The organism is Streptococcus sp. HMSC068F04, assembly GCF_001837455.1.
In the GTDB taxonomy this organism is placed as follows: domain Bacteria; phylum Bacillota; class Bacilli; order Lactobacillales; family Streptococcaceae; genus Streptococcus; species Streptococcus salivarius_D.
This window is the reverse complement of the sequence record NZ_KV832464.1, coordinates 1-57671: the sequence shown is the minus strand read 5'-3', so window position 1 is coordinate 57671 and position 57671 is coordinate 1. Positions and strand designations below refer to the sequence as shown.

Here is a 57671-nt window from a genome sequence, read left to right as displayed (position 1 = left end):
TTGGTCGCTATAAAAAACGTACCTGGTATGTGCATAAATCTTTGATGAAACAAGATTACCTTGTCATCGTGTCAGCTATTCTTTTATTGGGAATTAGTATAGGATTAATCTTCCTAAATCATGGTCGTTTTTACAATCCATGGGGATGATATTCTTGGCTTTTAGTAAAAGTATGCAAATAAGCACAACAAAAAACGTTCCAGTCTTGTCTAGATGAACGAGATTGGAACGTTTTTTGTTATTTCAAATATCCTAAATAATCAAATTTTTCTAGTGTTCGATTGTCAGCGACAACTAGGATGATTCCTTCATCAGGTAGTTTCTTACTTGGGTCAAAATGAGTGTTTAACTTGCCACTTTTCTCATCTCTAAAACCAATAACATTGACGTTATAATTTTGTCTTAGATTTAAAGTATGCAAGGACTTTCCAGCCCATTCACTAGGAATTTTAAGTTCAATTAAAGCTACATCGTCCTCTAAATGAAAAACATTTGATATGTTATAGCGGAGGATATTTGAAGCCAATTCTTTTGCTGTGCTACGTTCAGGAGTGATGACCCAGTTAGCACCCATTCCGTAAAGGACTTCCTCATAATTGTTATTCATAGCTTTGGCAATAATATTCTTAATACCAAGTTTTTTGCACTGCAAGAGCGCTAGCGCAGACGATTCTAGGTGTTCTCCAGTTGCAATAATGACTGAGTCGCAAGTATCGATACCAGCAGAACGTAGAAATTCAATGTCAGTAATGTCCCCAACAGCAGCCTTAGTCACCTGATCAGCAAGGTAATCAATTGTTGTAGCATTATTATCTAAGGCAATAACATCTTGTCCAAAAGAAGAGAGTTCGGTTGCAATAGTTTGTCCAAAGATTCCCAAACCAAGGACCCCAATAATTTGTGTTTTCATATAAAATCCTTTCAGAATATTGTCAATTAATAAAATAGTTTAGCCGACTGAAATGTCAGTTGGGGCATAAGAGATATGTTTTTCTTTTTTGGTCATCAAGCTCAAGAGAACAGTGATAGGTCCGACACGGCCAATGAACATCAGAGCCATGATAACAAGGCGTCCTAGGGTATTTAGATTAGGGGTCAAATCCATTGAAACACCAACGGTAGCAATGGCTGACACACTCTCAAAAAGTAGGCCTAGTGGTGAGAGAGTAGGATTAGTTTCCAGCAAAATAACATAGCCGACAAAGAGCATCGTTAGGAAAAAGAGTATAACTGTGAATGCTTGCAAAATGGTTTTGTTAGATATAATACGGTTTCGAAAAACCACACTCGAGTTACCAGATAGCTCTGACTTAAAAAGTAGGAACATGATAGAGGCAGTTGTCACCTTGATACCACCCGCAGTTCCTCCAGGACCACCCCCAATAATCATTTGAATCATAAAAAGAAGATTTGTGGAGAAATCGGCATTGGTATAGGAAATAGTTGCAAAGCCAGCGGTACGCATGGTTACAGTCTGAAAGAAACTTACCAGAAGTTGTTGCCAGACATTGAGAGTACCGATTGTCTTAGAGTTATCCATTTCCAGTAACCAAGCAAGCAGTGTTCCTCCTAATAGGAGACAACCTGTACTTATAAGCACAAGACGGCTTTGATTACTGAAAGGTCTCCAAGCTAATTTCCAATTCCTTGGACGATCTTTAATATAACGTCTTATTAGTTGAATCAAATCAATCCAAACTGCAAATCCCAAGCTTCCAGACATGATGAGAAAAGCTACAGCAAGGTTAATGGTTGGATTGGTTGCATAATCTTGTAAACTGTTAGAACCTAAGTTATCAAATCCAGCATTACAAAAGGCAGAGACAGCTAGAAAGAGACTATTAAAAATGCCATGACCAAGTCCAAAACGAGGAATGAAGTCAGTCATAATCACGAGTGCTGCTAAAGCTTCAATAGAAAAAGTTATTTTATAGACCTTAAAAAGATAAGCCTTCAAATCTTTTTGGTTATCCCTACTAAGTGCGGATTGAAGGAGATCTTGATCGCTCAGTCCTAATTTATTTTTAAGGGTATAGGTACTAAAGGCTATAAGAGAGACTAGTCCAAGTCCTCCCGTCTGCATGAGAAACATAGAGAGAATTTGACCAAGACCATTGTATGCCTTACTGACCGGGACAACAGAAAGTCCAGTTACACAGACCATTGACACAGTATTGAAGAGATGGTCTAGGTAGCTTGTTTCTGGACTGTTAGCATAGTGGCTTATGGGAAGGCTAAGTAAAATACTCCCCACTATAATGACAAAGACAAAGCTGAGCACAAGCTTTTGCGTGACAGAAAGACGATTTATCAATGAAAACCTCCGAGTTATCATAAGAATAAATAATAATCCAAGGAGCAAGAAGCATCCTTGGATAAATGTTATAACGGCTTCTTGTTAGGCATCCCAGCACGACGTGGGTACTTATTTGGGGTTTCTTTTTTCTTATCGACAATGGTGATATTACGTCCATCCCCATTTGGCAATTTATAGTTCTCATTGAGAATAGGTTTGGCAAAAAGCAAGTTCAAGGCATTTTTAGCATCGGCTAGCTCTTCGTCAGCTGCTGCAGCTTTAAGTGCAATAAGTTGTCCACCCACCTTTAAGAAAGGAATGGTCAATTCTGAGAGAACCTGCATGCGTGCAACAGCACGGGCAGTTACAATATCAAACTGAGCACGGAAGCCCTTGTCTTGTCCAAAATCCTCTGCACGTCCATGATAGAAGTGAACACCGCTGAGCTCAAGTTCATCGGCCAAGAGATTAAGGAAATTGATGCGTTTATTAAGAGAGTCAATGATAGTCACATCAAGTTCAGGACAAAGGATTTTCATAGGGAGACTTGGAAATCCAGCTCCAGCTCCGATATCGAGAAGTCGAATAGTCTGATTTTTAATATGTCCTTGGAGAACAGGAGCTAGGGAATCGTAGAAATGTTTGAGGTAGACCTCGTCTCTTTCTGTGATTGCAGTAAGATTGATCTTTTCGTTCCATTCTACCAAGAGCTCAAAGTAGCGTTGGAATTGGTCTTTTTGTTTTTGGCTGAGATCGAACCCTAGTTCTTTCAAAGCCTTGTAAAAATCTTCAGGTGTCATTTTATATTCCTTTTATCTAGTTTCAATGCTCTTATTTTACCATAATTAAGAGCTTTCATCTAACGCTATAAGACAGATGGAAACTAGGTCTGAATAAGTTTCTCATTAGCTGTGAAAAAAGTTCTAAGTTTAAGAAATATGTAATATTAAAGGTGTTATTTTTTCTTAAAAATTTGATATAATACTAATTAAGTCTAAAATCATAATCATGCTCTCTAATGAAAAGTGAATGTGGGGGATTATGGTCTTGTGGATTGAAAATAGATCCCTATGGGGAAATTTAATTTGAGGATTAAAAATGATTTATCTTTCAGAAGTTAGAAAGTCTCCAGAAGGGCTCGCCTTTAACGAAGCACCTTCTTTGTTGGAGTCTATTAAAGAACGCTATGATCAAGTTTTAAATCTTGAACAGATTCAAGCAAGTGGGCATGTAGCCTATGACAATGGTTTGTACCTTTTGGATTATCAACTTAGCTATGATATTACCTTGCCATCTAGCCGTTCACTTGAACCTGTGACCCTTAGTTTTAACTATCCGGTTTCAGAAACCTTTATACAAGAGGCAGATGCTGCTCTGCAAAAAGAATTAGTCGAAGAAAATCTAGTTCTTATCTTGGATGGGGATACTATTAATCTTGATGAGAGTATTCTAGATAATATTCTTCTTAATATTCCTTTGAGAGTACTAACACCTGAGGAAGAATCAGGACAAATTTCGCTCTCTGGGAATGACTGGGAAGTCTTGTCAGAAGAGGATTTTGCCGCTCTTCAACAGGAGAAAAAAGAGGCAAGTAATCCCTTTGCCCAATTGAACGGTCTCTTTGATGAAAATTAATTCAAAAAAACAAACTAAAAATGTTTGACAATTTTAAAAATCTGTATTATTATATCATTAGAAGTTAATTTTCGGATTTATTCATTGGGTAAATCTACAGACTTTTTAAGGGAAATGGAAGTCAAAAAATTTTAAGAAAGTGGTAAATACTTATTATGAGCAAACGCATTTTGATTGTTGAAGATGAGAAAAACCTTGCTCGTTTTGTCTCTCTTGAACTTCAACACGAAGGATACGACGTTGTGACAGCAGACAACGGACGCGAAGGACTTGAAATGGCACTCGAGAAAGATTTCGATCTTATTCTCTTGGACCTTATGTTGCCTGAGATGGACGGTTTTGAAGTAACACGTCGTCTCCAACAAGAAAAAGATACTTATATTATGATGATGACAGCTCGCGATTCAATCATGGACATTGTTGCTGGTTTGGACCGCGGTGCTGATGACTATATTGTAAAACCATTTGCGATTGAAGAATTGTTGGCACGTATCCGTGCAACCTTCCGTCGCCAAGATATCGAATCTGCTAAGAATGCACCAGCAAAAGCATCAACTTATCGTGATTTGAAATTGGATGTTCAAAACCGTACAGTTGTTCGTGGTGATGAAGCAATTCCATTGACAAAACGTGAGTTTGATTTGTTGAACACACTTTTGAGCAATATGAACCAAGTGATGACCCGTGAGGAACTCTTGCTTCAAGTTTGGAAATATGATGACGCCATCGAAACAAACGTGGTAGATGTTTATATTCGTTATTTGCGTGGAAAAATCGACGTTCCAGGTAAGGAATCATATATTCAAACAGTACGAGGAATGGGTTACGTTATCCGTGAAAAATGAGTAAATTACAAGATAAATTATTTGGTAAAGTAACCATTAGAAAAAAGTTGACCATGACAACTGCTGTGGTCTTCTTTCTTGTATTGTCGTTGTTCACTCTGGTTGTTATTTTTTCAGCTAATACGCTTCTTTTGCAACGTGAACGTCAAAATGTAAACACTACAATCGCAAAAGTTGTTACTTACATCGAAAAGGATTGGGATTCGGATGAAGAATTAAGTCCAGAACCGCTCTTAGCGGCTCTTTATTCGCCTAAAAATATCTATGCATCAATTATTAATGGCGTACTTTCTGAAAAGCACTCTTTGGATGGTCAAGTTGCAATTTCTAATAAATTATATTCAAATCAGTCAGTTTTTGTGTATGACAAAAAAGGAACCTTTATCTTTACTTCTGAGGAGAATACAGATTCGCCTCCCGGTATGTCCGAGGTAAACAAACTGAAGTCAGTATCCTATAAAGGAAAGCGTGGTTTCTTACTACAAGTTCCAATTTACGGTAAGGATAAAAAGACCATCGTTGGCTATGCCCAGATTTTCCATGATTTGGAATTCTACTATGCTCTTAAAGAGCGTTTGGTTTTCTTGTTGATTTTCCTAGAAGTGGGGATGACTGTCCTAGTTATCGCAGCAACTGTAGTTGTCTTGACATCTATTCTTCGTCCGATGAGACAGTTGCACGAAACGATGGGAGTTATTACCGATTCGCCAAGTGATTTGGAACTTCGTTCTAAGATTGAAAGTCACGATGAAATTGGTGATTTGGCGGTTAACTTTAACCGCATGATGGATAAAATTCAAGAAAATAATCAGATGCAGATGCGTTTCTTGAGTGACGTCAGTCATGAATTGCGTACGCCGATTGCGGTTATCAAGGGGCATATGGACCTCTTGCAACGTTGGGGTAAAAATGACCCTGAGATTCTTGAAGAAAGTCTTGAGGCTGCAAGTCACGAGGCCAACCGTATGACGATTATGATTAATGATATGTTGGATTCTATCCGTGTCAAAGGATCATTTGAAAATCATAGAAACGATACTTGTGATTTGAATTCTTCAATCCGTACGGTTATTGGGAACTTCCGTGTCTTGCATGAAGATTATCAATTTTATCTCAATGATTTCGAAAGTTCAGAGCGTCTAGCACAGATTTATAGTCAGCACTTTGAACAGGCGATCACCATTTTGATTGATAATGCGGTCAAGTATTCGCCTGTCAATAAGGAAATACAGGTTACTATTAAAGCATTGGAAGATGAAATGTTGGTACAAGTGCAAGATAACGGTGAGGGGATTTCAAAAGAAGATATCAATCATATTTTTGAACGTTTCTATCGTTCAGATAAGGCACGTAACCGTACAACAACTCAATCTGGTGTTGGTATTGGTTTGTCAATCCTTTATCAAATTGTGGAAGCTTATCGCTGCCGTATTGATGTTAGTTCTGAACTTGGTGTTGGAACACGTTTCGACCTTTACATTCCATTTGCAGATCGAGAAACGACGATACCTCAACTTGAGCTTTAAATCAATTTATAAGAGACTTAGAGTGATTCTTGGTCATGAGCACGCCTCGTTTAGGGCGTGCTTTTTATGTGTTTTTATGGTAAAATAGAGTACCGAATTTCAAAGATTGGTGGTGAAGTGCATGCGTTGTCCAAAATGTCAACATAATAAATCTAGTGTTATCGATAGCCGTCAGGCAGAGGATGGGAATACTATTCGTCGTCGTCGTGAGTGTGATTCTTGTCATGCTCGTTTTACAACATTTGAGCGTGTGGAAGAGGTTCCACTTTTGGTTGTCAAAAAAGACGGTACTCGTGAACAATTCTCTCGCGACAAGATTTTCAATGGTATCTTGATGAGTGCTCAGAAGCGTCCGGTTTCTAGTGAGGATATCGAAAATGCCATCACCCGTATTGAGCAAAACATTCGCCGTAACCATGATGGAGAGGTTGAGAGTGATGTCATTGGGAATTTAGTGATGAAAGAACTCGCTGACCTTGATGAAATTACTTATGTACGTTTTGCCAGTGTCTACCGTTCTTTCAAAGATGTTGATGAGATTGAAGAGTTGCTTCAAGAAATCACCAAGACTGTACGTGCGAAAAAAGAGTCTAAAAAATGAGACCTATTGAAGAATTTGTTTATGTTGGCAATCAGGTTATCGTTCCCGATCAGGCAAGTCTGATGCGTTGCTACTATCCCATTATTGGGGGTGAGGGATACGCTCTCTACCAGTATTTCGTGGCTTTTTATGACAATGGGAATCACCGCCATAAGTTTGCGGCTATTCTGAACCACCTTAACTTTGGAATGCAGCCCCTTCAGGAAGCACTGGCGGTTCTGACAGCAGTAGATCTTTTGGCCCTTTACCAGTCCCCTCAAGGGTTTTATGTTATAGAGCTTAAGTCTCCCTTATCAATTGAACAGTTTTTAAAACATGCCGTTTATAGTTCACTTCTCGAGCAAAAGATTAGTGAACCAGCAGTAGATGCTTTGAAACCTGCAGGTCTACAAGGCTTGCAAGATTTATCTAAACGTTTTTCGGATGTCTTTACCGATGAGCGTTTGGCTCAAAAGTCTGTGTCTGAAATCAAGCCCAAAAATTCATTTGATTTAAGCAGTTTCAGGAATCGTATGCAGGCTGATGGTCTTGTATTTACAGATGAAAAGACAGATGTGCCAGAAATCTATAAATTGTCTGAAACTCATGGCATGAACTGGTATGATACCTATCTCTTAGCGAAAAAGACAGCCGTGAACCACCAGATTATTGTCAAGCGTATGCAGGTGCAATTAGAGCAGGCTCAAGCTCAAACATTGGGTGGTGATTCTGCTTTGACGGAGACGGAGAAAAAGATTCTTAAAGCGGTTAGGTCCGAAAAGCCTATAGATTACTTGCAAAGTGCTAAAGGCCCAAGCGGGACTGTGACTAATTCTGAGAAGCAGATTCTCACGGATTTGGCACAAAGAGGCTTTATGGATGAGGTCATTAACCTCATGGTTGCCTATAGTTTGGGACGGACACGTTCAACGAATGTGAATCGAGAGTATATCTCTAAACTTGCCAACGATTTTGCCTTTAAGAACATCGTCACTGCTGAACAGGGGCTTTTAGCTTTGCGTAGTGGTTATGACAAGAAATCACAGCAAGCAAAAGCTGATTCTAAGAAGAAAACAAATGTGCCGAGCTGGAGTAATCCAGATTATGATAATCAAACCAGTCAGGCTGATCAGGCCAAGTTGGATGAAATTAGACGTCGAGCTTTGGCAAAACTAGAAAAAGGAAAGGAGTAGCCTATGGAAAGAGTTGGACAAACCCTAAACCGAGCAGGGCATCATGGGTCTGGCAATGCAACAGATTTAACGAAGCAAATTTTGGCAGATCCAAGAGTGGCTAGCTTTATTCAAGAGCATAGCCTAAGCCAGGATGAAATCAAGCGTAGTCTTCCTAAGTTTAATCAATTCCTGGTGGAATGCCGTAAGGTCAAAGAAGGTGATGCCTCGTATATTGCCAAGGGGTATGAACCGATTCTGACCATGAATGAAGGCTACGCTGATGTAACCTATAAGGAGACGCGTCAGCTCAAAGAGCAACAAGAACAGCAGGCTATTGCTAAACGGATTAATTTGGTGAGTCTGCCTCAGTCTTATCGTAAGATTACCTTTGCGGACATTGCTCTAGATGATGTGGCTCGTGTTGATACCTTTGAGAGTCTCGTGGATTTTGTGGCGAATTACCCTAGTCCAGACCAGAAAGGCCTCTATATCTACGGAGACATGGGGGTTGGAAAATCCTTCATGTTGGCTGCTATGGCTCATGAACTTTCAGAGACTAAGAAGGTTGCTACGACCATTATTCATTACCCATCTTTTACTATTGATGTTAAAAATGGAATCAAGGATGGTTCTGTCAAGGAACAAATTGATGCTGTCAAACAGGCGGAAGTTTTGGTTCTAGATGATATCGGTGCAGAACAATTCTCTTCTTGGATTAGGGATGATGTTTTGCAAGTTATCCTCCAGCATCGCATGATTGAGGAGCTGCCTACCTTCTTTACGTCTAACTATAGTTTTGCGGATTTAGAAGCAAAGCTATCCAATGGACGTCAAGGAGATGAGACTTGGCAGGCCAAACGTGTGATGGAGCGTATCCGTTTTCTTGCCAAAGAGGTTCACTTGAAGGGTGTTAATCGCCGTTAGGGTGATCCTAATAATGATAAAGAATAAGAGAGTTTGCTTTCCTTGGTGGAAGTGAGACTGCTAATTGAAGAAAGGAATCCCTATTTAATCAGGGACTTAAACATATGACATTACCTACAGTTGCTATCGTGGGTCGCCCAAACGTTGGGAAATCGACCCTATTTAACCGAATTGCGGGTGAACGTATCTCTATCGTCGAAGACGTTGAAGGGGTAACACGTGACCGTATTTATACCTCTGCTGAATGGCTTAATCGCCAGTTTAGCTTGATTGATACTGGTGGTATCGATGATGTTGATGCACCATTTATGGAACAAATTAAGCACCAAGCTGACATTGCCATGACTGAAGCTGACGTTATTGTCTTTGTCGTTTCCGGTAAGGAAGGCGTGACAGATGCGGACGAGTACGTTGCTCGTATTCTCTATAAGACCAACAAGCCAGTTATTTTGGCGGTAAATAAAGTGGATAACCCTGAGATGCGTGCAGATATCTATGATTTTTATTCTCTTGGACTTGGTGATCCTTACCCAGTTTCATCTGTTCACGGTATTGGTACAGGGGATGTTCTCGATGCTATCGTTGAAAACCTTCCAACAGAAGTTGAAGAAGAAAATCCAGATATCATTCGTTTTAGTTTGATTGGACGTCCAAACGTCGGAAAATCAAGCTTGATTAACGCCATTTTGGGCGAGGACCGAGTGATTGCTAGTCCGATTGCTGGTACGACTCGAGATGCCATTGATACAAACTTTGTGGACAGTGAAGGTCAAGAGTATACCATGATTGACACCGCTGGTATGCGTAAATCTGGTAAGGTTTATGAAAATACGGAGAAATACTCTGTCATGCGTTCAATGCGTGCCATTGACCGTTCTGATATCGTCCTTATGGTTATCAATGCCGAAGAAGGTATCCGTGAGTATGATAAGCGTATTGCTGGTTTTGCCCATGAAGCTGGTAAAGGGATTATCATCGTAGTTAACAAATGGGATACGATTAAGAAAGACAATCATACCGTTGCTAACTGGGAAGCAGATATCCGTGATCAGTTCCAATTCTTGAGCTATGCACCAATTATCTTTGTATCGGCTGAGACGAAACAACGTCTTAACAAGTTGCCAGAGATGATTAAACGCATCAGTGAGAGTCAAAATCGTCGTATTTCATCAGCTGTTTTGAATGATGTTATCATGGATGCCATTGCCATCAACCCAACACCGACTGACAAAGGAAAACGCCTTAAGATTTTCTACGGCACACAAGTTTCGGTTAAACCACCAACATTTGTTATCTTTGTCAATGAAGAAGAGCTTATGCACTTCTCATACATGCGTTTCTTGGAAAATCAAATTCGTCAAGCCTTTGGTTTTGAGGGAACACCAATTCATTTGATTGCTCGTAAACGTAAATAAAAAAAGAGACCAACCAGAATAAAATCTTTATGGGTTGGTCTTTTATCATTGTAAGGAGAAAACGATGTTAGAAAATATTCAAGCTTATTTATCTAAACAAGGGGTTAAGTATATCAAACCTGAAAAGGCGGGCCTACACCAGGAAGAGATGGAAGACCTCAAGGCACTTGCTCAATCAGCTCGTAAGGAAATGCAGGTCTTATCCAAAGCTCTAGAGGAGCGTTTGACACCCTTTAAGATGGATCGTGTCAGTAATTGGGCCAATCAGGCACAAATATGTCGGCCACACTTTTGGTGCTATTATAAGGCACCTGAGGACAGTTTAGACGATGTTGCCATGGCGATTCGGCTCTATGGTCAGCCTAAAGATTGGGGAGTCTCAGTTGAAGTTAGCTTTATCGAACGGAAAAAATCAGATACTACTCTAGCTAAACAACATAAGGTCCTAGACTTACCGATTGCACCCTCTCTATACTATTTTGCCCAGGAAAATGGTGTCAGTCATCGTGTGGAAGGAACTGAAGACAATCGTCAGATGCTTAAAGAAGCAGTTAGAGATAATCGTGTTCGTAAGGTATTGGTTAAATATGATGTTCCTGTGACTACTAGTGAAACAATAGAAGAGTTAGTAGAAAAACTTGCTGATGGATTTGATAAGTTGAAACCCTATTACGAGAAAGCTAATAAAAACTAAAAAATCTCCAGGTTCTTTCTGGAGATTTTCCTTGTTATTTTGGTGCAATCACTTCAGCACCACCCATGTAAGGGCGAAGAACTTCAGGGATAGTTACTGAACCATCTTCGTTTTGGTAGTTTTCAAGGACAGCGGCTACTGTACGTCCAACAGCAAGTCCTGAACCGTTAAGAGTGTGAAGAAGTTTTACTTTACCATCGGCTTCGTCACGGTAACGGATTTGTGCACGACGGGCTTGGAAATCTTCTGTGTTTGAACATGAAGAAATTTCGCGGTAAGTGTTTTGTGCTGGAATCCAAACTTCCAAGTCGTAAGTTTTCGCAGCTGAGAATCCCATATCGCCAGTACACAAAGTGATGACACGGTATGGCAAGTTAAGTTTTTGAAGGATGTTTTCAGCGTTAACTACCATTTTTTCCAATTCATCATATGAGTCTTCAGGTTTTGAGAATTTGACCATTTCAACCTTGTGGAATTGGTGAAGACGAATCAAACCACGTGTGTCACGACCAGCTGAACCAGCTTCTGAACGGAATGAAGGACTCATAGCAGTGAAGTAGATTGGCAATTCTTTACCATCAAGGATTTCACCACGGTAGTAGTTTGTCAAAGGAACTTCGGCTGTTGGGATAAGGACATAGTCAGTACCGTCAAGCTCGAAAGTATCTTCTTTAAATTTTGGATATTGACCAGTACCGAACATTGAGTCGTGGTTAACCATGTAAGGTGTGATCATTTCAGTGTAACCTTCTTTAGCGTGCTCATCCAACATGAAGTTGTAGATTGCACGTTCCAATTTTGCTCCAAGTCCTTTGTAGAAGAGGAAGCGAGAACCAGTGACTTTAGCACCACGTTCCCAATCTAGGATACCAAGGTCTTCCCCAAGATCCCAGTGAGGCTTAATCTCAAAATCAAAGTTACGAGGTGTTCCCCAACGACGAACTTCTACGTTTTCGTCTTCGTCAGCACCTACTGGAACAGAGTCATTTGGTGTATTTGGAAGTGTCACAACGATGGCATTAAGCTTTTCATCGATAGCAGCAAGTTCTGCATCAATTTCCTTAATTTCTGCAGAGACTTTTTGCATTGCTGCGATTTGTTCGGAAGCATCTTCTTTGTTACGCTTAGCTTGAGCGATACCATCTGAAGCAATGTTACGTTGAGCTTTGAGTTCTTCAGATTTGATAAGAAGTTCGCGACGTTTAACATCAAGCTCTTTGAGTTCATTTAAAGTTTCAGCAGCGACACCACGTGTAGCCAATTTTTCGGCAAGGGCATCGAAGTCGTTACGAATACGTTTTACATCTAACATAAGTTCCTCCAAAAAGTAAAACACTCCTGTGAGAGTGTTGGAGTGACATAGGCCACGGTTCCATCCAACTTCACAGGAGTGCACTTGTTTATGTTTTTAATTATTAGAAACGGTAGAATTTCGTAGGTCAACCCTACCTGCTCGCAGCAACCGCAGGCTTTCTGTAAGGATCTAGCTAGTACTTATCCGTCCGTTATATTATACAAAAATTATGATTTTTTGGCAAATAAACCTTTGAGTCGAGCCCCAATAGTTTGAATGAGAGTTGGTAGCTTGACGACTTTTTCATTGCCAAGGTGTTCCCTAGCAATCTTTAGAATCTTCCCAGAATCTTTAGAAGCGAAGAGGAATTTGCTCTTGTCTGTCAACACTTCAAAGTGACGGCTAATTCTCTTTCCTGATACATTCGCACCGATTTGAGTGATGCTAGTCCATGGAATTTGAATGTATTGCTCGACATTGACATCTGGGTAGAATTCAAGAGCCACATCTCCGATTAGAAATTTACCGACTTTCCCTCCGATAGCCATGTAGGAAACGCCTGTTGTATGCAGTTCAACTGTTTTGTTTAGTGATTGTGCCATATCTATCTCGCTTTTTGATTGTAGTACCTTTATTATAGCATAAGAAAAGAGTTCAGCTTTGCTAAACTCTTACTCTTTTTACATGATTCCGAAGAAGCTTGCAACAATACCAACTACAAAGAGTCCGATGATGATTGTGATTGGTGAAACTTTCTTCTTAAGCAACCACATACATGCAAAAGTAAGGAGAAGTCCCATCAAACCTGGAATCAATGAATCCAATTGTTTTTGAAGGGTATCAACTTGAATCTTATCGAAGCTAAGTTTGTCATTAACTTGGCCGAGGATAGTCTTAAGTTGGTCACCGCTAACATTGCCTTTAGGCCATTCGATATAGGCACCTTTAGACAAAACTTTACCTGGAAGGTTTACAGTGAAGACGATAGAAACCCAACGTTCAACGAGGACGGCCAAGATGAACATACCAAGGATTGATGCCCCTTTAGTAATATCTTTCAAGATACCACCAGACATGTCTTTAGTGATTTCTGAACCTGCTTTGTAACCAAGTTCTTGAGTGTACCACAAGAAGGCCATACGGATAAGGTTCCAACCGATGAAGAAGATAAGTGGACCAGCGATGTTACCAGCTTGTGCCAATGATGCACCAAGGGCACCAAGGATAGGACGAACTGTGAACCAGAAAACAGGGTCACCGATACCGGCAAGAGGTCCCATCATACCGATTTTAACCCCTTGGATAGCAGCATCTTCGATGTCAGTACCGTTAGCTTTTTCTTCTTCAAGAGCCAAGGTAACACCCATGATAGGAGCAGCTACGTAAGGGTGGGTATTGAAGAATTCCAAGTGACGTTTAAGAGCTGCAGCTTGGTCTTCTTTGTTAGTGTAGAGTTTTTTGATAGCAGGAATGAGTGAGTAAGCCCAACCCAAGTTTTGCATACGTTCATAGTTCCATGAACCTTGCAAGAATTGTGAGCGCCACCAAACCTTTCTACGATCCGCTTGAGATAATTGAATTTTTTCAGCCATGAGAGCACCCCTTCCTAGTAGTCTTCCAAGATATCGCCGATTGGGTCGCCTGAACCAGTTGAAGTTCCGCCACCATTTCCGCCACCTTGTTTAGAAAGGTTGAGGTAGATGAAGGCAATAGCGACACCGATAGCACCAAGAGCGATAAGTGTCAATTGGCTAATAGCAGCAAAAGCAAAACCGATGGCGAAGAATGGCCAAACTTCACGAGTTGCCATCATGTTGATAACCATAGCGTAACCAACGGCTACGACCATACCACCACCGACAACCATACCGTGGTTGAGCCAGCTAGGCATCAAACCAAGGGCATGTTGAACAGATTCTGCTGGGATAGCAAGAAGAAGGGCGGCTGGCACAGCGATACGCAAACCTTGAAGAAGGAGGGCGAGGTAGTGTGCACGTTCAACACCAGCAATGTTTCCACTTTCTGCAGCTTTATCTGCGGCATGAACAAGGGCAACAGAGGCTGTACGAACAAGCATAGTTAGGAAGAGACCGGCAACCGCAAGTGGGATAGCTGTTGCAGTCGCAACACCGATACCTTCAGTTGTGAAGTTACCACCTTTAACCAAAATAATGGCAGCAGCAACAGAGGCAAGTGCAGCGTCGGGAGCGACAGCGGCACCGATATTAGCCCAAGCAAGGGCGATCATTTGAAGAGAACCACCAAGCATGATACCTGCAGTGAGGTTACCTGTAGCAGCACCGATGAGGGTACATGCAACAAGTGGTTGGTGGAATTGGAATTGGTCAAGGATACCTTCAAGACCAGCAAGGAAGGCAACAACTACGACCAAAATTGCAGAAATAATTGACATATCTGACATGGTAATAATTCCTTTTCTATTGAGTTGTGATTAGCTGAGATGATCAGCTAATTTATCCGAATGAAGGTTATTGAACGTTAGCTTTTTTGATAAGGTCGAACAAATCTTTCTTAGAATCATTTGGTACCTTACGGACGTCGAATTCAACGCCAAGGTCACGCAATTTTTCGAAGCAAGCAACATCGTCTTTGTCCATAGACAAAACGTTGTTAACCATTGTTTTACCAGTTGAGTGAGCCATAGAACCAACGTTAAGTTCTTTGATTGGCACGCCACCTTCGATAGCACGAAGTGCGTCTTGAACCGTTTCGAACAAGATAAGTGCGTGTGTGTTACCAAAGCGAGGGTCCTTAGAAGCATCAATCAATTTTTGAATTGGAACAACGTTTGCTTTAACCCCATTTGGTGCTGCTTGTTTGATCAATTCTTTACGAAGCTCATCTTTAGCAACGTCATCTGAAGCAACAATGATACGGTCTGCTTTAGATGCAGGTGTCCAGTTAGTTGCTACCTGACCATGCAAGAGACGTGTGTCCAAACGTGCCAAGTTAATCTTGAGCTTACCATCTCCGATAACTGTCCCTTCTGGGATAGCTCCTTGAGGTGCTGCAGCTTCTACAGGAGCTGCTGTTGTTTCCTCAGCTGGATTAAGCTCCTCTGGAAGTGCTTTGATACCACCCTTAGCTTCCTTGATGATATTAGCAGCAACTTGCTCTGCAGTAGCGTTAGCATCCATCATACGTTCAGTGTATGCTTGGATAAGCATTGGCAAGTTAAGTCCTGTGATGATAGCAATCTTGCGATCTGGATTTTCTCCAGCAATTCGACTGGCTTGGTTAAATGGTGAACCAGACCAAAGGTCAGCCAAAACAAGAATTTCGTCATCAGCATCGAATTGTGCAATGGCGTCGTTGAAGTGAGCGTACAAGTCATCAGGACCTTCACTTGGCATGAAAGTTACGACTTGAACTTTCTCTTGGTCTCCAAAAATCATAGAGCCTGATTGGTGGATTCCTTCAGCGAACTTACCATGGCTGGCAATAATAATACCGATACCCATTCGTGTTCTCCTCCTTATAAATTATTTTTTCCTAGGCTTAAAAAGACTATCTCCGATTTTTATCAAGACGCTAAAAAAAGCGTCTCTCAATCTTTTTAAACATAAGAAATCAAGAACAATTATATTCTAAAACGCTTTCAAGAAAATGTCAATAGCTAGTGAGATAAAATTTCAAAAGAAGTCAAACTCTTTCAAAAATGAGCAAAATATTATAAAAAGATTGCCCAACCATTAGACTGGGCAATCTTTTTATAATATTCGGAGGTTATTTCTTCTTGACAATGAGTCGGAAAAGATTTTTAAAGCCTTGTTTGAGGACAGCGATAAAGCTAGGTGCTTTTCTTAAACTTTCTCGAGGAATTCTTTTTTGAATTTCTTTCAAAGTTATTCGACTTTTTCGACTGGCAAAACGGAAACGTCCATTTTGCTTAGTTCGGATTTCAAAGCGTGGGATGAATTTACCACCGAAGTAGACATCGGCAATCACATAAGTGATTTCATCCCAAGGAATTTGAACGTAGTCTTGCAACTTTGTATCATTGTAAAATTCGAAGGCCTTATCTCCGACCATGATATTTCCGTAAATAGGCCCTTCACGAAACCAAGTTCCCTTAGTTGTGTGAGCCATTTCCGTATTGAGCGATTTAACCATACCTTGCTCCGATTAGAGTACACCAATAATGTGGAGAACAATAGCTAGAACAAAGATACCCAAAATGATAACGATTGGAGAAACTTTTCTCTTAAGAAGGTACATACAGAGGAAAGTCAAACCAAGGGCAGCAAGACCAGGAATCAATTGGTTCAAGTTATCTTGCAATGTTGTCACCTTGTTGGCTTCGAGTGATTTACCAGCAGCTTGTTCTAGGAAGGCTGCTTTAACACCGGCAATACCTTTTGGAAGTTTATCCCAATCGATATAAGCACCTTCTTGTTGTTTAACAACAGAGACAACTGGTGTGAAGGTAATGCTTACCCAACGTTGGATAAGAGAACCGATAACGAACATCCCCATCATTGATGCGCCACGAGTCACTTGTTGAAGAAGGTTACCTGACAAGTCATCTGTGATCGCAGTACCAGCACGGTAACCGAATTCTTGAGTATACCATTTAACGGCAGCTACCATGACGTTCCAGAGAACGAAGAAGACGATTGGGCCTAGGACGTTACCTGAAACAGCCAAACCTGCTCCTAGTGAAAGGAAGATTGGACGAAGGGTAAACCAGAAGAGAGGGTCACCGGCACCTGCAAGAGGTCCCATCATACCGACCTTAACCCCTGAGATAGCAGCATCATCAATCTCAGCACCGTTGGCACGTTCTTCTTCCAAGGCAAGAGTAACCCCAAAGATTGGGTTGGCCATGAAAGGTTGTGTATTAAAGAATTCCAAGTGACGCTTAAGCGCAGCAGCACGGTCTTCTTTAGTTTGATAAAGTTTTTTGATTGCAGGAATAAAGGTGTAAGCCACACCACCATTTTGCATACGTTCATAGTTGAATGAAGCTAAAAGGAAGTATGAGCGCAAGAAAGCTTTGAAACGATCTGCTTTTGTTAATTTAATTTTTGAATCAGCCATTTTCTTTCCTCCTAATTAAAAGTCTTCCAGAATTTCACCGAGGGGATCACCTGATCCTCCATCATTTGAAGAACCATTTGAACCACTAGCTTCAAGTGCAAGGTACATAACGGCAAGACAGAGGCCGATGATACCCAAGCTAATCAAGGTCAATTCTTTGAGGGCAGCCAAAGCAAAACCAAGGAAGAAGAATGGCCAAACTTCACGACTAGACATCATGTTGATAACCATGGCATAACCAACGGCTACAACCATACCACCACCGATTGTCATACCTGATTTTAACCATTCAGGCATAGCTTCAAGACCAGATTGTACGAGGTGTGCAGGAATCAAGAGCAAGAGGAGGGCAGGGATAGCAACACGGAGACCTTGAAGGGCCATACCGATAAAGTGCCATCTTTCAACACCAGCGATATCAGCAGCTTCTGCACGGCTATCCATAATATGAGCGATGAAGACAGTTGCTGTACGGACAACCATTGTCAAGGCAAGACCGGCAACAGCCAAAGGCACCGCAAGGGCGATGGCAGGACCAATTCCTTTAGTTCCTTGACCACCCAAGATAAGGATAATTGTAGAAGCAACAGCGGCAAGTGAGGCATCTGGTGCCATGGCAGCACCAACGTTAGCCCATCCCATAGTAATCAACTGTAAGCTACCACCCAACATTACGCCGAGTTCGAGATGACCAGTAACAAGACCGATAAGGGAACAAGCCACAACTGGCTGGTATGTTTCGATTTGGTCGTTAACTGAGCTACAACCGATGATGAAAGCAACAATTACGACTAAAATAATTTGTACTAAACTCATTTATGCATCCTCCAAAATTATTTCTTCTCTGCTAATTTAGTTTCAGCTGACTTAATCAAGGCATCAACGTTTGCTGGGCTATCACTTGGTACCCCACGAACGTCAAATTTGACACCCAATGATTGCAACTCTTTGATAGCATCCACATCTGTTTGGTCAAATGAAAGAGCTTTAGTAACGTTGACTTTTCCTTCTTTATAAGCTGAAGAACCAAGGTTGATTTCTTTAACATCAACACCTGCTTTAACAGCAGCAAGAGCATCTTCAACAGATTCAAAGAGAAGCATAGCACGTGTATCTCCAAAACGTGGGTCATTGTTTGCTTTAACCATGTTTTTAATTGGGATAACGTGAACTTGAACACCAGATGGAGCGGCTTGTTTAATCATGTTTGTACGAAGTTTATCATGACAAACAGTGTCTGAAACAACGATGATACGGTCTGGGTGAGTTGAGTGAGTCCAACCAGTCGCAACCTGACCGTGGAGAAGACGTGTGTCAACACGAGCCAAAACGTATTTGATTTTTCCATCACCAAGTACTGTTCCTTCAGGAATGGTACCTTTAGGAATAGAAGGTTTAGCGTCGGCTGGTTTAGTGTCTTCTTCAGGAATAAGGCCTTCTGGAAGGACTTTAACGCCTTCTTTTGTTTCCTTATAAATGTTAGCGACAATCTCTTCAACCCCAGCATCAGGAGCTACCATACGTTCCGTATATGCTTGGATAAGCATTGGCAAGTTGAGTCCTGTCACGATAACCATCTTGCGATTAGGATTTTCTTCCTTAATTCGGCTTGCCTGGTTAAATGGTGATCCAGACCAAAGGTCTGCAAGGACTAGAATTTCGTCGTCAGCGTCAAATTGAGCAATGGCATCTTTGAAGTGAGCGTACAAGTCGTCAGGACCTTCATTTGGCATGAAAGTAACCACTTGAACTTTCTCTTGTTCACCAAAAATCATAGAACCTGATTGGTGAATACCTTCAGCGAATTTACCATGGCTAGCAATAATAATACCGATACCCATTAGTGTTCTTCCTCCTTTTATATATTGTTTCTTAGGAATAGAAAAATGATTATTGGTATTAGCATCGATCAGTATGAAATGACAACAATATTTTTTTAGTCCCTCGAAAATTAGAACACTCTAATTATAGGACGTTATCATGAATTTGTCAATGGTTTTCGTAACAAAAGTGTCATATAATTGAAAAAAAACATCAAATTATTGCAAATATACTTTTTTTTCAGACAATAAGTGTTAAATATAGTTTTAAGCTATATCTAACTAGAAGAAATAGGATTAAGAAAAAATGAGATAAATGCTTGTAATAGCTGGTATTGGCTGCTATAACTTCTTCAATCAACTATTTAATGTTAAATCTATAAGAAAAGAGGGCCTCCTTATGTCAGATTTACTAAGTATTTATAAAGAATTGCAAGCAAAAAAATGGGTGGACTTGAGTCACCAAATCAATGCAGAAAGTCCACACTTCCCTGCCCTTCCTGCCTTGCAACAAGAAGACCTCTTCACATTGAAAGATGGATTCCATGTCCAAAAATTTACAGTAGTTGGTCAATACGGAACGCATATTGATGCACCGATTCACTTTGTAGAAGGTGGTCGTTGGTTGGATGAGATTGCTCTCAAAGATCTTCTTTTACCACTCTATGTTATCGACAAGTCTAAAGAAGTTGCTGCGAATCCAAACTTTATCTTGAGCAAACAAGATATCTTAGACTTTGAAGCAGAACATGGACAAATTACTGAAGGGGCCTTTGTCGCTTTTCGTAGTGATTGGTCGAAGCGTTGGCCAGATCAAGATGCTATGCGCAACCTTGATGAAAATGGGGTTCAACAAAGTCCAGGGTGGAGCCGTGAAGCTCTAGAATTCTTGATTCATGAACGCCATGTTAAGGCTGTGGGTCATGAGACTTTTGATACAGATGCTGGTATTCCAGCAGCAGAACATGGCTTGGTTAACGAATACTACCTCTTGGAACAAAACATTTATCAGGTAGAAGTCTTGAATCAATTGGATCAAGTTCCAGCTGTTGGTGCTTTGATTTCGATTGCATTTCCTCACTGGGACAAGGCGACAGGCTCCCCAGTGCGTGCAGTGGCTATTTTACCTTAATCATAAGAAAAAACACCGAAGAAATTTTCGGTGTCTTTTCTTGTTTATAAGAAGAGTTCCTGGAGTTTGCGAGCAACGCCATCCTCTTCATTAGTCCACTCAATTTGTTCGTTAGCGTGGGGGAGAAGAACAGAGCTAGCATTCTTCATGGCATAACCAGTTTTAGCAAGTTCCAACATCTCTGTGTCGTTGTGTTCGTCTCCAAAAGCAATCAGATCATCCGTTGATTTGCGCATGGCCTTAAGTAAGTAGTTTAGGGCGTAGGCCTTGTTTATGCCTTTAGGCGAAAATTCCAAGATATTAAGCGGGCCACCCCAAGAATCAACTTCAATTTCTTCCTTGAAGTCCTTCTTGATGTCATCGGCAAGTTGGTACTTATCCTCATGACGAGTTTGCATAAGGAGAGCGTTAGGGTTGCGCGTGATTTTAGTTGGTTCTAAACGCATAGCCTCAATAATTTTATCAACACCAAAGAGTTGTGGTTGAATACGCTCTGGGTGATTCATAGTGATATAGAAGTGTTTTCGATATTCACTAGCCAGAAAATCCATCTCTAATTCATCATGGCGTTGTAAGAGGCTAATCAGATATTTCTTATCTAATTTAACCGAATGCTCATAAGCCCAGTCTTGGTCTGGAAGATTGGTCAAAGAGCCGTTGAAGGTGATGAGTGGTGTTTCTAACCCTAGTGTTTTGTAATGGTCAATAGCCATACGATAAGGACGACCTGTAGCAATAACAACTTGGTGTCCTTTATTTTGTACATCTTTAATCGTTTTTTGTGTGAATTCTGAAATAGTTCCATCTGGGCGCAAGAGCGTTCCATCAAGATCTAGTGCAATCAATTTTTTTGTCATGTTCCTATTATAGCAAAAATCTGTCCTTTGTTGGTGATTGAGAAAGAGCTTTCTAAGAACGTTCGGTTTTTCATAAGAAAAGTCTCAGGAAATAAACCTTGCACCGTCAAATAATTTCATGTAGAATAGTAATGTTGCATTCTACATGAGAATGTTCCGAAATTATTCGGATTTTGACAATATTTTTTATTAAGGAGTCTAAACTTTCATGGAAAAGTTTTTCAAATTGAAAGAACATGGTACTGACGTCCGTACAGAAGTGACTGCCGGATTGACAACTTTCTTTGCCATGTCTTACATCCTCTTTGTTAACCCAGCGATGTTGGCTCAGACAGGAATGCCTGCACAAGGTGTTTTCTTAGCAACAATTATTGGTGCGGTTGCAGGGACGTTGATGATGGCATTTTATGCTAACCTACCATACGCCCAAGCGCCTGGTATGGGGCTTAATGCCTTCTTCACCTACACAGTGGTTTTTTCTTTGGGTTACACTTGGCAAGAGGCCTTAGCAATGGTCTTTCTATGTGGTGTTATTTCATTGATCATCACAGTAACTAAAGTACGTAAGATGATTATTGAGTCTATTCCAACAGCCCTCAAATCTGCGATTTCAGCAGGTATCGGTGTTTTCCTTGCATATGTGGGAATTAAAAATGCTGGTTTCTTGAAATTCTCAATTAATCCTCATACCTACACTGTAGCAGGTAAAGGTGCTGACATGGCCAAGGCGTCAATTACAGCTTCATCGTCAGCTACACCAGGTTTGGTTGCTTTCAATAACCCAACTGTAATTGTAGGTTTGATTGGTCTTGCGATTGCGATTTTCTTTATTGTTAAAGGTATTCGTGGTGGTGTTCTTCTTTCAATCCTTGTAACGACTATCATTGCTATTTTTGCTGGTGTTGTTGATCTTGGAAGCATTGACTGGCACGCAGCTAGCTTGACATCATCTATTAAAGACCTTGGTCAGGTCTTTGGTGCAGCGCTTGGATCAAAGGGATTGGGATCACTCTTTTCAGACGTTTCTCGTTTGCCTGGTGTCTTTATGGCTATTCTTGCCTTTTCATTGACTGATATCTTCGATACTATCGGTACCTTGATCGGTACTGGTGAGAAGGTTGGTATCATTGCTTCAACAGGTGATAACAACGCATCAAAAGCTCTTGACCGTGCCCTTTACTCTGACCTTGTTGGTACAAGTATTGGTGCCATTGCAGGGACTTCAAACGTTACAACTTACGTTGAATCTGCAGCAGGTATTGGTGCTGGTGGACGTACTGGTTTGACAGCTCTTGTGGTTGCTGTACTCTTTGCCATTTCTAGTTTCTTTAGTCCAGTGGTATCAATCGTTCCTAATGCTGCCACAGCGCCTATTCTTATTATTGTAGGTGTTATGATGCTCTCTAACCTTAAGAGTGTCGATTGGGAAGACTTGTCTGAAGCTATTCCTGCCTTCTTCACTTCTATTTTCATGGGATTCTCATATAGCATTACCTATGGTATCGCAGCTGGTTTCCTTACTTATACTTTGGTCAAAATCGTCAAAGGTCAAGCTAAGGATGTCCACTTTATTATGTGGATTTTGGATATCTTGTTTATCCTTAACTTCATCAGTATGGCTGTGTTCTAAAGCTTGAAAGTTAAAAGTCTGTATATTTGTCAGGCTTTTTCTTTTGCGATTTTTATCTGGAGGAATGTGAGAGAGTTACTATTGGTTAACTTTTGAAACTATAGTAAGTTTTACAAAAACATTTCTAATCTATGAGTGTTTAGCGTGCCCAAAATAAATTAAAAATTAAAATACACATCTTAATTTCTTACTTAAATGATTCAATATTTATAAGTTTCTACTGTATTTTTACAGTGGATTCTAGTCCATATTTTTATTTTTTGATATAATGAGAACATGATTTACAGTCAAAATGAAGAAGAATTGATTAGTATCGGTCAAAAGCTAGGTCGACTGCTCGATTCTGGAGATATAATTGTTCTCTCAGGTGATCTGGGAGCTGGCAAAACAACCTTAACCAAGGGAATTGCCAAAGGTTTGGATATTTCACAGATGATAAAGAGTCCAACCTATACTATTGTAAGGGAGTATGAGGGGCGAGTGCCACTCTATCATTTAGATGTCTACCGCATTGGTGATGATCCAGATTCTATTGATTTGGATGATTTTCTGTATGGTGAAGGTGTGACAATCATCGAGTGGGGTGAGCTCCTAGATGAGAGTCTGTTAGGTGATTATCTCCTAATTTCGATATCTCATCATGGAGATGGACGTCAGTTGCTTTTTGAATCTTTCGGTCCTAGAAGTAAGGAGATTCAGGAGGCAATGGTAAATGGCTGAGCAAGAATTAGTCATTGAGGAAGCCCAAAGAGAGGATGCTGCCTCTCTAGCTCGTTTACTAGAGACTGTAGCCTTAGAATCGGATTTTCTAGCACAAGATGATAGAAGTTCTATACTGAGTGCTGAACAGTTAGCCACTTATATTGAAGGTCATCAACATAGGCTTAATGAGATTTGTTTGGTGGCGAAATTGGGTCATGAGGTCATAGGTGTTTGTAATGTTACCTCGGATCAAGATACTAAGACCAGTCATATTGGTGACGTATTTATTGCGGTTTCTAAACCCTACTGGGGGAATGGTGTTGGCCAGTTTCTTATGGAAACAATGATTGACTGGGCAGATCATACCCCAGCTATCCGTCGCTTAGAGTTGACGGTTCAAGCACGTAATGAGCGTGCGGTTCATCTCTATCAAAAATTTGGCTTTGACATTGAAGGCACTAAGAAACGTGGTGCAAGAACTAAAAATGGAGAATTTCTAGATGTTTACCTTATGGCTAAACTCATAGATTAGGAAAAAACATGAAACTTGGACGAAAAATTTTATTGATGTTGTTGGCGATTTTTGCAACGACAGTAGTAGCTGCTGGTATTTACCTAACGACAACTTATAATTACGCCACAGGCGAATTGTCAAAAACGTTTAGGACTTCTAAAGCAATTTCTGGGAATAGTAAGGCTATTCAACAGACTAAGCCTATAACTATTCTCTTGATGGGGGTAGATACAGGATCCAAAGAACGTAAGGAAACCTGGGAAGGAAACTCTGATACCATGATTTTGGTAACAGTGAATCCTAAGACTAAGAAAACAACCATGACCAGTTTGGAACGTGACCTTTTGACAGATATTGAGGGGTCAGGTGAAGCAAAACTAAATTCAGCATATGCTGAGGGTGGTGCTGACTTGGCTATTTCAACCATTCAAAAGGTTTTAGATATTGATATTGACTATTATGCACTGATTAATATGCAGGGTATGATTGATTTGGTAGATGCTGTTGGTGGTATTGAGGTAACGAATCATTTTGATTTTCCAATTTCGATTGCAGAAAATGAACCAGAATTTCAAGCAAAAGTTGAGCCTGGAACCCATAAAATCAACGGTGAGCAAGCTTTAGTCTATTCACGTATGCGTTACGATGACCCTGATGGTGACTATGGTCGCCAAAAACGTCAACGTGAGGTTATTCAAAAAGTTGTAGCTAAGCTCTTGAAGATGGACTCTATTGGTTCTTACAAGAAAATTTTATCGGCTGTAAGTTCTAATGTTCAGACAAGTATCGATCTTGGTGATACCAATACTTTGCGTAGCTTGATGGGTTATAGTGATGCCCTTAAAAATATTAAATCATACCAATTGGCCGGTTCGGATGCCATGATCAATGGAGGAAGCTATCAAGTAGCCTCCACTGAGGATATTCTTAAGGTGCAAAATCGTATCAAGAAGGAAGTTGGTAAGAAAAAAGTCTCTGAATCTAATCTTAAGACTAGTTTGGTTCTCTATGGTTCTGGTAGCTCTAACTATGGCTCAGATGATTTTGTTAATTCCAAAGGAAGTGTGGCTTCGAGTGAAGTATCTTCAAATTATGAGGCCTGGCCATCTGAGGCAGCAGGTGGTGGATCGGTAAGTACCTACAATGGAGGCACTACCTATAGCAATAACTATAGTGAAAACACTGGTAATTATGTTCAGGAACAAGGTACGACAACCCCTACATACAATAATAATGGATCGGGTGTGACTACTTACAGCACTGTTCCAGCGGCGCAATAAATAAGGTTGGGTGATTCCCAACCTTTTTGCTTTGAAATGATATGGTTATTCCTTGCAATGGCTTTTGAGCTATGCTATAATATAGGAAAATAACGAAAGAGAGGCGGAGTAGAAACTTCGTCTCTTGTGTGTGTAAGGAGGTCATAATGTCGCAAAAAATTATTGATCTCGTGACGGCAGTCGTAGCTCCAGCTATTCCTGAGCCATACGAACTGGTCGATATCGAGTACGAAAAGCTTGGCGGTGACTATGTCTTGTCAGTTTTGATTGATAAGCCAGGAGGTATTACTGTAGAAGATACTGCAGACTTGACTGAAATTATCAGTCCCCTCTTGGATACTATTCAGCCTGATCCTTTCCCGGATCAATACATGCTGGAAGTTTCTAGTCCAGGGTTAGAGCGTCCCTTAAAAACCAAAGAAGCTTTGACAAATGCTGTTGGTCAATATATCAATGTTAGTCTTTACAAGGCTATTGATAAGATCAAGATTTTCCAAGGTGACTTGGTGGCCTTTGATGGGGAAACCCTAACAATTGATTACCTTGATAAGACTCGCCATAAAACTGTTGAGATTCCCTATCAAACAGTTGCTAAAGCTCGTTTGGCAGTCAAACTCTAAAACTCTTAGTGTAAATAAAGAAAGGATGCCAGTTTTAGCCTTTAGAGGCTAAAACAACAAAGAATATGAGCAAAGAAATGCTAGAAGCCTTCCGTGTCTTGGAAGAAGAAAAACACATTAACAAGGAAGATATCATCGATGCTGTGGTTGAATCGCTTAAGTCAGCCTACAAGCGTCGTTATGGTCAGTCAGAATCAGCTGTAGTTGAATTCAATGAAAAAACAGGTGATTTTCAAGTTTATACTGTTCGTGAAGTTGTAGATGAAGTCTTTGATAGTCGTTTGGAAATTAGCTTGAAAGATGCCCTTGCTATCAGCTCTGCCTACGAGCTTGGTGACAAGATTCGTTTTGAAGAGTCAGTCGATGAATTTGGCCGTGTCGCAGCGCAATCTGCCAAACAAACCATTATGGAAAAGATGCGCAAGCAGATGCGTGAAATTACTTATAATGACTATAAGCAACATGAAGGTGAAATCATGCAAGGAACAGTTGAACGTTTTGACCAACGTTTCATTTATGTGAATCTTGGAACGCTCGAAGCTCAATTGTCACGCCAAGACCAAATTCCTGGCGAAAGCTTTAAGTCACACGACGTCATCGATGTTTATGTTTATAAAGTTGAAAACAACCCTAAAGGTGTTAACGTCTTTGTAAGCCGTAGCCATCCAGAATTCATCAAACGTATCATGGAACAAGAAATTCCTGAAGTATTTGATGGAACTGTAGAGATCATGAGCGTGTCTCGTGAAGCTGGTGATCGTACCAAAGTTGCTGTTCGCAGTCATAACCCTAACGTTGATGCTATTGGTACTATCGTTGGTCGTGGTGGAAGCAACATCAAGAAAGTTGTCAGCCGTTTCCACCCAACACGTTTGGATGCTAAGACGGGAATTGAAGTTCCTGTTGAGGAAAATATTGACGTTATTCAATGGGTTGAAGATCCAGCTGAATTTATCTACAATGCTATTGCACCGGCTGAAGTGGACTATGTTCTCTTTGACGAAGATGATAGCAAACGTGCGACAGTAGTTGTACCAGATAACAAATTATCTCTTGCAATTGGTCGTCGTGGACAAAACGTTCGTTTGGCAGCTCATTTGACTGGTTACCGTATTGACATCAAGTCAGCTTCTGAATATGAAGCACTCGAAGCTGAAAAAGCTGAGGCTGCTACTGAGGAAGTTGTTGACGAGATTGTTGCAGAAGATGCTACACCTGTTGAAGTCACAACAGAAGAAGTAACTGAAACAACAGAAGCAGAATAAGAAGAACATAGAGGTGTTTGATGGCTAAAACACGAAAAATACCTTTACGCAAATCAGTTGTCTCAGGAGAAATCATTGATAAACGTGATTTGCTCCGCATTGTAAAAACTAAAGATGGTGAGATTTTCATTGATCCAACAGGAAAGAAAAATGGCCGAGGTGCTTACATTAAATTAGATAATGAAGAAGCTCTCCAAGCTAAAAAGAAACGTGCTTTTAACCATAGTTTCTCCATGGATGTTCCTGAAAGTTTTTATGATGAACTCATTGCTTATGTGGATCACAAGGTCAAAAGAAGAGAGTTAGGTCTTGAATAACACAGAAAAATTGTCAAATATGTTGGGACTAGCACAAAGAGCCGGAAAACTTATTTCTGGCGAAGAACTTGTCATCAAGGCAGTTCAATCAGGACAGGCGAGACTAGTTTTTCTTGCCAACGATGCTGGTAGTAACGTGACTAAAAAGACGACTGATAAATGTAACTACTATAATATAGAAGTCTCCACAGTGTTTAACGCACTGGAATTAAGCATGGCTATTGGTAAACCAAGAAAAACGGTTGCTGTAGTTGATGCTGGATTTTCAAAGAAAATGAGGACTCTTATGGACTAAAGAATAGGAGGACATCACGTGTCAAAGAAACGATTATATGAAATCGCAAAAGAGGTTGGTGTAGAAAGCAAGGTTGTTGTTGCAAAAGCTCAAGAACTTGGTCTTTCTGTGAAGAGCCACTCCTCATCAGTTGAAGAAGCTGATGCTAATCGTATCACTTCAAGTTTAAAAGGGGGAACAGCTAAGGCTGAAAGCAAGCCAGCTCCTAAAGCGGCACCAACTCCTAAAGAGGAAAAGGTAGCGCCTAAGGTTGATAAGGCACCTGTTGCCAAATCAGCTCCAGCTAAAGAAGCATCAAAGGCTGAAGTCAAAGAAGCCCCTGCGACTCCAAAAAAACCACAAAGCCGTAATTTTAAGGCAGAACGTGAAGCACGTGCCAAGGCAGAAGCAGAGCGTCGTCAGAACGGCGGAGGCCGTGACAACCGTAATCGTAACCGAAATCAACAAGGAAACGATCAAGGTAAACGTCAGAATAATGATCGTCGCAACCAAAATGGAAATGGTCAAGGCAACCGTAACAATGGAAACCGCGATAACAATAGTAATCGTGACCGTAATTTCCAAGGTAAACAGCGCAATGATCAAGGTCGAAATAAACGTAACGATGCTGCCCGCAACAATCAGGCAGGTCCACGTATTGACTTTAAAGCGCGTGCAGCAGCCTTGAAAGCAGAGCAAAATGCAGAATATTCACGTCAAAGTGAAACACGCTTCCGTGAAGAAAAAGCTGCAGAGCAACGCCGTGCGAAAGAGCAGGAAAAGGCAAGAAAAGAAAAACAACAGGCTGAAGTCGCTGCTCAAAAAGCAGTTGCTGAAGCTAAGCCAGCTCCCAAACCAGCACCGGCTGCTCAACCAGCTCCAGCTGCGCAAGCACAAGATACACGTCGTAAAAAGGCACGTCCAGATAAATCACGTGATAATCGTCGCGAGAATGAAGATGGACCTAAGCAAACAAGAAATAATAAGTGGAATAATCAAAACCAAGTGAGAAATCAACGAAATAGTAACTGGAATAAAAACAAAAATAAAAAAGGTAAAAATAACCGTGGTAATTCAGCTCCAAAACCAGTAACAGAGCGTAAATTCCATGAATTACCAAAAGAATTTGAATACACTGAAGGTATGACGGTTGCAGAAATCGCAAAACGTATTAAACGTGAGCCAGCTGAAATCGTTAAGAAACTCTTCATGATGGGCGTTATGGCAACTCAAAACCAATCTCTTGATGGGGATACTATTGAGTTGTTGATGGTTGACTACGGTATTGAGGCAACCAAGAAAGAAGAAGTCGATAATGCTGATATCGAACGTTTCTTTGTTGACGAAGACTACCTCAATAAAGATGCTATGGTAGAACGTGCACCAGTTGTTACTATCATGGGACACGTTGACCATGGTAAAACAACCCTTCTTGATACCCTTCGTAACTCACGTGTTGCGACTGGAGAAGCTGGTGGAATCACACAGCATATTGGTGCCTACCAAATTGAAGAGGGTGGTAAGAAAATCACCTTCCTTGATACTCCAGGACACGCAGCCTTTACATCTATGCGTGCCCGTGGTGCTTCTGTTACAGATATTACTATCTTGATTGTCGCTGCGGATGACGGTGTTATGCCACAAACTATTGAAGCCATCAACCACTCTAAGGCTGCTGGTGTTCCAATCATTGTTGCGATTAACAAGATTGATAAACCAGGTGCTAACCCAGAGCGTGTAATCGGTGAATTGGCAGAGCATGGCGTTATCTCAACTGCATGGGGTGGGGATAGCGAATTCGTTGAAATTTCAGCGAAGTTTGGTCAAAATATTGAAGAATTGCTTGAAACAGTTCTTCTTGTGGCTGAAGTGGAAGAACTTAAAGCTGACCCAACAGTTCGTGCCATCGGTACCGTTATTGAAGCGCGTTTGGATAAAGGTAAAGGTGCGGTTGCAACCCTCCTTGTTCAACAAGGTACTTTGCATGTTCAAGACCCAATCGTTGTTGGTAATACCTTCGGACGTGTCCGTGCTATGACCAATGACCTTGGTCGTCGTATTAAGACTGCAGCACCGTCAACACCAGTTTCAATTACTGGTTTGAACGAAGCGCCTATGGCGGGTGACCATTTTGCCGTTTATGAAGATGAAAAAGCAGCTCGTGCAGCCGGTGAAGAACGTGCCAAACGTGCCCTTATGAAACAACGTCAACAAACACATCGTGTTAGTCTTGATAACCTCTTTGATACCCTTAAAGCTGGTGAATTGAAGACTGTTAATGTTATCATCAAGGCCGACGTACAAGGTTCTGTTGAAGCCTTGGCAGCATCACTTCTTAAGATTGATGTTGAGGGTGTTCGTGTTAATGTTGTTCACTCAGCAGTAGGTGCTATCAACGAATCTGATATTACTCTTGCGGAAGCTTCAGATGCTGTTGTTATCGGATTTAACGTTCGTCCTACACCACAAGCACGTCAACAAGCGGAAACTGATGAAGTTGAAATTCGTCTTCACAGCATCATCTACAAGGTTATCGAAGAAATCGAAGATGCCATGAAAGGGATGCTTGATCCTGAATTTGAAGAAAAAGTCATTGGTGAAGCTATTATCCGTGAAACCTTCAAAGTTTCTAAAGTCGGAACAATCGGTGGGTTCATGGTTACTAGTGGTAAAATCACTCGTGATTCAAGTGCCCGTGTGATTCGTGATGGTGTCGTTATTTTTGATGGTAAATTGGCAAGCTTGAAACACTTTAAAGATGACGTTAAAGAAGTCGGAAACGCTCAAGAGGGTGGTTTGATGATTGAAAACTATAACGATATTAAAGTTGATGACGTTATCGAAGCTTACATTATGGAAGAAATTAAACGTTAATTTTGTTAGCTTTTAAGAAAGCTTACTTAGGAGACAAAGCTAGGTCATCTGGCCTGGCTTTTGTTCCATCATAATAAGAGAGAAAGGATGAGACTATGGGAAATTCATTTCGTGTAGACCGTGTTGGTATGGAAATCAAACGTGAGGTCAATGAAATTCTTCAAAAGAAAGTTCGTGACCCACGTGTGCAAGATGTCACTATCACAGATGTGCAAATGCTAGGCGATTTGTCAGCTGCTAAGATTTTTTACACTATTCATTCAACCTTGGCCTCAGATAACCAAAAAGCACAAACTGGTCTTGAAAAGGCTACTGGGACAATCAAGCGTGAACTTGGTAAAAAATTGACCATGTATAAGATTCCGGATTTGACCTTCATTAAGGATGAGTCTATCGAATACGGTAATAAAATTGATGAAATGCTTCGTAATTTGGAGCGTAAAGACTAAGAAAAAATTCCTGTCAGTTATGGCAGGAATTTTGCGTTATAATAGAATAAAAAGGAGGACTTCAATGAAAATAACGGTCTATTTGGGAGCTAATATGGGTGACAGTCCTAGCTTTAAGAAAGCAACAATTGCCTTGGGTCAGTGGATTGCTAAAAATGGGCATACTCTAGTCTATGGTGGCAGTAAGATGGGACTTATGGGAGTTCTTGGTGATACGATTTTGGAAAATGGTGGACAGGCTCATGGGATTATGCCACAATTCCTCAAAGATAGGGAGATAGCTTATGAGGGGTTAACCTCAATGACGATAGTAGAAACTATGGCAGAACGAAAGACTGCTATGCTAGAGCAAGGAGATCTCTTTATCGCACTTCCAGGAGGTCTAGGGACACTGGAAGAAATCTCTGAAGCTATTGCAGCTGCTCGAGTCGGTAAGTTGGACAAACCCTGTGTTTTCTTCAATCTCAATGGCTATTATGATGCTATGAAAATGATGTTAGATACCATGGTTACTCATGATTTTTTGGAGGCTGAAACAGCAGCAAAATTCCTCTTTACAGATGATTTTTCAGAAATTGAAGCTTTCGTCCAGTCTTATGAACCACCTCAATTGAGACGTTATCGGTAGTGTTGCTTTAATTAAATCTTTACAAATATTTCTTAGCGACTTCAATATCGCCAGCATAGTTATCACGTTTACCATTTACGATCTGGAAGGCATCGGCACCTTTACCAGCGATAACCACAGCGTCTTTGGAGTCTGTAGTCTCAGACATTGCTGTTTTAATAGCTTCCTCTCGATCAACAATGATACGAACCTCGCGACTGATGTGGCTAGCAATTTCCTGACAGATAGCAAGAGGATCTTCCTTGTTAGGATCATCAGCTGTTAGGATGACATCAACATCAGGGTAGGTATTGAGGACATGCCCAAAGTCTTTACGACGACTTTCACCCTTATTTCCAGGAGCTCCTAGAATTAAACTAATACAACCATCTTGATGGCTAGTTACGACTTGTAAGAGCTTATTTAGGCTATCCCCATTGTGAGCATAGTCAACAAATGTCTTAGCCCCATTAGTTTGGGTTAGAACCTCCATACGCCCTGGAACAGAGGTTTGAGCGATTCCTTCCTTGATGTCTTGAAGGCTAGCTCCGAGACGTAGGCAGGCCAGACCAGCAGCCATAGCATTATCCTGGTTAAAGTCACCGATAAGTTGGATATCATAGTCACCAGCTAATTTCCCACTTGCCTTAAAGCTAAAACCTGAGCCATGTTTAACAGCATTGTCGGAGTTTTTACCATAGAAGTCATGCTCTTTATCCGCAACTTCCTCAGCGATAAAAGCAAAGTGATCCATACCGCTATTGACGATAACAACTCGACTGTTTTCCAAGAGGAGGCGCTTATGGTAGAAGTAGTCTTCAAAGGTTGGATGTTCAATAGGCCCAATGTGGTCTGGGCTGATGTTAAGAAAGACACCTACATCAAAAGTCAATCCATAGACACGCTTTGTCAGATAAGCTTGACTTGAGACTTCCATAATCAGATGGGTCATGCCATTAGCAACAGCTTCAGCCATCATACGGAAAAGGTCCAAACTTTCAGGTGTTGTTAAGGTAGACTTGAAGAAGTTTTTTCCGTCTAGTGTCGTGTTCATGGTTGAAAGCATAGCAGGTTTATGACTTTGCTTGAGAATATTGAAGGCAAAGTAGGCTGCTGTTGTTTTCCCTTTTGTCCCAGTAAAAGCCAGTAATTTAAGCTTGTCTTGAGGGTATTGGTAGAAGGCCTGAGCAACGAGGCTCATAGCCTGCTTAATATCTGATACGATAATGGCAGGTATTCCCACTTGATAATCTTTCTCAGCCACGTAGAAACGCAAGCCAGCTTTGACAGCATTCTCTAAAAATTCAGGCTTGAAAGCAGCTCCTTTGGCAAAGAAGAGGGACGATGGTGTGACATCACGACTATCATAAGAAAGATGATCAAAAGTCACCCCAGTCCATGAATAGTAGTAGTTGTCTTGGTCGATAATATCTCTAAAATTATGGTCCTTTTTAAGAACCTCTAGAACTTGTTCAATAGTAATCATAGTTCCTATTTTAGCCTTAATGTTCTTGTTTTACAAGTCACAGCCAAAAGTTTATAATAAACTAGATTATATTTTATTCTCTAGAAAGAAAGTTATGACTGAAACTAAAACTGACACACAGCAGCAGCAGATGCTAAGAGGGACGGCGTGGATGACAGCATCCAATATTATCAGTCGTCTATTAGGGGCACTTTATATTATTCCTTGGTATGCTTGGATGGGTAAACAAGGTGACCAAGCCAATGCCCTCTTTGGTCAAGGGTATAACATTTATGCCCTTTTCCTTTTGATTTCTACAGCAGGGATTCCAGTCGCAATTGCCAAACAGGTGTCTAAATACAACACTCTTGGAAAGATGGAGACGAGTTTCTTCTTACTCAAGCGTATCTTGTATTACATGATTGGTCTCGGATTGATTTTTGGCGTTTTCATGTACTTTGCTTCGCCGTGGATGTCTTACCTTTCTGGGGGAGACGAGAATCTGGTTCGCGTAATGCGTAGTCTTTCTTGGGCAGTTGTTATTTTCCCATCTATGTCTGTTTTACGAGGCTTTTTCCAAGGCTTTAACAACATGAAGCCTTATGCTTTAAGTCAGATTGCGGAGCAGATTATCCGTGTTATTTGGATGCTGTTGGCGACCTTCTTCATCATGAAAATTGGGACAGGCGATTATGTGACAGCAGTTGTCCAATCGACTTTTGCTGCTTTCATCGGTATGTTGGCTAGTTATGGGGTGCTTTTCTTCTACCTTTGGAAGGAGGGCAAGCTCAAGAGTCTTTTTGGCAAGCAGGCTGTTCATCCAGATATCAATCCGACTGCAATTGTTATTGAAACCTTTAAGGAAGCCATTCCCTTTATTATTACTGGCTCAGCCATTCAACTTTTCCAACTCATTGATCAATGGACCTTTATCCGTACTATGGAGCGGTTCACAAGCTATAGTAACAGTCAGCTACAGGTTTTATATGCTTACTTATCTTCAAACCCGAGTAAAATTACCATGATCTTGATTGCCGTTGCCCTTTCTATTGCTGGGGTCGGCATCCCACTCCTGACAGAAAATATGGTTAAGAAGGATTTGAAGGGAGCGGCTAAACTAATTATCAATAACCTACAGTTGCTTTTGCTCTTTATTGTACCTGCCATTGCAGGATCAGTGATTCTGGCTAAACCACTCTACACAGTTTTTTACGGGGCACCAGATAGCCAGGCCCACTTGCTCTTTGTAGCCAGTCTGATTCAAGTTATTTTCTTGGCCTTGTATAGCGTTTTAGCACCTATGCTTCAGGCAATCTTCGAAACCCGTAAAGCTATCAACTATTTTGCGATTGGGGTTTTAGTTAAGGGAATCTTACAGTTACCATTGATTATTTTCCTAGGAGCTCTTGGACCAGTTATTTCAACAGCCATCGGTTTAGGTGTTCCGATTGCTCTCATGTATAATCACCTCCACACTGTTACGCACTTTAGTCGTAAGACAGTGTTTAGAAAAGCCTTACTCATCTGTATCCTTACAGTGCTCATGGCTATTCCAGTTGCAGTCTTCTATGGGGTGTTCCAGTTTGTACTTTCACCAACAAGCCGTGTGGGCAGTGTGATTTACTTGGTCATTGGAGGAGGCCTTGGAATCGGTGTCTATGGCATTCTTGCTCTTGTAACTCGTATGGCTGACCAATTGCTTGGCACCCGAGCAGCTAGCCTACGTGCTAAATTACATATTAAATAAGATTTAAACCAAGTCGTGTGGCTTGGTTTTTTCTTTTCAATATTTTCTGAAAAAGGAGTATAATAGTGGTGAAAAAATGAAATCGTTTTAATGATTTAGAATCGAGGAAAGGACTATGACTGATTCTAGACAAGAAAAGATAAAATTAGGGACCTATCCTCCTGAACAAGTTTACCAAGTCTTGCAGACAAGCCGTCAAGGTTTGAGCTCACAAGAGGTTAAGGAGAGGCAGGCGACTTATGGACCTAACCAATTGAAGGAAAGTAAGACGGAGCCTATTTGGCTGACCTTTTTCAGACATTTTACTAGTCTCATGGCTCTCTTATTGTGGGCTGGTGGCTTTATCGCTATGCTCTCTCATAGCTTAGAGTTGGGGATTGCAATTTGGTTGGTCAACATTATTAATGGTCTCTTTAGCTTTATTCAAGAATATAGAGCAAGTCAGGCTACGGCAGCTCTTAACAAGCTTCTTCCATCCTATGCGCGAGTTCTTCGTGATGGTAAGGAGGACAAGATTCTAGCTCAAGACTTGGTGCCAGGTGACTTGGTTTTCATTGAAGAAGGAGACCGTATTTCTGCAGACGGACGCTTAGTCGCTGTGACAGATTTGCAGGTTAATCAATCGGCCCTCACTGGTGAGTCTAATCCTATTTATAAGTCAGATCAAGCAGATTTGACTCCCAACAAGACTGAGTTAGAATATGACAATATGGTATTTGCAGGGACGACAGTCTCTTCTGGTTCTGGACATTTTATAGTATCTGCTATCGGTATGAAAACTGAGTTTGGACAAATTGCAGACTTGACGCAAAACCTAGCTCAGGAAAAAAGTCCACTGCAAAAGGAACTAGACCATTTAACCAAACAGATTTCGGTCATCGCAGTATCTGTAGGTCTCTTCTTTATGGTGGCAGCGACTCTATTTGTCCATCAGCCTTTGTCTCAAGCCTTTATTTTTGCATTGGGGATGATTGTGGCCTTTATTCCAGAGGGACTTCTTCCCACAGTTACTCTCTCTCTAGCCATGGCAGTTCAGCGTATGGCTAAGGATCATGCTTTGGTTAAGAAGTTGTCTTCGGTAGAGACGCTAGGAGCAACTTCTGTTATTTGTTCGGATAAAACAGGGACTTTGACGCAAAATGCTATGACGGTTAACCACCTGTGGACCTTGTCAGACAGTTATGGGGTAACTGGGCTAGGTTACGCACCGGAAGGGCAGATTGAGCAGGAAGGACAACCTGTTTCTCTTGAAGAAAATGAGCTCCTTAATCGTTTGGTCCGATTCTCACATTTGGCTAGTAATGCTCAAGTTGTAGCTCCTAGTGCTGATAATCCCAATTATACGATTTTAGGTGATCCAACTGAGGCTTGTCTTAATGTTCTCGCCGAAAAAGCAAGAATAAATTTAAATGACAATCATACTTGGGCCCCTCGAATCAAGGAAATTCCCTTCGATTCTGATCGTAAACGGATGACAACAGTGCATAAGCTTGAGTCAGGATTGGATGGTAGTTATCATATATCTATCACCAAAGGTGCTCCAAAAGAAGTGATGGAGCTTTGCTCAGATTACTATGATAATCAAGGGATGATTAAATCATTGACAGCTACTGAGCGTCAGGCTATCCTTGCGGCTAATGATAAGTTTGCCCGTGATGGTCTACGTGTTTTAGCTGTGGCCTATAGACCTTTAGATAGCGAGCATATTGGAGAAGACCGGTGGGACATGCAGACCCTGGAGGACAATATGGTCTTTCTAGGTTTAGTTGCCATGAGTGATCCGCCACGTCAGGGGGTGCGAGAGGCTATTGAAAAATGCCATAGAGCCAGTATTCGTATTATCATGGTGACAGGTGACTATGGTTTGACAGCTCTTAGCATTGCCAAGAAAATCGGAATTGTACAAGGTGATGATGCGCGTGTTGTTTCAGGCCTTGAACTAGCTGCCATGGATGACGACCAGCTCAAAGAAGCGCTTAAAGGGGAAATTGTTTTTGCTCGTGTAGCGCCTGAACAGAAATACCGTGTGGTCAATGCACTTCAGGAGCTTGGTGAGGTTGTCGCTGTTACTGGTGATGGTGTTAATGATGCCCCTGCCCTTAAAAAAGCTGATATCGGTGTAGCTATGGGGGTATCGGGAACCGATGTTGCCAAGGAATCTGCGGATATGATCTTAACAGATGATCATTTTGTTTCGATTGTACATGCTGTTGAAGAAGGTCGTGCGGTTTATAGAAATATTCAAAAATTCCTGACTTATATTTTTAATTCCAATACACCTGAAGCTGTACCCTCTGCTTTCTTCTTGTTCTCTTTGGGACGCATACCTCTTCCCTTAACGGTTATGCAAATCCTAGCTATTGACTTGGGGACAGATATGGTACCTGCTTTGGGATTGGGGGTTGAACCACCTGAAGAAGGAGTGATGGATAAGCCACCAAGACGTTTATCAGACCGCTTACTCAATCGCCAACTATTGATTAAAGCTTTTGTCTGGTATGGACTGATTGAAGCAGCCTTAGCTATGGGGGCTTTCTTCCTTAATTATTGGGTTAATCAAGGGAACTTAAACCATTTGGCTAGCTCAGGTCCTCTCTACCGAGAGGCAACTACCATGACATTAGGAGCTATTATCTTTACCCAAATTGGTATGGCTATGAATAGTCGTAAAGGTAGAGGGTCTATATTCCAAGTTAAACCATTTGCTAATCGGATTATTAGCTTAGGGATTGTTTTAGAAATTGTCCTCTTTATCCTCCTGTCTTACGTGCCTTTCTTCTACACGTTATTTAACACTGCACCTATTGGACTTGATGATTGGCTCTATTTACTTGCTTGTCCGTTTGTTATTATGGCTTTGGAAGAAATCAGATATCGCTTATTTGATAAAAAGTAAGTCAGTAGCTTACTTCGGATTGCAGCGAGACTTTTAAATCATTTCTTAGTGCTTGAAACTATGATGTTTCAGGCACTTTTTGATGCTTGAAAATCTACTTTAGATAATCTCAAAAATTGGCCTTATTTTAAATTAGAGTTAGTATCTATCTGTCTTTTTAGGTTATAGAAATAAACTATAACTAACTATCAAGAATCCGTATGATGAACTTACCATTATTTTCAGAAAATAGTGATAAAATAGAGGTCATAGATATGGAGCATATCCACTTTACCATGTAGAAAGGGCACATTATGACACAAGAATATCAATTAGAAACCATTTTGGCACACGCAGGAATCAATTCGGATGAAGCAACAGGAGCCTTGGCTTCACCAATTCATTTTTCAACAACTTACCAACATCCAGAATTTGGCCATTCTACTGGTTTTGACTATACACGAACTAAAAATCCAACACGCGCAACAGTGGAAAAAACACTTGCAGCTATTGAAAAAGCAGATTATGCTATTGCAACAAGTTCAGGGATGAGCGCCATTGTTTTGGCCTTTGAAATTTTCCCAGTAGGCAGTAAGGTTGTAGCTGCGCGTGACCTTTACGGAGGTTCTTTCCGTTGGTTTAATGACAAGGAAAAAGAAGGTCGCTTCTTTTTTGAATACACAAATACAGAAGATGAGATGATTGCGGCTATTACAGAAGATACCGATATTGTCTACATCGAAACACCGACAAACCCACTCATGATTGAGTTTGATATTGAAAAAGTGGCAAAAATTGCTCATGACAAGGGTGCGGTGGTTATTGTTGATAATACTTTCTATAGCCCAATCTATCAAACCCCGATTACTCAAGGTGCTGATATCGTTGTACATTCAGCTACTAAATACCTATCAGGGCATAATGACGTTTTGGCTGGTGTTGTTGTGACCAGCAACCAAGAATTCTACGATAAACTTTATTATAACCTCAATACGACTGGTCCTACCTTGTCACCATTTGATAGCTATATGCTTATGCGTGGTCTTAAAACCTTAAAACTTCGTATGGAGGCATCGACAGCCAATGCTCAAGAAGTTGTAGCTTTCTTAGAAAAGTCAGCAGCTGTTAAGGAAGTCCTCTACCCAGGCAAGGGTGGTATGATTTCCTTCAAAGTGGCTAATCAAGATAAGATTCCTACCATTATCAATTCTCTAAAGGTCTTTACCTTTGCGGAGAGTCTAGGTGGTGTCGAAAGTTTGATTACCTACCCAACGACACAAACCCACGCAGATATTCCAAGTGATGTGCGTGCTTCCTATGGTTTGACAGACGACTTGCTTCGTCTTTCAATTGGTATTGAAGCAGCACAAGATTTGATTGCTGACTTGGAAAATGCCCTTAGTCTTTAAGGAGTTATCTATGACACGTTATGATTTTACAACACAACCAAATCGCTTGGATCAAAATACCATGAAATGGCACGAAGCCGAAAGTAATCCAGAACTACTTGAGCTTTGGGTTGCCGATATGGACTTCCTACCTGTTCCTGAGATTAGGGATGCAGTTATCAACTATGCTGAGACACATATTTTTGGTTATCCTTATCCAAGTGAAGAGCTTTATCAGTCCATCATTAATTGGGAAAAAAATCAACACGGTTACGTCGTTGATAAAGAGAGTATTGTTCTCATTGAAGGTGTTGTTCCAGCCATTTCAACAGCTATTCAAGCCTTTACCAAAGAAGGAGATGCTGTTCTCATCAACACACCAGTTTATCCACCTTTTGCTCGTTCGGTCCGTTTGAATAATCGTCGGTTGATTGAAAATAGTCTTGTTAAGGTTAATGGCCATTTCGAAATTGATTTTGAACAATTGGAACGTGATATCGTCGAGAATGATGTTAAACTTTATGTTTTCTGTAGCCCACATAACCCAGGTGGGCGTGTCTGGACTAAAGAAGAATTGACCAAGGTAGCAGATTTGTGTCAGAAACATGGTGTTCTCTTGGTATCTGATGAAATCCACCAAGACTTAGCCCTATATGGGAATAAGCACATCTCTATGAATACCATTTCAGATGCTTACAAGGACTTTACCTTGGTGCTTAGTTCGGCTACTAAAACCTTTAATATTGCTGGTACCAAAAACAGTTTTACTATCATTGAAAATGAAGACTTACGTAAAGCTTTTAAACAAAAGCAATTGGCAAATAATCAACATGAAATTCCAACCATTGGTTTGATTACAACTCAAGCAGCTCTGACCTATGGGAAACCTTGGATAGAGGAATTGAAAACTGTCTTTGAAACTAATATTGACCTTTTAACCAAAGAACTTAGTGAAAAGACCAATATCAAGGTCATGAAACCTGAGGGAACTTACTTGGTTTGGCTTGATTTTTCAGCCTATGATCAAGACCATAATGAACTTGGACGTTTACTTAAAGAAGAAGCCAAGGTAGTGCTAAATGACGGTATTACTTTTGGTTCCGAAGGAGAAAAACATTTCCGCTTTAACGTAGCTACGCCAACTACAGTTGTTGCAGAGGGAGTTAAACGTCTCGTTTCTGTCTTTGGAAAATAATAAAAGTGATGCGAACAGCATCACTTTTATTATTGTTATGAGTGTACATCGTAAATTTTCAAGTTTAATAGAAGATCTTTCTGAGTGGAGAAAACTTTGACATCCTGCTTGCCAGAGGTATTAAATCTGGCTAGAGTGTAGGTTTGGCCATTGGGAAAGAAGATTTCCAAGCTACGATTGTCTGTAATAAGCGTTATAGTGATATTATCAGTTTCCTTATAGTGACTGTCAGCTTTATAACCTTGACCGTTACCCAAGAGTCCATCGTAATAGTAAGAAGAGGCAGTTTGACTACCATCCATGCTGTTATTCAGTTCGGCAGCATAGGCAGAGACCTGATAGGTACCACTTGTTATTTGGTAGGCGATTTTAACGTAATCAGAGCCTTGCCAGATATCAATGTAGATATAGCCTCCTTCTTTCTTAATATTTGAAAAATGCAGTTGGTAATACCCTGCACTATTTTTTCCAGCAAGATCAAGAAGGCCATTAGCATTTTGATTGTGACTTTTATCAATCCAAGGTTTTCTATTGTCACTAGTGAGTGGTCTTTGACTTGAAATGTTGCCATTTTGATTTTTGAGGGTTAATTGTTCATTCTTATAAAGGGGAGTGGACTGAATAATATTGTTCTTATCTAGCTGTAGCTGTCTGGGTGTAGCGTAAAAACCGATAGTTTTTAGAAAATCACTCTTGGGCTCTTGGTCACTGTGAATGCCTGACGTGAAGTAATTCCAATTACCAACCCAGCCAAGACTGATAAGGTTATGATTGCTTTCTTCAATTCGATCGCTTCCAGTGAAGTTAGCGCCATAATAGTCTGAGCCTTGATCTAAGCGTTTTGTTTCTGTATCTGCAATAAATAAGCCGTTACCATCTAAATGCCCTACAGTATAGTAGGTTCCAGTTGTTTCGCCTGAAGCTGTATCCTTAGCTCCAAAAAAGAGAACTTGCTTGTCCTGACCGTCGGTTGTTGTCATTGTTTTGAGAACGGGACACTCGATAGGAGCATTGTCCTGCCACTTACGACCCTTAAAAAATGTTTCGGGTAGGATTTTGGAGACTCCCTTGCTATCTGCTTTGTTCCAGTTGATGCCATCTTGAGATTGATAAACACCTAGTGCGTCACCTTCAGCGACATACATGAGTAATTTGTCTTTGAAGTGGAAGACATAAGGATCGCGGAAGTCTTTACCGTTATAGGATTGTTCCTTTGTCAATAAAGGTTTACCATCTTTTAAGGCATTAGTAAAGCTAGCTCCCTTGTCATTTGATGCACTAGCATAGATTGCTTGGCTTCCATCATCCGTGAGTCCAGTAAAATAGGCGACAGGTTCTTCGTTTTGGATATCAGAAATCCCCTGACTATCTGTGACTACACTACCTGTCCAAGCAGAATGCCATCCTTCTTTAGAGTCGCCACCCTTTGATGGTATAGCAGTCTCTTGTTTACTATAGGTGATAAAATCTTTAGTCGTTGTATGTGTCCAATCTTGACCGTTGGGTCCAAAAGGATCAGTAGCCCCATCCACAGAGTGTAGAAAATAGATATCATAGTAATTTTTTTCTTGATTCCATACGATAGTCTGTAGGTCGTTAGACCATCCTTTATGAGATGCTAGATGAAAGGTTTGACTCACAGAAGCCTTATTTGTTTTTGGAGAAGGATTGTTAACGTTCTCATTTTTCATTATAAAAACAAAAAATAAGATTAAAAAAGCAATAATAAAAATTAGAGAAGGATATTTTGATTCCATATAGTAATATTTCCTGATTAAATTGCATGTTTTTATAGTTATTATTTTAACAAAAAAATAGTTTTTTACAAAAAATATCAATTTGTCATTAAAAAAAGATTGGAATTTAGATAAAAAAATGATAGAATGGAACATGTAAAAACCTAAAAGGAGAGTTTATATGGATATTACAGTTAATTCACAGTCAAATACAGTAGCACCAAAGCAAGCAGAGTGCAAAAAGATGCGTTATAGCATCCGTAAGGTAGCCACAGTAGGGGCAACATCAGCACTCGTTGGTACCTTGGCGTTTTTGGGTGCCACTCAGGTAAAAGCTGATCAAGTTACAGAAACAGCACCAGCGGTAGCTACTGCGACAGCAACACCAGAAACAAGCACAGCATCTCTAACGGTAGCCAGTGAAACAGCAACAAGTGTGGCAACTTCAGAAGCAGTTGAATCTTCAGTTGCACATTCAGAGGTTGCAACTAAACCAGTTACAGAGACACAACCAAGCAACACAACTCCATCAGTAGTTGAAGAAAAGGCGTCTAGCACAGTAGTGACATCTTCATCAGATGCAACAACACCTTCAGCGACTGTTGCTGCAGTTTCTGCTCCGGCTCATACATCAGAGGCTGCAGTAGAAGCACCAACTTCAACAGCAAGCTCAGAAGCAGCTGATACACACACTGAAGTAGACCTTAAAGTTTCTGAAAACAGCGCGGCTAATGCCAACCTTAGTAAACTTAATGGTCGTATCAAGTCTATTGTTGAAGAGAATATGACCTCAGATCAAATCGTTGCCTTGACTGAGGAAGAAATTAAAGCACTTAATAAAGTTGACTTTAGTGGTGATGCTATCAAGGGTACAGGTACTAGCTTGACTTACCGTAACTTGAAAGATATCGTTGCTAGCTTCTTGAAGCAAGACAGCAAATTGGCAGTTCCTTACTTTAAAGCAGATACAATCATCAATATGCCTGCCTTCAACACTGTTGATGCCCAAACAATGGAAAAAGGAGAAATCGATGTTTGGGATTCTTGGCCAGTCCAAGATGCTGAGTCAGGTGTAGTAAGTAACTGGAACGGTTACCAGTTAGTCATTTCAATGGCCGGTGCACCAAATAAAAACTCAAACCACATTTACTTGCTCTATAGTAAATATGGAGATAATGACTTTACACATTGGAAAAATGCGGGTCCAATCTTTGGTTATAATGCCCTTGAAGATGACCAACAATGGTCAGGTTCAGCGACGGTAAACTCTGACGGTAGTATCCAACTTTACTACACTAAGAATGATACTAGTGGCGGTAAATTGAACTGGCAACAATTGGCTAGTGCTACACTTAACCTAGCTGTTGAAAACGACGAAGTTGTTATCAAGTCAGTTGAAAATGACCACATTCTCTTTGGTGGGGATAACTATCATTATCAAAGTTATCCAAAATTCATGAGTACTTTCAACGATGACCACAACCACGATGGAAATCCAGACCGTACAGATAACTACTGTCTTCGTGACCCACACATCATTGAAGATAACGGTAGCCGCTACTTAATTTTCGAATCAAATACAGGTGACGAAAACTACCAAGGCGAAAAACAAATCTACAACTGGTCAAACTACGGAGGAGATGACGCCTTTAACCTTAAGTCATTCCTCAATATTGTCAATAATAAACACCTTTATAACCTTGCTTCATGGGCAAATGGTTCTATTGGTATCTTGAAACTTGATGACAATGAGAAAAATCCATCTGTAGCTGAACTTTACACACCACTTGTTACTAGCCACATGGTTACTGATGAAGTAGAACGTCCAAGTGTTGTTAAGATGGGTAACAAGTATTACCTCTTCACTGCTTCACGTATCAATAAATCTACGGATGCTGAAGGTACTGTGGCAGCGCGTGAAGCTGTCGGTGATGATGTTGTCATGCTTGGATTTGTATCAGACAGCCTCCGAGGAAAATATCGTCCACTTAATGGCTCAGGTGTGGTCTTGACAGCCTCTGTACCAGCTGACTGGCGTACATCTACCTATTCTTACTATGCGGTTCCTGTTGAAGGCTCATCAGATACTCTTTTGGTAACTTCTTACATGACTAACCGTGGTGGAATTGCCGGTGCTGAGAATAAATCAACATGGGCTCCAAGCTTCCTTATCAAGATGAATGCAGATGATACTACAGAAGTTCTTCCTAAGATGACGAATCAAGGTGACTGGATTTGGGATAAATCTAGTGAAAGCTTGGTATACGTAGGCGATCAAAACAGTGCTAAATTGCCAAACGAGGACTTTAATGTAGATTATTATGCGGTATCGGGTTATGGTCTTAAACCACATACTTATCCTACAGTTGATGGTTCAACAGGCGTTTCTGAAGCTCACGGTGTCTTGACTGTAACTGTTAAAGATGGTAAAGACAAGAAGGCAGATAAGCCAGAAACACCAGTAAGTCCAACAGAAGGTAACCATTCTGTTGATGATAAGACTAATAAACCAGGCACTTCTAAACCAGCGGACAATAATCAACCATCAGCTGATAAAGAAGATAAACCAACAAATCCTACGAATCCGGATTCTCCAGCTCGTACTCCTTTCCCATATTATGGAGACCACTCTAATGATAACAATTCTTCAAATGATCATCATGTAGCGGTCCCTGTGAAACCTTCGACAGGAGATTCTGTGGGTGATCGTCGTCCAGTAGCTCAAGCCGCAGAGATTGCGACACCAGTACCAAAGACTATTGTAGCAACTGGACCAACTGTTCCAACGAATACTGTTAAAGAAGAGTCTGTGACTGAAACAGAAGCTCCAAAACCAGTTAAGTCTGAAGAAAAAGTTCAGTCTCACGGAGTTGATAAAGCTAATGAAGTAACTAAGTCTGATGAGTCAAGTAAAGGCAACAATACTAAAGTTGCTGCCAAACTTGCTACGACTCCTAAGACACCAAGTGATTCAGAAGGTTCAAACAGCAACATTCTTTCAATCTTGGCGACTATCTTTGCAGCAATTGCTAGTCTAGCTCTTCTTGGCTATGGTTTGGTCACAGGAAAGATTCATTTACCTAAAAAATAATCCTTTTCAAAAACGTTTGCAGAAAAGCAAGCGTTTTTTTTGCCTTTTTGATATAATGGAGTGAGTATAAAGCAAAGGAAGAAACTATTATGGGTAAATTTCAAGTTATTTCACATCCACTGATTCAACATAAACTTTCAATCCTCCGTCGTGAGGATACTTCTACTAAGGACTTCCGTGAGCTAGTTAATGAAATTGCTATGCTTATGGGTTACGAAGTATCTCGTGACCTTCCTCTCGAAGAGGTTGAAATTCAAACACCAATTACCAAAACAGTACAAAAACAACTTTCTGGTAAGAAATTAGCGATTGTTCCAATCCTTCGTGCGGGTATTGGTATGGTCGATGGTTTTCTTAGCCTTGTACCAGCAGCTAAAGTTGGTCATATTGGTATGTATCGTGATGAGGAAACTCTTGAGCCGGTTGAGTACTTGGTTAAATTACCAGAAGACATTGATCAACGTCAGATCTTTGTAGTAGACCCAATGCTTGCGACTGGTGGTTCAGCAATCTTGGCAGTAGACTCACTTAAAAAACGTGGCGCTGCTAATATCAAGTTTGTTTGCTTGGTTGCAGCACCAGAAGGTGTTAAAAAATTGCAAGATGCTCACCCAGATATTGATATCTACACAGCATCTTTGGATGAGAAACTTAATGAAAACGGTTATATTGTTCCAGGTCTTGGAGATGCAGGTGACCGTCTCTTTGGTACAAAATAAGTTGAAAAGGGAAAATTTCCCTTTTTTTACTAGATTAATAAGTTTTAAGTGAGATTGGTTTAGGGAATCTTAGCACTCTTTTAGAAAGAGTGCTAAGAATGATGTTTTTTATTTGACCTAATTTGACTAAAATCATATAATAGCATCAAGACAATATTAAAAGGAGGATTCATATGATTCCTGTAGTAATTGAACAAACATCACGCGGTGAGCGTTCTTACGATATTTACTCACGTTTGCTCAAGGATCGTATCATCATGTTAACAGGTCCTGTTGAAGATAATATGGCAAACTCAATTATCGCCCAACTCTTGTTCTTGGATGCTCAAGACAATACAAAAGATATCTATCTTTATGTTAATACACCAGGTGGATCCGTTTCGGCAGGTCTTGCCATTGTTGATACAATGAACTTCATCAAGTCTGATGTTCAGACTATCGTAATGGGGATGGCAGCATCTATGGGAACAATTATCGCTTCAAGCGGTACCAAAGGTAAACGTTTCATGTTGCCAAATGCAGAATACATGATTCACCAACCAATGGGTGGTACTGGTGGCGGTACGCAACAAACAGACATGGCTATCGCAGCTGAGCACTTGCTCAAGACACGTAATAACTTGGAGCAAATCTTGGCAGATAATTCTGGACAACCAATTGAAAAAGTTCATGTAGACGCTGAGCGTGACAATTGGATGAGTGCTCAAGAAACGCTTGAATATGGTTTCATCGATGAAATCATGGCTAATAACCAATTAAAATAAACTGAGCTTGTCTTAAATAAAAGTCAGATGAAAATCGGTTGTATAAGGACCGTTTCATCCGGCTTTTTGTGTTATAATAGAAAACATGTTAATAATCAATGAGGAGTTGCTTGCGATTGATCAAGCTATAGAGTGTCTTGTTTCGTATTTTCTAAAGCTACCTGAGGTAGAGAATTATCGTTTGAAACGCCAGAAATTCGAAAATGACAGAGAACTTCAAGAGCAACTCTTTGCATTTAAAGAATTAAAGGATAGCTATGATACTGCTAAGGCGTATGAGGCTTTTAGACCAGATGTGAGAGAGTTGAAACGTCAGGTTTTGCGAATGAAGCGCCAAATTGATTTAAACGAGGTGGTTATTGGCTATCGTCAGGCAGAGTTCGATTTACAGACTATTTTAGCCAATCTTGGTGAGGAGATTGCCCAAGCCGTTTCGGATCAGATTTTTATTGATACTGGGCTACCTCTTGCCCCTCATAAACCACATCATAAAAAGGGAGACACTAACATAAAGGAGAAGATGAGTCATGATTAAGCGTCAAGGCATTATTGTTTATTTATACTACAATAGAGACTTACGTAAAATTGCCAAGTTTGGGGATGTTGTCTACCATTCTTATAAGATGCGTTATGTGCACCTTTATGTAGATGAGGACAAGGTCGAGGATATTTTGAAAGAGCTCGATGGAATGAAAGCAGTGAAAAAAGTTCTGCCTTCCTATTATTCTGATATTGATATGGACTTTGTAGGTAGTCTGGAACGCTACGACACCTCAGTCCCTGAACCGTTTAAGAACTTTTCTCTTTAATAAGAGAAAAGTTTTTTTCTTTTTCAAGAGTTGTTCTTAAAGTAATGGAAACGATTACTATAGCTAAAGCTTAGTTATGTGTAGTTGACAATTGTCTGATAATTCTGTAAGCTATAAGATGGACTTTTTTAAGAAAATATTAAGGAGAAATCTTATGTCTAAAAAGATCACACTTATTGTGTTAGCCTTTTTTGCTTCTGTTTTCTTGGTTGCCTGTGGCAAGTCACCAGATGTGACTGCTAATGCCAATGGTACTAAGATTGGCGATACAATCAAAATTGGTGTTAACATGGAGTTGACAGGTGCCGTTGCAGCCTATGGTAAGGCGGAGCAGAATGGTATTAAGTTGGCTGTTGACGAAATTAACAAAGCTGGTGGCGTCGATGGCAAAAAGCTTGAGCTTGTCACAAAAGATAATAAATCTGAGAATGCTGAAGCTTCAACATCTTCAACGAACTTGGCTATTCAGAATAATGTAAATGCTATCGTTGGTCCAGCGACATCAGGTGCTGTTGCTGCGGCTAGCCTCGTATCACAAAAAACAGGGGTTCCTTTGCTGACACCTTCAGGTACGCAGGACGACCTTACGGTAGATGCTAAAGGTACGAAGAAATTCGTTTTCCGTACAACCTTCAAGGATAGTTACCAAGGTAAAGTTTTGGCAGCTTATTCTTACAATAATTTGAATGCTAAGAAAGTAGTTCTCTACTATGATAATGCTTCAGATTATGCCAAAGGTATTGCGGATGAATTTAAGCGTGAATATAAAGGTCAAATCGTTACTGAAGCTACCTTTGCTTCAGGGGACAAGGACTATCAGTCAGCCTTGACTAAATTTAAAGACCTTGATTATGATGCTATTGTAATGCCAGGTTACTATACTGAGACTGGTATTATTACAAAACAAGCACGTGACCTTGGAATTGATAAACCAATCCTTGGACCTGACGGATTCAGTGATGCGAAATTTACTGAGCTTGCAGGTAAAAAGAATGCTTCAAACGTCTACTATGTATCAGGATATTCAACAAATGTTGCCCTTTCTGACAAGGCATCAGGATTCATCGAAGCATATAAGAAAGCTTACAACACTGACCCAAATATGTTTGCTGCTCTAGCTTACGATTCTGTTTATATGATTGCAGAAGCATCAAAAGATGCGAAAACATCAGTTGATATTGCTGATAACTTAGCACATTTGAAAAACTTTGTCGGGGTTACAGGTAAAATGACGATTGATAAGGATCATAACCCTATTAAAGCAGCTCTTATGGTTAAAAGAGATAATGGTGAAGAGGTTTCAGCGGAAGCCGTTGAAATTGAAAAATAATCTGTTATCTATACTAAAAATGAACTAGAAAGTTTGGTTAAATATGTTTTTTGAACAACTTCCCCAACAACTAGTCAATGGTATCATCTTGGGTAGTATCTATGCCTTACTTGCCCTTGGATATACCATGGTTTATGGGATTATCAAATTGATTAACTTTGCCCATGGAGACATCTATATGATGGGTGCCTTCGTTGGTTACTATGCGATTAATAGCCTTGGAATGAATTTCTGGGTTGCCCTTGTCTTTGCTATGCTTGTCTGTGCGATTTTAGGGGTTGTCATTGAGTTCTTGGCTTATCGCCCACTCCGTAATTCGACACGTATTTCTGCCTTGATTACGGCTATCGGTGTCTCATTCTTCCTTGAGTACATCATGGTTCTCTTTGTAGGTGCAGATACACGTTCATTCCCTCAAAAGATTGCAATTAAGACTTATCATCTTGGATCAATCTCTGTAACAAATGTGCAATTGCTTATCTTGGTAGTTGCCCTTGTCCTTATGGTTGCTCTTCAATTGATTGTTAAAAAGACTAAGATGGGTAAAGCTATGCGTGCCGTATCTGTAGACAGTGATGCAGCTGAATTGATGGGTATTAATGTTAATAACACTATCAGCTTCACTTTTGCTCTTGGATCATCACTAGCAGGGGCTGCTGGTGTCCTTATTGGTCTTTACTATAATTCTATCGAACCTCTTATGGGTATGACGCCAGGTATTAAAGCCTTTGTTGCCGCTGTTCTTGGTGGTATCGGTATTATCCCTGGTGCAGCACTTGGTGGATTTGTTATCGGTATTTTGGAGACATTATCAACTGCAATTGGTTTGTCAAGTTACCGTGATGCCATCGTTTATGGTGTCTTGATCGTTATCCTTTTGGTTCGCCCAGCGGGTATTCTCGGTAAAAATGTGAAAGAGAAGGTGTAAGACATGAAGAAAAATCTAAAAGTAAACCTTATTTGGTTTGGTCTTATCATTGGGCTCTTCCTTATCTTGAAAGGTCTTGAACTTTCAGGTATCATGAACCTTTACTACATCCAAATCTTAATGGGAATTGGGATCTCAATCCTTATGGGACTTGGTACTAATCTGGTTCTTGGTTTCTCAGGGCAATTTACACTTGGACAAGCTGGTTTCATGGCAATTGGTGCCTATTCATCAGCTATCATTACTGGTATGATGCCAACATATGACGGTTTCTACCTCTCAATGGTTGTCGGTGTCATCATCGCAGCTATTGTTGCCCTTATCTTTGGTCTACCTACCCTTCGTTTGAAAGGGGACTACCTTGCCATTGCAACTCTTGGTATGGCTGAAATCATCCGTATCATTATCGTTAATGGTGGTGAATTGACTAATGGTGCTGCTGGTTTGACAGGTATCCTTCCTTATACAAGTTGGCCTGTAATTTATTTCTTTGTGGTAATCATTACAATTTTGGTACTTAACTTCTTGCGTTCAGCAACTGGACGTCAAGCAATCACTCTTCGTGAAGATGAAATTGCTGCTGAGTCAATGGGTGTTAATGTCACAAAAATGAAGGTTCTTATCTTTGTTATTGGTGCCATGATTTCAGCGATTGCTGGTTCACTTTATGTCAGCTACATCGGTACAGTTGTGCCAAAAGATTTCACTATCATGAAATCAATTGATTACCTTATCATTGCCGTTCTTGGTGGTCTTGGATCTATCACAGGTACTATTATTGCTGCTGTTGTTCTTGGTATTATCAACATGTTCCTCCAAAACGTTTCAAACCTTCGTATGATTATTTACGCCTTGGCTTTGATTCTTGTAATGCTCTTCCGTCCAGGTGGACTTCTTGGAACAAAAGAACTCTATCTCTCAAAATTCTTCAATAAATCTAAGGAGGGCAAATAAAAATGGCACTTCTTGAAGTTAAAAATCTAACTAAAAACTTCGGTGGTTTGACTGCCGTTGGTGATGTTTCAATGGAACTCAATGAAGGTGAGTTGGTTGGGCTTATCGGACCAAATGGTGCTGGTAAAACAACCTTGTTCAACCTTTTGACAGGTGTCTATGAGCCAAGTGAAGGGACTGTTACACTTGATGGTACAGTCCTAAACGGTAAAGCACCTTATAAAATCGCTTCACTCGGTTTGTCACGTACTTTCCAAAATATCCGTCTTTTCAAAGACATGACTGTGCTTGAAAATGTTCTTGTTGGTTTGTCAAATAAGCAACCTTCAAATTTCTTTGCATCTCTTTTGCGTTTGCCTAAGTACTACTCAAGTGAAGAAGAGTTAAAAGCAAAAGCTATGGAACTCTTGGCTATCTTCAACTTGGATGGTGAGGCAGATACGCTTGCGAAAAACTTAGCTTATGGGCAACAACGTCATTTGGAAATTGTTCGTGCACTTGCAACAGAACCAAAAATTCTTTTCCTTGATGAACCAGCTGCGGGTATGAATCCACAAGAAACAGCTGAATTGACTGCTCATATTCGTCAAATTCAAAAAGACTTTGGTATTACAATCATCTTGATTGAACATGATATGAGTTTGGTCATGGATGTTACTGAGCGTATCTATGTTTTGGAATACGGACGCTTGATTGCAGAAGGAACACCTGATGAAATTAAGAATAACAAACGCGTTATTGAAGCTTACTTGGGAGGTGAAGCATAATGGCTATGTTGAAAGTTGAAAATCTCTCAATTAAATATGGATCTATTGAAGCTGTTAAAAATGTTAGCTTTGAAGTTAATGAAGGTGAAGTTGTAACTCTTATCGGTGCTAACGGTGCAGGTAAAACATCAATTCTCCGTACAATCTCAGGTCTTGTTCGTCCAACTGAGGGAACCATTTCTTATCTCGGAAATGAGATCCACAAAACACCTGCACGTAAGATTGTTGCTGAAGGTTTAGCTCAAGTACCTGAGGGACGTCATGTATTTGCAGGATTAACCGTAATGGAAAATCTTGAAATGGGAGCTTTCCTTCATACAAATAAAGAAGAGAACGCAGCTCTCTTGAAAAAAGTCTTCCAACGTTTCCCACGCCTAGAAGAACGTAAGAATCAGGATGCAGCGACACTTTCTGGTGGTGAACAACAAATGCTTGCAATGGGTCGTGCCCTTATGAGTCGTCCAAAACTTTTGCTTTTGGATGAGCCTTCAATGGGACTTGCTCCAATCTTTATTCAGGAAATTTTTGATATTATTGAAGATATTAAGGCACAAGGGACTACAGTTCTTTTGATTGAACAAAATGCCAATAAGGCTTTGTCAATTGCGGACCGTGGTTATGTTCTTGAAACTGGTAAAGTGGTTCTTTCAGGTACTGGTGAAGAACTTCTTGCATCAGATGAAGTTCGTAAAGCCTATCTTGGAGGATAAGAAAAAGCGCCCGAGGGCGTTTTTCTATCGTCTCATACTGATTGTAAAATACTAATTTTTCAGCAAAATATTGCAATCGGTTACAATTAGTGTGGTATAATACAAGTAAGAAATCATTCGGAGGAAAATGAAACATGGCAGTAAAAGATTTTATGACGAAACGTGTGGTTTATGTCTCACCAGAAACAACAGTTGCAGCAGCTGCAGATATTATGCGTGATAAAGGGTTGCGCCGTTTGCCGGTAATTGAACACGATAAACTTGTTGGGCTTATTACAGAAGGTACAATGGCGGAGGCTTCACCATCAAAAGCAACAAGCTTGTCAATTTATGAAATGAACTATCTCCTTAATAAGACAAAGGTAGGAGATATCATGATTAAGAATGTCCTTACAGTTTCCAAATATGCTAGCCTTGAGGATGCAATCTATATCATGCTTCAAAATAAGGTTGGAGTCCTTCCAGTTGTGGACAATGACCAAATTTCAGGAATTATCACAGATAAAGATGTCTTTCGTGCTTTCTTGGAAATTTCTGGTTATGGTCAAGCGGGAATTCGTATTGGGTTGGAAGTTCCTGATACTCCACGTGTTTTGGAAAAAATTGCGAACCTTATCGCTAGTGAGAATCTCAACATCGAACGTACAATTGTTGCACCTAAAAATGACACCGTACTTCGTGTCGAACTCCAAGTTGAAGGAGAGGTTGGAATTGAAAAACTCAAGAAAGTTTTTGTAGAAGCAGGATTTACAGTTACTGAAATTGTAGAAACAGAAGCAAAAGAGTTAGACTAATAAAAGGATAAAACAAACTAAATTCTTAAGACTTTAGTTATCCTAAAAAATAGATAGTTTGTAGGAATAGTTCAGTGGAAATGAGATTATAATCCTTGCTTTTTCTAGTAACTAGTGAACTACAGGCTTGAACTTTATACAATAAAAAGAGGCTAGAACATTATGTTCCAGCTCCTTTTTTATTGTTAGTCTTGAAAATCGTAAAGTGTTGTAGAGAGGTAGCGTTCACCGTTGTCAGGCAAGAGTGTCAAGACTTTTTTGCCTTCGCCAAGCTCAGCAGCAACCTTTAGGGCGGCAGCAATAGCAGCACCTGATGAGATACCAGCTAGGAAACCTTCTTGGCTCCCCAATGTACGTGATGTTGCGATAGCTTCATCAGAAGGAATACGCACAACACTGTCATATGATTTTGTATCCAATGTGTCAGGAATGAAACCAGTTGAGATACCTTGAATTTTGTGTGGTCCTGGTTTATCACCATTCAAGACGGCAGATTCGTCAGCTTCAATACCATAAACCTTGATATTTGGATTAGCAGCCTTAAGGGTTTTTGAAACACCTGAAATAGTACCACCAGTACCGATACCAGCAACAAAAGCATCCAAACCTTCTGCACCAAAATCTTCAAGGATTTCTTGACCAGTTGTAGCCGCGTGGACAGCTGGGTTTGATGGGTTGGCAAATTGAAGTGGTACCCAACCGTTGCGTTCAGCAGCAACTTCTTTAGCTTTAGCAATCGCACCTTTCATTCCTTCGCTACCAGGAGTCAATACAAGTTCAGCTCCATAAGCTTGGATGATTTTACGACGTTCAACACTCATTGTGTCAGGCATTACGATAACAACTTTATAGCCTTTAGCAGCACCAACCCAAGCGAGACCAATACCAGTGTTACCTGAAGTTGGTTCAACAATGGTATCACCAGGTTTAATAGTACCAGCTTTTTCAGCATCTTCAATCATACGAAGAGCAATACGGTCTTTTACTGAAGAACCAGGGTTAAAGGCTTCGAGTTTAACGTAAACATCTGCTGATCCTTCTGGAACAATAGAGTTAAGTTTAATAACAGGTGTTTTTCCAACAAGTTCAGTGATTGAGTTGTAAATTGTCATATTTAAAATCCTCTTAATCTTTGATTGATGGTTTTAAGTATACGACGGTAGTCTCAACTTGTAAAATACATCTTCTTTATCACTGTGATAACGTTTGACTATCAGATAGGAATTTCAACGATTTTCTTTCCAGATTTTTCATAAGTAACTTTCCCTTGATAGAACTCAGTCAGTTCCTGACCGAGTCTTTCAATCTCAGACTCTTCGACAAATAAAGTAGTAGAAACATCTGATAAGAAAGTTGTATCAAATTCTTGGAGTCCTTTTTTTTCAAGGAAGTTGGAGAAGACTTGGTACTGAGAGTAGGTTAACTCTACGGTTAGTCCTGTTAATTCCTTGACTTCCACTCGACCAATTTCTTCAATAGCATGGGCAACGCTACCAGAGTAAGCGCGGATAAGACCACCTGCCCCAAGTTTGATTCCTCCAAAATAACGAGTCACAACAGCTACGACATTAGTAAGTCCTTGTTTTTCTAGAACAGTAAGCATAGGCACACCAGCTGTTCCAGAAGGTTCGCCATCATCACTCGAACGCTTAATTTGACCATCATCTCCAACAATCATTGCAGAGCAAGAGTGATTGGCCTTGTGATGCTCTTTCTTAATCTGAGCGATATACTCTCTCCCTTCTTCTTCACTACTAATACGTTTCAAGTGACAAATAAAACGAGATTTTTTTATTTCTTCTTCAACGATTCCATCGTTGGCAATAGTTTTGTAATCCATAAAAAAATTTTATCATAAAAAGATGAATTCAAACATATTTTCGAATAGAAAGATATGGTACCTAAAGAATATTATGGACGACTATTTACGAAAGAACAGTTGTCAGTGGACTATCACTCAGAGGCTTTTACATTAGAAAGCATGATAAAGGTCGATAAACAACTTAGATGTAAAAGATGTAACAGTCAGATAGAGGAAGATTGGCAATTACCGGAAGGTCAGTATTATTGCAGAGCGTGTATTGTCTTTGGCAGAAACCAAGAAGGAAAAGAACTTTATTATTTTCCTTCAAAAACATCTGAAATTGAATTTCCTGCTTTGAAGTGGTTGGGGGAACTGACTCCCTATCAAGCTGAGGTCTCAGAGAAGCTTTTAGAAACATATCAAAAACAGAAAGACAGCCTCGTACATGCTGTGACTGGTGCTGGGAAGACCGAGATGATTTATAAAATCGTTGCCTATGTTCTTGAAAGTAAAGGTAATGTAGCTATCGCAAGTCCTCGGGTTGATGTTTGTCGAGAGTTATTTCTTCGTATGCAGAGGGATTTTACTTGTAGTATTTCTCTGCTTCATGCTGAGAGTGAACCATATGATGGTAGTCCGCTTGTAATAGCTACCACCCATCAACTACTAAAGTTTTACCAGAACTTTGACCTAGTTATCGTTGATGAGGTTGATGCATTCCCTTTTGTAGGAAATGTCATGTTAAATCATGCTGTGGAGCAGGCAAAGAAGGAAACCGGTCGCTATATTTACTTAACAGCGACTTCTACAATATCTTTAGAAGAGCAAGTTCGACTTGGAGCTTTAGAAAAACATCACCTTGCCAGACGTTTCCATGGAAATCCTTTAGTACTTCCTAAATTCTTCTGGCAAGGAAGATTACAAAAATCTCTAATGAGAGGCAAGCTTCCAAGACCTCTTGTTTATCAGATTAAAAAGCAACGTAAATCAAAGTTTCCTCTATTAATATTTTTCCCAAATATAGCGATAGGTGAAAAGTTTACTAGCATTCTGCAAAAATATCTTCCAGATGAAAAAATGGCCTTTGTTTCTTCAAAAAGCGAGGAGCGTTCAGCTACCGTAGAGCAGTTCCGGGAAAAAGAGTTATCCATCTTAGTGACAACAACTATCCTTGAACGTGGTGTAACCTTTCCACAAGTAGATGTTTTTGTTTGTATGGCAAATCATCACTTATACACTAGTTCGAGTCTTATTCAGATAGGAGGTCGAGTTGGAAGATCCCCAGATAGACCGACAGGAAAGCTTTATTTCTTTCATGAAGGACTATCCAAATCTATGCTTCGTTGTCGAGAAGAAATAAAGGTTATGAATAAAAAAGGAGGATTTAACAATGAAGTGTCTACTATGTAATGACTGGATTGAATCAGTGCCAAAATTAAGAGACCTGATTACGTTTAACCAGAGAGAAGAGTACTCCTGCGTATCTTGTAAAAATCAGTTTAAAAAACTTTCAAAAGAAAGATGTCAAAATTGTAATAAGGAGTTACATAGAGAGACCTGTATTGATTGTGAACTTTGGATGAAAAAAGGCTATATTCCTAAGCACCTTGCCATTTATCGCTATAAAGAAAACATGAAAGATTATTTTAGCCGATATAAATTTATGGGAGACTATTGTCTTAGAAAATTATTTCAACAAGATATAAAAAATAACTTAAAACCATTTTTGACGAAAGGTTTTACCATAGTGCCGGTCCCATTATCGGAAGAACGCTTGGCAGAAAGAGGATTTAACCAAGTTGAGGGATTGATAGAGGGAATTCCCTATCAGGATATCTTTGAGAAAAGAGATATTGAGAAGCAATCATCGAAAACACGCAAGGAGCGTTTAAGTCAAGATAATGCCTTCTGTCTCAAGAAAGGTATAGATGTACCAGATAAGATTATTATAGTGGATGATATCTATACAACAGGATCTACTTTATATCAGATGGTTCAACTATTAGAAGGTATAGGTATTAAAGAAGTTTTGACCTTTTCACTAGCTAGATAATAAAAATCCTTGCAAATTTTCATGAAAAGGATATAATATAGATAAAGAAAACGCTAACGAGCGAGAAAGAGGTCTTTTATGATTAAATATAGTATCCGTGGCGAAAACATCGAAGTAACTGAAGCACTTCGTGACTATGTTGAAAGTAAACTTAGCAAAGTTGAAAAATACTTCAACGAAGACCAAGAATTGAATGCACGTGTAAATCTTAAGGTTTATCGCGAAAAGACAGCTAAAGTAGAGGTTACTATTCCAACAGGTTCTGTAACACTAAGAGCAGAAGATGTTTCGCAAGATATGTATGGTTCTATTGACCTGGTGGTTGATAAGATTGAAAGACAAATCCGTAAAAATAAAACAAAAATTGCACGTAAGCATCGTGAAAAAGTTCCAACAGGAGAAGTGTTCTCAGCTGATTTTAATAACGAACAAGTTGAAGAAGCACCAGCTGTTGAAGTTGTAAGAACTAAAAACATTGAGTTGAAACCAATGGATGTTGAAGAAGCCATCCTTCAAATGGAGTTGTTGGGTCATGACTTCTTTATCTATACAGATAGTGAAGATCATACAACTAATGTTCTCTATAAACGAGAAGACGGAAACTACGGTTTGATTGAAGCTAAATAATTAAAAAATAAAGGAAGTAGGTTGAGAGACGTGCTTCCTTTATTTTTTTCAAAAACCCTATTGACAAGAATTTATTTGGGTGATAAGATATAAAAGTTGTCTTAATTGCCTTGCCACAAACTTGAAAAG

At 40.2% G+C, this 57671-nt stretch carries 56 protein-coding genes (1 of these 56 running past the window's edge); 39 read left to right on the top strand and 17 right to left on the bottom strand.

Features of this window, described 5'->3' with window-relative positions:
• Positions 1–149 carry the 3' end of an energy-coupling factor transporter transmembrane component T family protein gene (locus tag HMPREF2571_RS02025; RefSeq protein WP_070847101.1) on the top strand. 682 nt of this gene lie to the left of the window's left edge, so the window shows 149 of its 831 coding nt (coding positions 683–831); its start codon lies off the left edge, out of view; the stop codon is at positions 147–149.
• A gap of 89 nt (positions 150–238) precedes the next feature.
• Here HMPREF2571_RS02025 and HMPREF2571_RS02020 read toward each other — a convergent pair whose 3' ends face one another.
• The 3 genes from HMPREF2571_RS02020 to rsmG all read right to left on the bottom strand — a co-directional run bounded on the left by HMPREF2571_RS02020 (position 239) and on the right by rsmG (position 3096).
• Positions 239–910 carry a potassium channel family protein gene (locus HMPREF2571_RS02020; protein ID WP_002886585.1) on the bottom strand — a complete coding sequence of 224 codons (672 nt, stop codon included), beginning with the start codon at positions 908–910 and terminating at the stop codon, positions 239–241.
• 39 nt (positions 911–949) lie between these two features.
• A complete protein-coding gene (locus HMPREF2571_RS02015; protein WP_073689220.1) occupies positions 950–2314 on the bottom strand; it encodes a TrkH family potassium uptake protein in 1365 nt (454 codons plus the stop codon).
• 68 nt (positions 2315–2382) lie between these two features.
• On the bottom strand, positions 2383–3096 hold the full coding sequence (gene rsmG, locus HMPREF2571_RS02010) for a 16S rRNA (guanine(527)-N(7))-methyltransferase RsmG (RefSeq protein WP_049529060.1): 714 nt from the start codon (positions 3094–3096) through the stop codon (positions 2383–2385).
• 298 nt (positions 3097–3394) lie between these two features.
• Here rsmG and HMPREF2571_RS02005 point away from each other — a divergent pair, with 298 nt between their 5' ends.
• From HMPREF2571_RS02005 to HMPREF2571_RS01970, 8 genes are all read left to right on the top strand, one after another.
• Entirely contained in the window at positions 3395–3931 is a 537-nt protein-coding gene (locus HMPREF2571_RS02005; protein WP_070579518.1) for a DUF177 domain-containing protein, read from the top strand.
• Between the two features lie 155 nt (positions 3932–4086).
• Positions 4087–4776, top strand: a complete 690-nt coding sequence (locus tag HMPREF2571_RS02000) for a response regulator transcription factor (RefSeq protein ID WP_002886589.1) — start codon at positions 4087–4089, stop codon at positions 4774–4776.
• Positions 4773–6302, top strand: coding sequence for a HAMP domain-containing sensor histidine kinase (locus tag HMPREF2571_RS01995; RefSeq protein WP_013990062.1), 1530 nt, complete (start codon positions 4773–4775; stop codon positions 6300–6302). Before HMPREF2571_RS02000 ends, HMPREF2571_RS01995 begins: the two co-directional genes overlap by 4 nt.
• A 121-nt stretch (positions 6303–6423) precedes the next feature.
• Positions 6424–6903, top strand: a complete 480-nt coding sequence (gene nrdR, locus HMPREF2571_RS01990; RefSeq protein WP_002886592.1) for a transcriptional regulator NrdR — start codon at positions 6424–6426, stop codon at positions 6901–6903.
• On the top strand, positions 6900–8075 hold the full coding sequence (locus HMPREF2571_RS01985) for a DnaD domain protein (RefSeq protein ID WP_013990063.1): 1176 nt from the start codon (positions 6900–6902) through the stop codon (positions 8073–8075). Before nrdR ends, HMPREF2571_RS01985 begins: the two co-directional genes overlap by 4 nt.
• Positions 8076–8078: 3 nt before the next feature.
• Positions 8079–8981 carry a primosomal protein DnaI gene (gene dnaI, locus HMPREF2571_RS01980; protein WP_013990064.1) on the top strand — a complete coding sequence of 301 codons (903 nt, stop codon included), beginning with the start codon at positions 8079–8081 and terminating at the stop codon, positions 8979–8981.
• A 104-nt stretch (positions 8982–9085) separates the two neighbouring features.
• Positions 9086–10396, top strand: a complete 1311-nt coding sequence (gene der, locus HMPREF2571_RS01975; RefSeq protein WP_002886596.1) for a ribosome biogenesis GTPase Der — start codon at positions 9086–9088, stop codon at positions 10394–10396.
• A gap of 64 nt (positions 10397–10460) precedes the next feature.
• The gene (locus tag HMPREF2571_RS01970; RefSeq protein WP_013990065.1) at positions 10461–11090 is read left to right on the top strand and encodes a hypothetical protein; all 630 of its coding nucleotides are present in this window, start codon (positions 10461–10463) and stop codon (positions 11088–11090) included.
• Between the two features lie 34 nt (positions 11091–11124).
• Here HMPREF2571_RS01970 and serS read toward each other — a convergent pair whose 3' ends face one another.
• From serS to HMPREF2571_RS01925, 9 genes are all read right to left on the bottom strand, one after another.
• Positions 11125–12402: a serine--tRNA ligase gene (gene serS, locus HMPREF2571_RS01965; protein WP_013990066.1), complete on the bottom strand. Its 1278-nt coding sequence runs from the start codon at positions 12400–12402 to the stop codon at positions 11125–11127.
• 209 nt (positions 12403–12611) lie between these two features.
• The gene (locus HMPREF2571_RS01960) at positions 12612–12986 is read right to left on the bottom strand and encodes a DUF956 family protein (RefSeq protein WP_002883765.1); all 375 of its coding nucleotides are present in this window, start codon (positions 12984–12986) and stop codon (positions 12612–12614) included.
• Positions 12987–13064: 78 nt separating this feature from the next.
• Positions 13065–13976, bottom strand: coding sequence for a PTS system mannose/fructose/sorbose family transporter subunit IID (locus tag HMPREF2571_RS01955; protein WP_013990067.1), 912 nt, complete (start codon positions 13974–13976; stop codon positions 13065–13067).
• A 14-nt stretch (positions 13977–13990) separates the two neighbouring features.
• Positions 13991–14806, bottom strand: a complete 816-nt coding sequence (locus HMPREF2571_RS01950; protein WP_013990068.1) for a PTS mannose/fructose/sorbose transporter subunit IIC — start codon at positions 14804–14806, stop codon at positions 13991–13993.
• A 67-nt stretch (positions 14807–14873) separates the two neighbouring features.
• Positions 14874–15866, bottom strand: coding sequence for a PTS sugar transporter subunit IIB (locus HMPREF2571_RS01945; RefSeq protein ID WP_002883770.1), 993 nt, complete (start codon positions 15864–15866; stop codon positions 14874–14876).
• Positions 15867–16131: 265 nt separating this feature from the next.
• Positions 16132–16518 (bottom strand): DUF956 family protein, encoded by a 387-nt coding sequence (locus HMPREF2571_RS01940; protein ID WP_013990069.1) that lies wholly within the window; start codon positions 16516–16518, stop codon positions 16132–16134.
• Between the two features lie 12 nt (positions 16519–16530).
• Complete coding sequence (locus HMPREF2571_RS01935) at positions 16531–17445, bottom strand: PTS system mannose/fructose/sorbose family transporter subunit IID (RefSeq protein ID WP_002886605.1); 915 nt, start codon at positions 17443–17445, stop codon at positions 16531–16533.
• A 15-nt stretch (positions 17446–17460) separates the two neighbouring features.
• Positions 17461–18261 (bottom strand): PTS mannose/fructose/sorbose transporter subunit IIC, encoded by an 801-nt coding sequence (locus HMPREF2571_RS01930; protein WP_002886606.1) that lies wholly within the window; start codon positions 18259–18261, stop codon positions 17461–17463.
• A gap of 17 nt (positions 18262–18278) precedes the next feature.
• Positions 18279–19286, bottom strand: a complete 1008-nt coding sequence (locus tag HMPREF2571_RS01925; protein ID WP_002886607.1) for a PTS sugar transporter subunit IIB — start codon at positions 19284–19286, stop codon at positions 18279–18281.
• Positions 19287–19665: 379 nt separating this feature from the next.
• On the opposite strand from HMPREF2571_RS01925, the gene HMPREF2571_RS01920 reads away from it, so the two are divergent.
• The gene (locus tag HMPREF2571_RS01920; RefSeq protein ID WP_045001939.1) at positions 19666–20397 is read left to right on the top strand and encodes a cyclase family protein; all 732 of its coding nucleotides are present in this window, start codon (positions 19666–19668) and stop codon (positions 20395–20397) included.
• 44 nt (positions 20398–20441) lie between these two features.
• Here HMPREF2571_RS01920 and HMPREF2571_RS01915 read toward each other — a convergent pair whose 3' ends face one another.
• The gene (locus tag HMPREF2571_RS01915; protein ID WP_014633589.1) at positions 20442–21254 is read right to left on the bottom strand and encodes a Cof-type HAD-IIB family hydrolase; all 813 of its coding nucleotides are present in this window, start codon (positions 21252–21254) and stop codon (positions 20442–20444) included.
• Positions 21255–21462: 208 nt separating this feature from the next.
• Between HMPREF2571_RS01915 and HMPREF2571_RS01910 the strand changes: the two genes are divergently transcribed.
• The 11 genes from HMPREF2571_RS01910 (at position 21463) to HMPREF2571_RS01860 (ending at position 31807) form a co-directional block, all read left to right on the top strand.
• Positions 21463–22884 (top strand): NCS2 family permease, encoded by a 1422-nt coding sequence (locus HMPREF2571_RS01910; protein ID WP_070847099.1) that lies wholly within the window; start codon positions 21463–21465, stop codon positions 22882–22884.
• A gap of 276 nt (positions 22885–23160) precedes the next feature.
• A complete protein-coding gene (gene tsaE / locus HMPREF2571_RS01905) occupies positions 23161–23604 on the top strand; it encodes a tRNA (adenosine(37)-N6)-threonylcarbamoyltransferase complex ATPase subunit type 1 TsaE (protein WP_002883769.1) in 444 nt (147 codons plus the stop codon).
• Positions 23597–24118, top strand: a complete 522-nt coding sequence (locus HMPREF2571_RS01900) for a GNAT family N-acetyltransferase (RefSeq protein WP_014633587.1) — start codon at positions 23597–23599, stop codon at positions 24116–24118. The genes tsaE and HMPREF2571_RS01900 overlap by 8 nt, the downstream gene beginning before the upstream one ends.
• 8 nt (positions 24119–24126) lie before the next feature.
• Positions 24127–25380 carry a glycopolymer--peptidoglycan transferase LytR gene (locus HMPREF2571_RS01895; RefSeq protein WP_070847097.1) on the top strand — a complete coding sequence of 418 codons (1254 nt, stop codon included), beginning with the start codon at positions 24127–24129 and terminating at the stop codon, positions 25378–25380.
• A gap of 146 nt (positions 25381–25526) precedes the next feature.
• Complete coding sequence (gene rimP / locus HMPREF2571_RS01890; RefSeq protein WP_002883745.1) at positions 25527–26000, top strand: ribosome maturation factor RimP; 474 nt, start codon at positions 25527–25529, stop codon at positions 25998–26000.
• Positions 26001–26065: 65 nt separating this feature from the next.
• Entirely contained in the window at positions 26066–27265 is a 1200-nt protein-coding gene (nusA, locus tag HMPREF2571_RS01885) for a transcription termination factor NusA (protein ID WP_002886615.1), read from the top strand.
• Between the two features lie 20 nt (positions 27266–27285).
• Entirely contained in the window at positions 27286–27582 is a 297-nt protein-coding gene (gene rnpM, locus HMPREF2571_RS01880; protein ID WP_002883779.1) for an RNase P modulator RnpM, read from the top strand.
• Positions 27575–27877: a YlxQ-related RNA-binding protein gene (locus HMPREF2571_RS01875; RefSeq protein WP_002883776.1), complete on the top strand. Its 303-nt coding sequence runs from the start codon at positions 27575–27577 to the stop codon at positions 27875–27877. Before rnpM ends, HMPREF2571_RS01875 begins: the two co-directional genes overlap by 8 nt.
• 18 nt (positions 27878–27895) lie before the next feature.
• A complete protein-coding gene (gene infB, locus HMPREF2571_RS01870) occupies positions 27896–30730 on the top strand; it encodes a translation initiation factor IF-2 (RefSeq protein WP_070847095.1) in 2835 nt (944 codons plus the stop codon).
• Positions 30731–30825: 95 nt separating this feature from the next.
• Positions 30826–31179, top strand: coding sequence for a 30S ribosome-binding factor RbfA (rbfA, locus tag HMPREF2571_RS01865; protein ID WP_002883798.1), 354 nt, complete (start codon positions 30826–30828; stop codon positions 31177–31179).
• 64 nt (positions 31180–31243) lie between these two features.
• Positions 31244–31807, top strand: coding sequence for an LOG family protein (locus HMPREF2571_RS01860; protein ID WP_013990078.1), 564 nt, complete (start codon positions 31244–31246; stop codon positions 31805–31807).
• Between the two features lie 19 nt (positions 31808–31826).
• Here HMPREF2571_RS01860 and HMPREF2571_RS01855 read toward each other — a convergent pair whose 3' ends face one another.
• Entirely contained in the window at positions 31827–33272 is a 1446-nt protein-coding gene (locus tag HMPREF2571_RS01855) for a UDP-N-acetylmuramoyl-L-alanyl-D-glutamate--L-lysine ligase (RefSeq protein WP_070847093.1), read from the bottom strand.
• Positions 33273–33366: 94 nt separating this feature from the next.
• Between HMPREF2571_RS01855 and HMPREF2571_RS01850 the strand changes: the two genes are divergently transcribed.
• From HMPREF2571_RS01850 to HMPREF2571_RS01835, 4 genes are all read left to right on the top strand, one after another.
• The gene (locus HMPREF2571_RS01850) at positions 33367–34998 is read left to right on the top strand and encodes a putative polysaccharide biosynthesis protein (RefSeq protein WP_070847091.1); all 1632 of its coding nucleotides are present in this window, start codon (positions 33367–33369) and stop codon (positions 34996–34998) included.
• 115 nt (positions 34999–35113) lie between these two features.
• Positions 35114–37894, top strand: coding sequence for a cation-translocating P-type ATPase (locus HMPREF2571_RS01845; RefSeq protein WP_070847089.1), 2781 nt, complete (start codon positions 35114–35116; stop codon positions 37892–37894).
• A gap of 293 nt (positions 37895–38187) precedes the next feature.
• Complete coding sequence (locus tag HMPREF2571_RS01840; RefSeq protein WP_013990081.1) at positions 38188–39282, top strand: cystathionine gamma-synthase; 1095 nt, start codon at positions 38188–38190, stop codon at positions 39280–39282.
• Between the two features lie 10 nt (positions 39283–39292).
• Entirely contained in the window at positions 39293–40456 is a 1164-nt protein-coding gene (locus HMPREF2571_RS01835; protein WP_070579534.1) for a MalY/PatB family protein, read from the top strand.
• 35 nt (positions 40457–40491) lie between these two features.
• Here HMPREF2571_RS01835 and HMPREF2571_RS01830 read toward each other — a convergent pair whose 3' ends face one another.
• Positions 40492–42096, bottom strand: a complete 1605-nt coding sequence (locus HMPREF2571_RS01830) for a glycoside hydrolase family protein (protein WP_224118999.1) — start codon at positions 42094–42096, stop codon at positions 40492–40494.
• Between the two features lie 277 nt (positions 42097–42373).
• Between HMPREF2571_RS01830 and HMPREF2571_RS01825 the strand changes: the two genes are divergently transcribed.
• The 11 genes from HMPREF2571_RS01825 to HMPREF2571_RS01775 all read left to right on the top strand — a co-directional run bounded on the left by HMPREF2571_RS01825 (position 42374) and on the right by HMPREF2571_RS01775 (position 53058).
• The gene (locus HMPREF2571_RS01825; RefSeq protein ID WP_070847087.1) at positions 42374–45283 is read left to right on the top strand and encodes a glycoside hydrolase family 68 protein; all 2910 of its coding nucleotides are present in this window, start codon (positions 42374–42376) and stop codon (positions 45281–45283) included.
• Between the two features lie 89 nt (positions 45284–45372).
• Positions 45373–46002 carry a uracil phosphoribosyltransferase gene (upp, locus tag HMPREF2571_RS01820; RefSeq protein ID WP_002883819.1) on the top strand — a complete coding sequence of 210 codons (630 nt, stop codon included), beginning with the start codon at positions 45373–45375 and terminating at the stop codon, positions 46000–46002.
• 173 nt (positions 46003–46175) lie between these two features.
• Positions 46176–46766, top strand: a complete 591-nt coding sequence (locus tag HMPREF2571_RS01815) for an ATP-dependent Clp protease proteolytic subunit (RefSeq protein ID WP_002883818.1) — start codon at positions 46176–46178, stop codon at positions 46764–46766.
• 85 nt (positions 46767–46851) lie between these two features.
• Entirely contained in the window at positions 46852–47301 is a 450-nt protein-coding gene (locus HMPREF2571_RS01810) for a YlbF/YmcA family competence regulator (protein WP_013990085.1), read from the top strand.
• Positions 47294–47575: a YlbG family protein gene (locus HMPREF2571_RS01805; protein ID WP_002890011.1), complete on the top strand. Its 282-nt coding sequence runs from the start codon at positions 47294–47296 to the stop codon at positions 47573–47575. Before HMPREF2571_RS01810 ends, HMPREF2571_RS01805 begins: the two co-directional genes overlap by 8 nt.
• A 154-nt stretch (positions 47576–47729) precedes the next feature.
• Entirely contained in the window at positions 47730–48905 is a 1176-nt protein-coding gene (locus HMPREF2571_RS01800) for an ABC transporter substrate-binding protein (protein ID WP_013990086.1), read from the top strand.
• Between the two features lie 43 nt (positions 48906–48948).
• Positions 48949–49833, top strand: a complete 885-nt coding sequence (locus HMPREF2571_RS01795; protein ID WP_002883743.1) for a branched-chain amino acid ABC transporter permease — start codon at positions 48949–48951, stop codon at positions 49831–49833.
• A gap of 3 nt (positions 49834–49836) precedes the next feature.
• Complete coding sequence (locus tag HMPREF2571_RS01790; protein ID WP_002883720.1) at positions 49837–50787, top strand: branched-chain amino acid ABC transporter permease; 951 nt, start codon at positions 49837–49839, stop codon at positions 50785–50787.
• Between the two features lie 2 nt (positions 50788–50789).
• Positions 50790–51554: an ABC transporter ATP-binding protein gene (locus tag HMPREF2571_RS01785; RefSeq protein ID WP_002886634.1), complete on the top strand. Its 765-nt coding sequence runs from the start codon at positions 50790–50792 to the stop codon at positions 51552–51554.
• Positions 51554–52264: an ABC transporter ATP-binding protein gene (locus HMPREF2571_RS01780; protein ID WP_013990087.1), complete on the top strand. Its 711-nt coding sequence runs from the start codon at positions 51554–51556 to the stop codon at positions 52262–52264. Before HMPREF2571_RS01785 ends, HMPREF2571_RS01780 begins: the two co-directional genes overlap by 1 nt.
• Before the next feature lie 134 nt (positions 52265–52398).
• Positions 52399–53058: a CBS and ACT domain-containing protein gene (locus HMPREF2571_RS01775; protein ID WP_013990088.1), complete on the top strand. Its 660-nt coding sequence runs from the start codon at positions 52399–52401 to the stop codon at positions 53056–53058.
• Between the two features lie 185 nt (positions 53059–53243).
• Here HMPREF2571_RS01775 and cysK read toward each other — a convergent pair whose 3' ends face one another.
• Both cysK and HMPREF2571_RS01765 read right to left on the bottom strand, forming a co-directional pair.
• Positions 53244–54170 carry a cysteine synthase A gene (gene cysK, locus HMPREF2571_RS01770; protein WP_002883742.1) on the bottom strand — a complete coding sequence of 309 codons (927 nt, stop codon included), beginning with the start codon at positions 54168–54170 and terminating at the stop codon, positions 53244–53246.
• Positions 54171–54271: 101 nt separating this feature from the next.
• Positions 54272–54898, bottom strand: coding sequence for a YigZ family protein (locus tag HMPREF2571_RS01765; RefSeq protein ID WP_013990089.1), 627 nt, complete (start codon positions 54896–54898; stop codon positions 54272–54274).
• A gap of 54 nt (positions 54899–54952) precedes the next feature.
• Between HMPREF2571_RS01765 and HMPREF2571_RS01760 the strand changes: the two genes are divergently transcribed.
• The 3 genes from HMPREF2571_RS01760 (at position 54953) to hpf (ending at position 57542) form a co-directional block, all read left to right on the top strand.
• A complete protein-coding gene (locus HMPREF2571_RS01760) occupies positions 54953–56272 on the top strand; it encodes an ATP-dependent helicase ComFA (protein ID WP_013990090.1) in 1320 nt (439 codons plus the stop codon).
• Positions 56253–56915, top strand: a complete 663-nt coding sequence (locus tag HMPREF2571_RS01755) for a ComF family protein (protein WP_013990091.1) — start codon at positions 56253–56255, stop codon at positions 56913–56915. Before HMPREF2571_RS01760 ends, HMPREF2571_RS01755 begins: the two co-directional genes overlap by 20 nt.
• A gap of 78 nt (positions 56916–56993) precedes the next feature.
• On the top strand, positions 56994–57542 hold the full coding sequence (gene hpf / locus HMPREF2571_RS01750; protein ID WP_002883786.1) for a ribosome hibernation-promoting factor, HPF/YfiA family: 549 nt from the start codon (positions 56994–56996) through the stop codon (positions 57540–57542).
• The last annotated feature ends 129 nt before the right edge of the window (positions 57543–57671 follow it).

Coding starts and splice junctions, on each gene's coding strand:
- HMPREF2571_RS02020 (WP_002886585.1), bottom strand. CDS start 910: ATGAAAACACAAATTATTGGGGTCCTTGGTTTGGGAATCTTTGGACAA.
- rsmG (WP_049529060.1), bottom strand. CDS start 3,096: ATGACACCTGAAGATTTTTACAAGGCTTTGAAAGAACTAGGGTTCGAT.
- HMPREF2571_RS02005 (WP_070579518.1), top strand. CDS start 3,395: ATGATTTATCTTTCAGAAGTTAGAAAGTCTCCAGAAGGGCTCGCCTTT.
- HMPREF2571_RS02000 (WP_002886589.1), top strand. CDS start 4,087: ATGAGCAAACGCATTTTGATTGTTGAAGATGAGAAAAACCTTGCTCGT.
- HMPREF2571_RS01995 (WP_013990062.1), top strand. CDS start 4,773: ATGAGTAAATTACAAGATAAATTATTTGGTAAAGTAACCATTAGAAAA.
- nrdR (WP_002886592.1), top strand. CDS start 6,424: ATGCGTTGTCCAAAATGTCAACATAATAAATCTAGTGTTATCGATAGC.
- HMPREF2571_RS01985 (WP_013990063.1), top strand. CDS start 6,900: ATGAGACCTATTGAAGAATTTGTTTATGTTGGCAATCAGGTTATCGTT.
- dnaI (WP_013990064.1), top strand. CDS start 8,079: ATGGAAAGAGTTGGACAAACCCTAAACCGAGCAGGGCATCATGGGTCT.
- der (WP_002886596.1), top strand. CDS start 9,086: ATGACATTACCTACAGTTGCTATCGTGGGTCGCCCAAACGTTGGGAAA.
- HMPREF2571_RS01970 (WP_013990065.1), top strand. CDS start 10,461: ATGTTAGAAAATATTCAAGCTTATTTATCTAAACAAGGGGTTAAGTAT.
- serS (WP_013990066.1), bottom strand. CDS start 12,402: ATGTTAGATGTAAAACGTATTCGTAACGACTTCGATGCCCTTGCCGAA.
- HMPREF2571_RS01960 (WP_002883765.1), bottom strand. CDS start 12,986: ATGGCACAATCACTAAACAAAACAGTTGAACTGCATACAACAGGCGTT.
- HMPREF2571_RS01955 (WP_013990067.1), bottom strand. CDS start 13,976: ATGGCTGAAAAAATTCAATTATCTCAAGCGGATCGTAGAAAGGTTTGG.
- HMPREF2571_RS01950 (WP_013990068.1), bottom strand. CDS start 14,806: ATGTCAGATATGTCAATTATTTCTGCAATTTTGGTCGTAGTTGTTGCC.
- HMPREF2571_RS01945 (WP_002883770.1), bottom strand. CDS start 15,866: ATGGGTATCGGTATTATTATTGCCAGCCATGGTAAGTTCGCTGAAGGA.
- HMPREF2571_RS01940 (WP_013990069.1), bottom strand. CDS start 16,518: ATGGTTAAATCGCTCAATACGGAAATGGCTCACACAACTAAGGGAACT.
- HMPREF2571_RS01935 (WP_002886605.1), bottom strand. CDS start 17,445: ATGGCTGATTCAAAAATTAAATTAACAAAAGCAGATCGTTTCAAAGCT.
- HMPREF2571_RS01930 (WP_002886606.1), bottom strand. CDS start 18,261: ATGAGTTTAGTACAAATTATTTTAGTCGTAATTGTTGCTTTCATCATC.
- HMPREF2571_RS01925 (WP_002886607.1), bottom strand. CDS start 19,286: ATGGGTATCGGTATTATTATTGCTAGCCATGGTAAATTCGCTGAAGGT.
- HMPREF2571_RS01920 (WP_045001939.1), top strand. CDS start 19,666: ATGTCAGATTTACTAAGTATTTATAAAGAATTGCAAGCAAAAAAATGG.
- HMPREF2571_RS01915 (WP_014633589.1), bottom strand. CDS start 21,254: ATGACAAAAAAATTGATTGCACTAGATCTTGATGGAACGCTCTTGCGC.
- HMPREF2571_RS01910 (WP_070847099.1), top strand. CDS start 21,463: ATGGAAAAGTTTTTCAAATTGAAAGAACATGGTACTGACGTCCGTACA.
- tsaE (WP_002883769.1), top strand. CDS start 23,161: ATGATTTACAGTCAAAATGAAGAAGAATTGATTAGTATCGGTCAAAAG.
- HMPREF2571_RS01900 (WP_014633587.1), top strand. CDS start 23,597: ATGGCTGAGCAAGAATTAGTCATTGAGGAAGCCCAAAGAGAGGATGCT.
- HMPREF2571_RS01895 (WP_070847097.1), top strand. CDS start 24,127: ATGAAACTTGGACGAAAAATTTTATTGATGTTGTTGGCGATTTTTGCA.
- rimP (WP_002883745.1), top strand. CDS start 25,527: ATGTCGCAAAAAATTATTGATCTCGTGACGGCAGTCGTAGCTCCAGCT.
- nusA (WP_002886615.1), top strand. CDS start 26,066: ATGAGCAAAGAAATGCTAGAAGCCTTCCGTGTCTTGGAAGAAGAAAAA.
- rnpM (WP_002883779.1), top strand. CDS start 27,286: ATGGCTAAAACACGAAAAATACCTTTACGCAAATCAGTTGTCTCAGGA.
- rbfA (WP_002883798.1), top strand. CDS start 30,826: ATGGGAAATTCATTTCGTGTAGACCGTGTTGGTATGGAAATCAAACGT.
- HMPREF2571_RS01860 (WP_013990078.1), top strand. CDS start 31,244: ATGAAAATAACGGTCTATTTGGGAGCTAATATGGGTGACAGTCCTAGC.
- HMPREF2571_RS01855 (WP_070847093.1), bottom strand. CDS start 33,272: ATGATTACTATTGAACAAGTTCTAGAGGTTCTTAAAAAGGACCATAAT.
- HMPREF2571_RS01850 (WP_070847091.1), top strand. CDS start 33,367: ATGACTGAAACTAAAACTGACACACAGCAGCAGCAGATGCTAAGAGGG.
- HMPREF2571_RS01845 (WP_070847089.1), top strand. CDS start 35,114: ATGACTGATTCTAGACAAGAAAAGATAAAATTAGGGACCTATCCTCCT.
- HMPREF2571_RS01840 (WP_013990081.1), top strand. CDS start 38,188: ATGACACAAGAATATCAATTAGAAACCATTTTGGCACACGCAGGAATC.
- HMPREF2571_RS01835 (WP_070579534.1), top strand. CDS start 39,293: ATGACACGTTATGATTTTACAACACAACCAAATCGCTTGGATCAAAAT.
- HMPREF2571_RS01825 (WP_070847087.1), top strand. CDS start 42,374: ATGGATATTACAGTTAATTCACAGTCAAATACAGTAGCACCAAAGCAA.
- upp (WP_002883819.1), top strand. CDS start 45,373: ATGGGTAAATTTCAAGTTATTTCACATCCACTGATTCAACATAAACTT.
- HMPREF2571_RS01815 (WP_002883818.1), top strand. CDS start 46,176: ATGATTCCTGTAGTAATTGAACAAACATCACGCGGTGAGCGTTCTTAC.
- HMPREF2571_RS01810 (WP_013990085.1), top strand. CDS start 46,852: ATGTTAATAATCAATGAGGAGTTGCTTGCGATTGATCAAGCTATAGAG.
- HMPREF2571_RS01805 (WP_002890011.1), top strand. CDS start 47,294: ATGATTAAGCGTCAAGGCATTATTGTTTATTTATACTACAATAGAGAC.
- HMPREF2571_RS01800 (WP_013990086.1), top strand. CDS start 47,730: ATGTCTAAAAAGATCACACTTATTGTGTTAGCCTTTTTTGCTTCTGTT.
- HMPREF2571_RS01795 (WP_002883743.1), top strand. CDS start 48,949: ATGTTTTTTGAACAACTTCCCCAACAACTAGTCAATGGTATCATCTTG.
- HMPREF2571_RS01790 (WP_002883720.1), top strand. CDS start 49,837: ATGAAGAAAAATCTAAAAGTAAACCTTATTTGGTTTGGTCTTATCATT.
- HMPREF2571_RS01785 (WP_002886634.1), top strand. CDS start 50,790: ATGGCACTTCTTGAAGTTAAAAATCTAACTAAAAACTTCGGTGGTTTG.
- HMPREF2571_RS01780 (WP_013990087.1), top strand. CDS start 51,554: ATGGCTATGTTGAAAGTTGAAAATCTCTCAATTAAATATGGATCTATT.
- HMPREF2571_RS01775 (WP_013990088.1), top strand. CDS start 52,399: ATGGCAGTAAAAGATTTTATGACGAAACGTGTGGTTTATGTCTCACCA.
- cysK (WP_002883742.1), bottom strand. CDS start 54,170: ATGACAATTTACAACTCAATCACTGAACTTGTTGGAAAAACACCTGTT.
- HMPREF2571_RS01765 (WP_013990089.1), bottom strand. CDS start 54,898: ATGGATTACAAAACTATTGCCAACGATGGAATCGTTGAAGAAGAAATA.
- HMPREF2571_RS01760 (WP_013990090.1), top strand. CDS start 54,953: ATGGTACCTAAAGAATATTATGGACGACTATTTACGAAAGAACAGTTG.
- HMPREF2571_RS01755 (WP_013990091.1), top strand. CDS start 56,253: ATGAAGTGTCTACTATGTAATGACTGGATTGAATCAGTGCCAAAATTA.
- hpf (WP_002883786.1), top strand. CDS start 56,994: ATGATTAAATATAGTATCCGTGGCGAAAACATCGAAGTAACTGAAGCA.